This is a genomic window from Microcoleus sp. N3A4, assembly GCF_036701805.1.
Classification (GTDB): Bacteria; Cyanobacteriota; Cyanobacteriia; order Cyanobacteriales; family Microcoleaceae; genus Microcoleus.
This window is the reverse complement of sequence record NZ_JAUBRJ010000028.1, coordinates 1-57671: the sequence shown is the minus strand read 5'-3', so window position 1 is coordinate 57671 and position 57671 is coordinate 1. Positions and strand designations below refer to the sequence as shown.

Genomic DNA, 57671 nt, shown 5'->3' with positions numbered 1-57671 from the left:
GGGGTTTGGGCTCCGATGCGGCGATCGAAACCGCCGATGTTGTAATTATGTCAGATGCACCGTCAAAGGTGGCTGAAGCCATCCAAATTGCCCGAAAAACTCACAATATTGTCTGGCAAAATATCATTTTTGCCATGTTAGTCAAAGGCATATTTATTGCTTTGGGTGCTTTTGGGTTAGCTACCATGTGGGAGGCAGTTTTTGCCGATGTTGGGGTGGCTTTAGCTGCTATTTTCAATGCTACTAGAGTTTTGAAATAGAGTTTTTTCAAATTGAGTATTGCCTACCTTACCCACAATTGAGACATACATTCTGAGGTCAAAAATATTATGCGCCGTCAACGTTCTATGCCCTGGATTCACCGTTATTATCGTCCGATTACGGCAGGAATTGCCTCGATAGGGGCTGCGATCGCTGCCTATCTAACAGCGGTCAAGTTATCCAACGGAACGGCAGTTTGTCCGATCGCAGGCTGCGACATCGTGCTTTCGAGTCCCTATGCCTATGTCTTTGGTTTGCCTCTTTCTTTGTTCGGTTTTTTGGGCTATTTGAGCATGATAGTTTTTGCCGTAGCTCCCCTATTTGTCAATCCCGCAGAACAGAAGAGTCTCCGCTCTAAGTTAGAGTCTTGGACGGGACTATTTCTGTTTGCTGGTAGCACAGCTATGACGATTTTTAGCGGCTATCTGATGTATGTACTGGCTGTTGATATCAAAGCCGCTTGTATTTATTGTATTGCCTCTGCTTTATTTGCAACTAGCTTGTTTGTCTTAGCATTAATCGGTCGCGAATGGGATGATATCGGACAACTATTTTTCATAGGAATTCTGGTGTCTATGTTAGTGTTGATTTCTTCTTTGGCTCTTTATGCCGATGTAAATAATCTCGGTACAGCTAAGGAAACTAGCATGAAGACTGCAACATCTTCCGGTAGTTCAGAAATTGCTTTAGCGCGACATTTAAAAATAGTGGGAGCTAAAATGTACGGCTCTTTTACCTGCGAGCATTGTCAAGCGCAGAAGGAATATTTTGGCAAAGAAGCGGCTCGCTTTATCAATTATATCGAGTGCAATCCTCAAGGGAAAAATGCTCGGCGGGATCTTTGCGAAGCTGCGAAGATTCAGGGGACTCCCACTTGGGAAATTAACGGTAAGTTTTACGAAGGGCAAAAATCGTTGCAGGAGTTAGCTGATTTATCTGGCTATCAAGGAACTCGCGAATTTAATAATCTCTCAAATCAGGAACGTTGACAATAGTGATTTTTGCCGATCGCACGTCGATTAAATTAGCCGCCACCGCCCAAGCAAACGGCGCTGCAATCCAAATCCGATCGCCATTCCTGCGACTACAATGCCTGTAAAGTAAGCCAACACAGTCAACCGCACTGAAAGAGGAGGCGCAACTCCCTCAACCTCAATAGTTTGTGAAACCTGCAATGGTGGAAACTGACGGGCTGCATTTGGTTGGGGAGAAACTTCTACCTCAACTTTATGAGGTGCGCCATCAAAAAACTGCTCTTGCCATAGTAGTTTTCCGGCTGCATCTGGCGCACCTTTGTAGGCAAAAGCAATCCAATCATGTTCGAGTTGGATAGTTTTAATATTCAACAATACATCTGTGACTGGCTGATTTGTTTTGATATCGGTGACTTGAACTTGTAAATTAGCAGTTGTACCTACTGTGGCACTAACATCTCCAGAAAGTCGCACCTCAAAACCCTGAGATTTCACGATCGGGCTAATTTTTTCTGTAGGTGCGGATTCAGTCATGTGAGACATTGGCATCGACATCTCAGACTGGGCAATTTCAGCACTCACATTGACAAATAACAAGGCAGCGATCGCAATTATTATCGCCCCACTTAACAGCAATCGCACTCTCTCGGGCGCTATTTCTCCTGCTTGGATTTTGGGCTTTCCTCCAATTGCCAAGCCGCCACCTAGCCCAACAGCCAACAAAATCGCAGCTAAAATCCAAAAATTGCGATACTTCACCCCGTTTTCCGGGACAGATAGTGTTAAAGTTTGCTCAAAAGGAGTAAAAGCATTTGGGGCGATCGGAGTCACCTTTGCTAACAATTGATAATTTCCCCTAATCGGCAGCATTTGCTGGATTTGCAACTCACCTTTAGCTGCAACAGCCTCTATATCCAGCAACTTTGTTCCCTCCACGATCGGAAAATCGGTGGTAAACCAAGGATTTTTAGGCGGAGTTAGAATTGTCAGCCCAATTCGAGCATTCTCTAAGGGAATACCCGCCGCATCTAAAGCTTGTAACTTTAACGACACCGGAGATAGAGGTGTAGTTGCCTCGGCTTCAAAGGGTAAAATCTGACTGATTGGCGGTTCAGCAGTCAGTCGCACAGTTGGTTGTGGAGACTGCGAAAACCCTACCCAAGTATAGAAAACGATACTCATCATGCAGACAGCAGTGATGAGTGCAGAAAACTTGAATTTTGACATTTTAATTCTGGACTTTTAAGGACTCTTGCGTGGAGTGGGGGCGGGTTTATTTAATCTGTCTGCACATGAGAAAGCTATTGGTGAATCCGCCCCTACAGGTTAAGCGAGAATGGTGCAATATCTCAAATGAAAACAATCTTGTCTAGTGACAACTAACCATCAAAGTGTGGTGGCGCAGAGAGTGTACCTTGTTATGAACGGCGGGATAAGTTGTAAAGTAAACAGTCCAGACAGTCAAAGCGCATAGGGAGATGTATAGCGTCGCTTGCACGGGTGTTGAAAGCGTCAACCGTGCCGTTTGTTGCCAAATTGAAGAAGAAGAAGATTGAGTAGTCATCATGTACCTCGCAGATGAATTTAAGTAAATTTGGGCATCGGCGGGCATCCTGACTTGGAGAACTTTTCTCCTTCACAGTTGCGGGACAGTGTTGGATTTGCACCGAACTTTCCCCGTTACCTCTGGTGGCTGCTCCTCACCAGAACCGATTTGATATTCAGACAGTACCACACTTTTTGTTGTTGCATTCACATTGCCTAGAATGTTACACAAAATATACACAACTTAATATATAGCCTTTCTCAGAAAGATGAGGTACGTTGTTGGGCTTCAGCCCTCTTAGTCTGGCTGGTTATGTAAGCTGTCAGTCATACCTCATCTTTTTGAGAAAGGCTATATACGGTGACTCTGCCGGATTTCGATCCGACTGATGACATTCCGCTACCTTTGTGAGATTATGAAAAGAATATGAAAATCATTTAACCGTAAAACAAATGACTCATTCGGAGAACAAACCCAGCCTTCCAGAGGTTCACCGCAGCATCCCCGTTCCCAACAGCAAAGGTTTCTGGCGTAAAATGCTGGCCTACGCAGGGCCTGGATATTTGGTTTCAGTGGGTTACATGGACCCCGGAAACTGGGCGACTGACTTAGCGGGGGGAGCAAAGTTTGGCTATGCGCTATTAAGTGTGATTTTGCTATCTAATTTGATGGCAATTTTGCTGCAATCACTCTGCGTGCGTTTGGGAGTGGCAACGGGACGAGATTTGGCACAAGCTTGTCGAGATTATTTCAGTCCGCGAGTCAGTTTTTTGCTGTGGATACTTTGTGAAATTGCTATTTCTGCTTGCGATTTAGCTGAACTTGTTGGAAGTGCGATCGGACTGCAATTGCTATTTGGCATTCCCTTAGTTTGGGGAGTGTGCATCACTGCGCTAGATGTGATAATGGTGTTATTTTTACAAGGGAAAGGCTTTCGTTATATCGAAGCTTTGGTAATTACGATTATTGCAATTATTGGCGGTTGTTTTATTGCCGAAATATTTTTTGCCAAACCAGATGCCGGAGGAGTTTTACTCGGTTATGTTCCGAAGCTAGAGATTTTGCAAAATCAGGCAATGCTTTATATTGCGGTTGGTATTTTGGGGGCAACTGTGATGCCGCACAATCTTTACTTGCATTCGTCGATCGTGCAAACTCGCGCTTGGCAAGAAACTGCTGATAAAAAATGGGAAGCAATAAAATTTGGCACAATTGATTCTAGCGTGGCGCTGTCAATAGCTTTGTTTATTAATTCAGCTATTCTGATTTTGTCTGCTGCCACATTTCACTTTTCCGGCTATCAAGAAGTAGCAGAAATTCAAGATGCTTACAAACTGCTTTCTCCGGTGCTGGGCGTGGGTTCAGCCAGTGCCATTTTTGCCTTTGCTTTATTGGCTTCGGGGCAGAATTCAACCTTGACTGCAACTCTAGCAGGACAGATTGTGATGGAAGGGTTTTTGAATTTTCGTCTGCGGCCTTGGTTGCGGCGGTTGCTGACTCGACTGGTGGCCATTGTGCCAGCTTTGATCTCTATTATTCTGTTCGGTGAAGGCAGTACAACTAATTTGCTGGTTTTCAGTCAAGTGATTCTCAGTTTGCAATTACCTTTTGCAGTAATTCCCTTGGTAATGTTTACCTCAAACCGCCGCTTGATGGGAGAGTTTGTGAATCCATTTTGGCTGAAAGCGGTAGCTTGGTTAGTCGCTAGTATTATAGTAGGATTAAATAGTTGGCTGCTGTTGCAAACCATTTTCTAGCAATTGCCAATTATAGTCCAGCCCCCGCAGAGGGGAAGTTTTGTCTGACAATTTACACTGCGAATCCTTAGCTAGAAGACTCAGTTGTCTCAAAAGGCTGTCGGAAGTCTTCTCCAACAATAAATCGCGTTGAATCTAGAGGATAAGTCTTCACATAAACCAGACAACCGGTTGCCGACGAAGGACTATAGGGAGAATTGGGTGAATACCGCAGCCAACTACCAGTTGGGTAATCTCCTAACTCATCACTCCAAGTACCTTCGATGACAAAGATTTCTTTCACTTCAGATTCAACTACGTTTGACAAAGCCGTGCCGGGTTGCCAGCGTTCCACCCAAACTTTTTCAGGAAAACCCTCTTGTTCGTAAAGTGGCTTCACCTCAATTTGGGGAATAATACCGGGCTGCCAGGACAACTCGTAAATATTCGTTTTCACCCGCTGGCGAGTGGTTCCACCATGTTGCCGTAATTTAACAAATGTCAGGCAACCTTCATCGCTATAAGGGCGATGGATAAACCCTTCAGGATTGAGCATATAAGATCCTGGGGGATACACACCGGTTTCATCAGCGAAGTTGCCCTGGAGTACCAAAATTTCTTCTCCACCGGCGTGTCCGTGCAGCGGGAAAAAGCCACCCGGATCGAAGCGAGTCAGCATGGTGACGGGATGATCTTGAACGTTATCGTCGGACTCAAAGGCACCAAACCAAATGCCCGTAAAAGTGGTCTGATACCAGGTTAGCGATGACTGCAATACTGCGGCTCGACTCGATACGTCGTTGTGAATTGGTTGAGGTTGCCACTGAAATTGAGAAGACATGATTATTGAAATTTAAGATGAATTTAAGGTTGATTTAAGATTAATTTCAGATTGTCAATAGGCTGGTTAGAATAACCAGTATACAGGAATTGTGCCATATTTTCTTGCCGATCGCCTATTGCCTATTTATACTGTTTCGCCAGTGCGATCGTTTTATCTAGCAATATACCGCCCACAGGATCTGTGCCATAGGAGTCTGAGATGTGTAAGGCGATATCCAGGGCAAAACCCACCTTGCCATCCAAGAGCGCAAAAGCCCAAAGACTCACGTAGTCGCGCAAACTAGCATCAACTAATTTGAGGTGCTCTAGGGTTCTGAAATATCTGGATTCAGCGGCTGTCGGACTCCCCGGCAATCGTTCGATCTGTTGCTGGTCGAGTTGACTGGAGAGGGCTTTCCGCGTACTCTGCATCACCCTAGGAAAACTCTGAAAGTTGAGACTCGACAGCCAAAACCCTTCCTCAATTAAAGCTTTATGAACTCGATCGAAGGTGTTTTCTCCGTCATAGAAAGCTATGATTCCCGGTTCGACATCGATCGCTAACATCCGATCTCTGACCGATTTATCGATACTCAGAAAGATATCTAAATCCCGACCTTGAGAATCGAGTTTTAACCAATCAATTCCATGAACTTTCAGCTCTCCAATGACTTCATCCAAGCGTGTTGCAGGTAATTCCACACGGCTCTCAACGTCAAAAGTTTCTGTAAAGCTATACTGCTGGGAATTCTCGTTGGGTTGAAGCGTACTCGAACAGAAGGGATAGGAAGTTAGGAAAAATTTGACCTGACTAGAGGAATCATCGGTTACGATTTTTTTGACAATGGTAAATTTTTGGAAATTCCAAGAATTTTCCTCATTCAATTCCCTAGAATCTGGGTCGAAGCCGATGTAGTAGGAAAACGGAGCAATTTCCTGCCAGATGCGGTGAGGTTCGCCTGATGCACCGATATCAACTAGAACAAAATTAGTCTCATTGAAAATTGCAATTTCCGACAGTAATTCTTGAAACATTGCGTCGCTTTACCCGATCGAATAGTTGGCCTTAGCCATTAAACATCAAAGTCGCGCATATAGCAATCCTATCAATAGCGATCGACCGTCAGTTGTCAGCAATCGGCTGAGGCCCTTCCAGAATTTCGGGGAGAGCCAAGCCCAGATATCTCTCGTCTGGCAACAGATACGAGTCTTGTGGGCCGTGTCAATCGATTTTAGATTTTAGATTTTAGATTTTAGATTAAAGAATTGAAGCATTGACCCCACGGATCGAGTCGGGGGCTCCTTTATCGGATACAGGTTTTTTATTTCTGGACGGATGAATCACGTGGCGGGTATCCTAGATGCTTGATTGTGAAACCCGATTGGGTTCGATCGCAAGAAATCGGAAGCTTGAGGCTTAGCGGTATCGAGAGAGGCCGATGGGAGCATCTCAGTTTTGCAAAAAGCATTTTTTTTATTATAGTGCGAGCTTAAGAGCTCGCGTATTCTACAAATCGCGAGCTCTTAAGCTCGCACTATAAATGCAAAACTGAGATGCTCCCGAGGCCGATGAGACGATAACATCGGTTTCAGTAGTCATTTGGCAATCACAATCAATCACCAATAACTAATAAATAAAAAACAAAACCCGCCGGCGCGGGTTTTATCTTAAAGCTAATTGTGAATGACTGCCAATTTGAACTATTTTTTGACAGGAACAAGCTCGTTAGCAACAACCGGACGGACAGACGAAGCGGTAGTTTTCAAAAGTGCGATCGCCTGCGCGTAAACAGGATCGTCCTTAGTCGCAACCAGCGTCGGTTTGTTAGCTAATTTCAGCTTTTGTTCGTCGGTGACTTCGACTTTGACATCGGGAGTAACGCCCTTGTGGCTGATATCCGTACCGTTGGGAGTATAGTAGTGAGCGATCGTCACTGCTAACCCCGAACCGTCAGACAAAGAATGTACCGACTGCACCAAAGCTTTGCCAAAAGTTTGGCCGCCCATCACAGTTGCGCGCTTGTTGTCCTTGAGAGCACCGGCCAAAATCTCGCTAGCACTCGCGGAGTTGTCGTCCACGAGCACCACCAAAGGCTTGTCAGTGATCGCAGTGCGATTTGCGCGCATTTCCTGAGAATCGCCCGCGCGATCGACTGTGCGGACGATCGCCCCGGTATCCATCCACATCCGAGCGATATCAATGCTCACTCGCAGCAAACCGCCGGGATTGCCCCGCAAATCCAACACAAAAGCGTCAGCTTTCTGATCCGAGAGCTTTTTAATCGCTGCCTGCATTTGTTCGCCCGCGTGGGAGCTAAACTCTTGCAAGCGGATGTAACCGACATTCTTACCGCCTTCATTCTTGAGGCTGTAGCGAACCGCTGCTACCTCAATTCTCGCCCTAGTCAGAGTGATATCAAACTCGCTTTTGCCCGATCGAGCAATCCGCAGCGTGACTTTCGTACCTTCAGCGCCCCGAATTATCTGAGCCGCATCCGAGACAGTCATGCCTTTGGTAGCTTTGCCGTCAATCACCAAAATCGTATCGCCCGCTTGAATCCCTGCCTTCAGGGCCGGCGAATTTTCCATCGGCTCGACTACCGTAATCGCTTTCGTTTTCTCGTCTTGTTCCAGCCTCATCCCCACCCCTGTCAGTTCCCCGGAGGTCTGATTTGTCAGCGCTTCGTACTGCTTCGGGTCCATGAAGCGCGTGTAGGGGTCGTTTAATTTCTCTAGGGCTTTGCGGAGGGCGGTGTAGGCAGCTTCGCGAGAGGTATAATTTTTGCTCAACAGTTCTTGGCGGGTTACTTGCCAGTCAGTCTTGTTAAAGCTGCCATCAACATAGTCTCGGTTCACAATTTGCCAAGCTTCGTCTAAGACAGCTTTGGGGCTATCTTGAAGCTCTGCGCGGACTGATTGACTCAGGCCGGGAACGAGTAAAGATATCGAAGCGGTTGTTGCCATCGCCCCAGTGAACAGGGCTGCCTGTAACTTAGAAAAGCGTCTGCGGGCTTGATTCATTGAATTTGGCTCAATTCGATTTTAGATTTTTGATTTGAGATTTGATATTGCTAAAAAATCTCAAACTACTACTTAAACTATTGTGTGGAGGCTACACCATCCCTTTTGACAGTTTAACGAGATTCATAGTCGATCGCCAACCAATTACTACTCTCTTTCAATAAACTTAATTTAAAACTTGGATTTAAATGTGCCGTGGAAGCTAAAATCGAACAATTTTCGCGTAAGTGGTTGAGCCTGCTCGTTAATGGAGTTATCGGTCTAGCAGCGCTGGCGGGGGTCGTTGCCATGCAGTCGAGCGGGGATTTGGGCGGAATGCCCTCTGTTGGCGTTCAGGGGCAAAAGCCGCTCTCTGCAATTTCTGCTGCGAGTTTCAAACAAGCCGCACAGCAAGAAGCGCAGCAAGAAGCCCTGCGGCTGAAAATGCTCAAAACTATCCCTAGTTTTGGGTTTGACAATTTAATTGCAGATTGGACATTTCTCAAATTTTTGCAATATTTTGGCGACGACGAAGCGCGAGATGTGACGGGCTACAATTTGAGCCAAGATTATTTTGACATAGTTACGCAGCGCGACCCGCGGTGGGCTGACATTTACCTGTTTCTTTCCACAGCTATTTCTTTTTATCAGGGAAAGCCGGAAACTGCTGTTAAGTTGATAGAGCGCGGTACTAGCGCCCTTTCTGTTTCGCCGCAAATTCATCCCCAAGCGTGGATAGTGTGGCGAACTAAAGGTCTTGATGAGTTGCTGCTGTTGGGCGATATTCCCGAGTCAATTAACTCTCACGAAATGGCCGCTGAGTGGGCGGAAAAAACCCCGGAAGGGTCGAAATTGGCGCCGATGTTTCGAGCAACTGCTGAATATTTGCGCAGAGATCCCGATAGCGTGCCGGTGCGTTTTACTGCTTGGAGCACGGTTTATGCTCAAACAACTGATAAGTTGGTGCGTCAAAGGGCGAAACAAGCTCTTGTCAAGTTGGGAGCTCAGGTGAAAAAAGATCGGAATGGAAAGGAGAGTTTTATTTTGCCGCCTCGAAAGTAAGCATAAGAAGGAAGAAGGAAGAAGGGAAATGCAGTCGCAGTAATAGTTTCAGATATCAAGAGTGGCCTAAATGTCAAGACGGTTGACTGTAATTCCCCAATCTAAAATCTAAAATCTAAAATCTAAAATCAGCTTGAGTTAGTTCGCGCCATTCACCGGGTTTGAGGCCTTCCAGACGCAAATGCCCGATCGCACTCCTGACTAGCCGCAGCGTCGGAAACCCTACTGCTGCGGTCATCCGGCGCACTTGGCGGTTGCGGCCTTCTGTCAGGGTCATTTCCAGCCAAGCTGTCGGTATGTTTTTGCGAAATCTAATCGGCGGTTCGCGGGGCGGCAATAGTGGTTCTTCTAACAATAATTGCACTTTTGCCGATCGAGTCCGATAATCTTGAATTGTGACACCAGTTTGCAAAGCTGCGATCGCACCTGCATCGGGAATTCGTTCCACTTGCACCCAGTAAGTGCGGGGATGAGCGAATTTCGGGTCACTGAGTCGGTGCTGCATTTGTCCGTCATCGGTTAGCAGCAACAAACCTTCACTATCGCGATCGAGCCTTCCTACTGCATAAATGTCAGGAATCGGAATATAATCTTTCAGGGTTCTGCGTTTAGTTTCGCTGGAGTTGTCAGTGAATTGAGTTAAAACATCATAAGGTTTGTAAAATAGAATGTACCGATAGGGCATAACAAATTAACGATTAAAAATCTACGATTTGGTTTTAATATTAACTGAATAGGTATCAACGGAGATATTGCATCATTGTCAATTACCTATTTAGGAACAGGCAAGATGCCTGTTTCACAGTAAAATTGAGTTTTTGTGGAACGGGCAAGATGCCCGTTCTTAAGAATGGTGAAAGATGTGAGTATAAACTGATATCCTGCACCAAGGTCAAAAACAGGCAAGATGCCTGTTCCACGAAATATGAATAAACTTACACCTAATTTTACCATGCCCGAAGCCACACACCGCGTTTGCATCGTCTTAGGAACTCGCCCGGAAGCGATTAAACTAGCCCCAGTAATTCAACGGTTCAAAAGTTCGCCAACCTTTGACACCCAAGTAATTTTAACCGGTCAGCACCGAGAAATGGTCGAGCAAGTAATGCGAATGTTCGATCTAAAAGCCGATCGGGATTTAGCAATTATGCAGCACCAGCAAACCTTGACGGATATTACTTCCCGGAGTTTGCAGGGTTTGGAAGCTTTGTTTAAAGAATTGCAGCCCGAAATCGTCTTAGTTCAGGGCGATACAACGACTGCGTTTGCCGCTGCTTTGGCTGCATTTTACCAGAAAATACCCGTAGGTCACGTAGAAGCCGGATTGCGGACAGACGACGTGTTCAATCCTTACCCCGAAGAGGCTAACCGACGGTTGATATCTCAGCTCACACGGCTGCATTTTGCCCCGACAGCGCTTGCCCAAGAGAATTTAGGGCGATCGGGCGTTTTGGGAGAAATTCACCGTACAGGCAACACAGTAATCGATGCTTTGCTTGCAGTAGCCAAACGCGAACCAGAATGCAACATTCCTAACTTAGATTGGAGCAAATATCGCACTATCTTAGCAACAGTTCACCGCCGCGAAAATTGGGGCAAACCTTTAGCAGGAATTGCTCAGGCATTTCTCCAAATCTTAGATAAATTTCCCGATACAGCCTTGCTCTTACCTCTACACCGAAATCCGACAGTTCGAGAACCTTTGCAAGCTCTTTTGGGCGACCATCCGAGAGTATTTTTAACTGAACCTTTAGATTACGCAGAATTAGTAGGAGCGATTCAGAGATGTCATTTAATTTTAACAGATTCCGGCGGCTTGCAAGAAGAAGCACCTAGTTTGGGCAAGCCTGTTTTAGTATTGCGAGAAACCACAGAAAGACCAGAAGCAATTTCTGGGGGAACTGCTAAACTTGTCGGTACGAATTCTGATACAATTTTCACAGCAGCGGCAGAATTGCTGAGCAATTCCGCAGCTTACAACGCAATGGCAATGGCAATTAATCCCTTTGGTGACGGTTTGGCAGCCTCGCGGATTTTGAAAATTGTTGAAGAGTATTTTAGTTAACTACCCCCTCGCGAGTTGGGCGGTTGAAACCGCCACTACACAAACAAAGTCCGCCTGCGCGGACTCTAAAAGAAAGTGCGTAATTCCTGCTAAAAAAACCCGGTTTCTGCCTCCTTTCCCGAATTACCAATCCCCACCGCCACCCCCACTACTGCTGTAGTCGCTACTGCTGCTACTGCTGTAGTCGCTACTGCTGCTACTGCTGTAGTCGCTACTGCTGCTACTGCTGTAGTCGCTACTGCTGCTACTGCTGTAGTCGCCACCCCCACCGCCACCGCTGGAGTCGCTACTGCTAATGCTGTAGTCGCCACCGCCACCGCCACCGCTGGAGTCGCCACCGCCAAAGCTACCTCCGCAGTCGCTGTTGCTAATACTGTAGTCGCTGCTATTAGTGCTGTAATCGCCACCGCAATCATCGCTATTACTGTTACTGCTGTAGTCACTGTTGCTAATACTGTAGTCGCTGCTATTGGTGCTGTAATCGCCACCGCAATCATCGCTATTACTGTTAGTGCTGTAGTCGCTAGTGCTACTGTAATCGATGATGTTAGTGCTGTAGTCGCCAGCCCCACCGTAATAGTTGTGGGTGTTACTGCTGTAATTGGGACTGTTACTGCTGTAATTGCGCGGATAACGGCGGTGGGAGGGGGAAGGAGAATTCCCAGAAAATAAGCTGCGAAATATCCTGAAGATAATGAAGCAAGGTATAAATGCTATGAATGCTATGAATAACAACCCTAATAAGCCATAGATTAAATTCGATGAATCTTCACCTGTGGATGTACTATTGCTAATAACTGGCGATTGGCTAGGTATTGCTGACGGTTTCACCCCTTGAGATGGTACGATTGGAGCCAAAGGCAGCGTGGTTTGAGATTGAGCATTTACCGTCGGAGTTTGTAAAACATTTACTAACGCCTTTGTCCCGGCTAATGTGCCCCCGTTAAAGTCCTGCTGTTTAAATCTGGGCGTAATTTCCGTTTTAATAATTCCCACTACCTTCGCATCGGGTAAAATGCTTTGAATGCCAGAACCTGTTTCAATTTGAACGCGGCGTTCACCCGACGAAATCAACAATAAAACTCCGTTATTTGTACCTTTTTTGCCAATACCCCAAAAGTTAAATAATTCTGTAGCAAATGCTTTTGGTGTCGCAGATGGTTTAGTATCAGGCACTGTCACAACAGCGATTTCTGAGCCGTTTTTCGCCTCTAAATCCGAAATCATTTGATTTAGTTGAGTTTCGGTGCTGTCGCTGAGAATGTTTGCGTTGTCCGTTACCCAAGTATTATTTAATTGGCGGGGATTCGGTACTTCTTGTACTGTTATAGCTTGGCTCGTTAGGGGAAATGCAATTGCCGAAAAGCACAGCAAACTGCTCCAAATTATTTGTTTGTTGCTAAATTGTAACTGCATTGCTTCAGTCTCCTGAATAACTGCTAGTATGAAATTGACATATATCTGTCCGCCTAATTACAATTAAATAACCAGCTCGCTGTGATGTCAATTCATATTATTCAGAAGTTGGATTCATAAAAATCATAATTTTCGGTTCGCCATAAGCACTTTACATTTATAGTCCTGGACGCACGGGTGGCGAGAAACCGGGTTTTTAACCAAAATAATTTAGGACTAAGGCCAACTCGCACATTAAACAAAGGTATGTAGTTGCGCTTCAGCGCTCTTAGCTTAGGAAAGAGCGCTGAAGCGCAACTACATACCTAAATTTTAACCTCTAGTTGTGACAGTTGGTCTTAGTCCTATAATTGCTAAAAACCGTCACTCTCGGTTCAAAAACCTGGTTTCTTAGTCGGCGAGTGCGATCGCGAACTAATTTAGATATTTTTAAGGAGAGGGAACTTGTGGCTGAAAATTGCTGCTGCCTTTATAACCGGATAAAATAGCAAGTTTTTCCAAAGATTGCCGGCCCGTGTAATATTTCCCCCGAATTTCCCAAGTGGGATAAGCTTTAATATTAGCAGCTTTGCACAAATCCGGTTGAGCATCTTTGCCTCTGGGATCGCACTCAATGTAAGTAATGGCGGTAAATGCTTCTTTGCCAAAAAGTTCTTGTTGCGTGTGACAGTGAGGACACCAGTAAGCACCGTACATTCTAGCTTTGATGGTCTGCAAATGGGTTGCTAAACCTATTTGATCTGGTACGGATTCGCTGCGAATAGGTGGTGCTTCTTGTTCGGTAACAGGCGGTGCGAAAGGGGGAGGAGGAGGGAGGGTTTGTGCTAATTTAGGAGTGGATTTGTTGCTGAAACTGAACTGTGCAATTCCTCCGTCTGCTTTGGTACTGACGAAAATCCCCAAAGTCAGGAAAATGCCGATCGCACAAAAGTTGAATTTGTTTACTCTCATCTTGGATTTCATCTTGGATTTACTAGGATTTCGCGAGCTTGATTCATAGCCTCTACAGGATTGTTTACCACAAAAATGTTAAATTGTGCTAAACGTTTAAAAAAAAGTTGACTTTCGGCGCTGTGATTTAACAATATAACTTGTTTGTTAGCTTTCAGAGCGAGGGCTATTTCCGAAGCAGTGCCCGTTCCCATACCGCAGGCAATTATTACATCTGAAGAAAGAATGTTAATGTTATTTCTGGCGTTTCCCATATCGGTGACGATCGCAATATCTACAGCTTCAGAAATGCCGCGAGTGTCATTTCCCGGAAGGATGCCGACTGTTAAACCGTTAGCTGATTTTGCTCCTTTGTTGGCTGCATCCATGACGCCGACATTTCTACCGCCAGTTAGCAATATCCATCCTGCTTCGGCGATGAGTTGTCCGAGTTGATAGGCGTTTTCTAAGTCGCTTGATGTGGCACTTTCGCCGGGACCCATGATGCCAACGATGATTTTTTTCATAGTTTATCGGTGAATATGGCGTTATTAATACTTGCTATTTTTTTTGCACTATCTACGAATGTATGTTATCATATAAATAGTGGCTTCATAAAAACAGCTTTTGACACAACTAACTTCCCGAACCTTCCTAGTATTTTTACTATGAAAGAGCAAACATTTAAACTAGATGAATCTCAGATAAAATTTTTAGAACTCTGTCAAAAATATGGATTTAAAGATCCTAGTGAATTGGTTAGAATAGCGATTCAACGGTTGGAATTAGCGTTAGAAACCGAGCAGTTGAAAGAATCGGCGATGCTCTATGCGGAAGTCTATGCAGAAGAGACCGAGTTACAGGAATTGGCGGAATTAGGTTTAGAAGAATGGCCGAAGGAATAAAACTGAAACGGGGGCTAATTATTGAAGTCAATCTTGACCCTACTAGGGGTTCTGAAACTGGAAAAATTAGACCTTGCATTATTGTGACTAACAATACTTATAATGAGAGAGTTCCCATAATTCAGGTGGTTCCAATTACTGCTTGGAGTGAAAAGAAAGCCAAGATTAGAAGTAATGTGGAGATTGAACCTTCAGAAGCAAATGGATTAACAAAAAAATCTCTTGCAGATTGTTTGCAAACGCGCCCTATAGATTATTTTTCTCGCTTGATGGATATCCGAGGTGAAGTTGAGCCAGAGGTTTTACTAAAAATCGATCGAGCTCTCAGAATTGTGTTTGCTTTGTAATTTTTCAACTTTTTAAAGAAGGAATTATGGGCGAGATCCTTTCTGAATCTGCCTGAGAAAGGGATCTCGCTCTTTTTTAACCGCAGATTAACCCAGATTAACGCTGATGTAAGAAGGGATCTCGCTCAAGGACTAATGGAAACAACATCCCCAGCATCATTAATGCGAATTGCGGAACCTGCTGGCAGCGACGATATCATAGTGCTAACTTGTCTCATCAAAGGTACTAGATGGTCGGGCCTCGTACTGCTAGAATCTAAGACCACAATTGTAATAACACGACTTGCTAAATTTTGTTGATAGGGAAGATTTTTATCGGCAGTGATAAAAACATCAAAAGGATGATTCTCCGATCTCTCCAGAATTTCCCTATCTTTTAGGCCTCTCCACCCCATGTCATAAACATTGCTGATTGAATGACCCTCGTCTAAGAAAGGTTGCTTGAGTTTTTGACTCAAGAGATTTTCATCAAGCAGTATAAGCATTTGAATGATTTTCTAGCGAGAGCATCATTTTAGTTAGATTTTCTAGCACTTTAATTGCCTGACTTTCTAGGTAAGGAAAATCATTAATAAATTCTGCGAAACCGCTTTCACTTTCCAGGTAGTCGAAAAAAGTCTTTAAGGGGACGCGGCTGCCGACAAATACGGGGACACCGCTCATAATTGCTGGATCGCGGTGAATAATCCCTTTTCTTTGCAGTAATTCTTCTATTTTCACGGGCTTTACTCCTTTATATCAAAAGAAGTGGGCAAGTCTAGCTGTAACTGATGTGTAATTATATCATAAAGTTAGCAGAAGCGAGAGCCTTTCTGGATATGGTGGATCGATCTTCAAAAGGGAAGGGATCTCGCTCTTTTTTAACCGCAGATGAACGCAGATTAACGCGGATGTAAGAAGGGCGATCGCTCGTTTGATGAATTATGGGCGAGCTCCTTTCTGAATTATTAGAAAGGGCGATCGCTATAATTCCAAATAGCGCTGCAAAATCTCTTGAGTTTGGGAAAATAGCTCCGATTCCAATTGGCCGACTTGTTGTACTAATCTTGTTTTGTCGAAAGTCATGGGATCGACACAGACTAGCAAACTGTCTGCATTTAAACCATTTTGTGGGGATGCGGGTACTAAGAGCGCAGCAGCAGAAATCCGAGGATCGTGAGGACGAGCGGATGTAAATGGCAAAACAGTCACTTTGCTGCGCCGCTCGTTGAACAGCGTACCAGAAATGACTAAGGCAGGTCGCGTTTTGCGTATTTCTGTTCCTACTGACGGATCGAATCTAGCTATCGGGATGCTTCCCAGTCGGTAATCGCTTGAGCTTGCCATTCCTCATCCCATCCTAAATCTAATTCGTCAATTAGCTTGCAAGCTTCTGCTAAAGCTTGGTTTTCTTGTTGTTTTCGCCATTGTTTTAAGAGAGATTCTATCAAAGCACGCTTGGTTGGGCGCTTTTTGATTGACGTATGTGAGTAAGTCATCTGGCAAGCTGATAGAGATGTCGCTCATTGGCTAATCAGAATAGTTTTTTGTAATTATTTTAGCAAGAATTGACTGAAATGACAATTTTTTGTTAGTTTAATGCACAAACGGAAGGGCGATCGTCATGATTGATGAATGATGAGCGATCGCCTTTTTGAGTCTGGTCGATCGAGGGCGATCTATCTTCCCAATTTCTTATTATAAAATTACAGGTTGTGTGAGGTTTGACAAAAAATGGCAAAATCTGCCATAACAAGATAACGAGTTAAATGAGGTAAGTAATACCAGTGACAAGCATGAATATTTCTCTACCTGACTCAATGCGAACTTATATAGAAGCACAGGTAGCCCAAGGTGGTTATGGTACAGCTAGCGAGTATTTCCGTGAGTTAATTCGCCAAGACCAAAAACGCAAAGCTTCAGAACGTTTGGAAGCGATGTTATTAGAGGGTTTGGAATCGGGAAATCCTACCGCGATGACGGAGGAAGATTGGATGGAGATTCGTCAAGCTGTGCGATCGCGTATTTCCCAGAATCAGGGGTTGCAGGGAGAAAAATGACCTCGATCCAAAAACGTCCGCAAGTTATCCGTGACTTGATTGAATTAGCCACTTACATGGCGGAAGATAATATGGATGCTTCCGATCGCTTTCTTGTCGCGGCAGAAGAAACCTGTTTATTCCGTACAAAGTCATGCTAAATATGATAGGAAAATGCCAAAAAAGCAAAGCTCGCATTTCAAAATTTTAAAAATTCCTAAAACCAAATCCACTGCGTTTTAACAGTTTTAATTTATTATTAATGCCTTCAACCATTCCGTTGTTTGTTCTGTGTTCAAAATATCCTACTACCTCTGCAAACCACCTTTTAATGGTCTTTACGCTCTTTTTATAGTACGGCTCTGCTTTTTTCAACCAATCGATTAGTTCTAATATTCCCGCACTTAAATTTTTACATTTTTCAAATAGAGCGTGAAACTCTTCTTTTAAGGAGTGCATAATTTTTACGAGTGGTGAGTCTGATTGCACCTGTAATAATTTTGCTTTTTGTTCCTCAGATAAGTTAGACTCGGCTTTTAAGAGTATATATTTACTACTTTTTAAACTATCAAGTAATTTAGTTTTTTCTTCAATTTTTAGTGATTCTGCTGCTTTTTTTGTCGATTCTGGCTTTATTTAATTCTTCATGTATCATTTTTGTTACATGAAATCTGTCTGCGGTCACTACAGCATTTGGCAATATTTTCTTCACTAATGATTTATAATTACCACTCATGTCCATGCTGAATTCTTCTATTTTATTTAAGACTTATTCCCCCCATTTTAGAAGAAACTCTTCGATAGATGACTGTTTTATTTCTAATACCAACCCTAAGAGTTTATGTGTTTCTAAATCTACTAATACTACTATAAATTTTCCTTCCCCTTTAACTAAACTAATCTCATCTATTCCCAAGCGACGCAATTCTCGAACATCTACATTGATTACACTTTCAGCTACTACTTTAACCATTGACTCAACTTGTTCGGGTGTTAATCTGTTATTTTTAGCAACATTACTAATGTCACTGTGAATAACTTGTTCTGTGATATTTAGGGCTAATCTTTTAGTATTTTTTTTTTATGCTCAACAAAATCTCAAATTTCGCTAAAAGGTTTTCGGCAAAATTCACACTTAAACTGCCGACGATTTACAGAAAGAATTACCGCTCTATTACTGATTGGTAAATCTTTAACTAAATGTCTTTTGTTTTGATGCAGACGATGACTCTTTCGATCGCATCGCGGGCAAACTGCTGTTTTGTTGGTTGCTCTAACCGATAAAATAATCGTCGATTCTCTCTCCAAGCTATCCTCTACTATCACACCAGGTAAATTCAGCAATTGTGTCATTAATCTTTTCATTAATTTACTTAAATAATCGTGAATCTTTAACATTTTAGCATACTAGGTACGGAAGAACCGTTCTTCTTTGGGTTGATCTGTAACCGACTCGACGTTGACTTTGATGTCGAGTTTGCCCTCAATCACTTTGCCTTTGAAAACTCCATCGCTGGCAACACCCTTAAATAGCATTGGATTAGTTTGTTCTGCTGAAATTGTGGTTATCCTTGTGTTGGTAGATTATGAAAAAACAAAATTCAATGAAGGGCGAGATACTTTCTAAATCTGGCGTATAAATGGCGCCAGATTCAGACAATCAGCAATCAGCCAGACATAAAATCAGAATTTTTTTGAGCAATGTGTCGGCCAATTCCTTGGATTTTGGACAATCCCGTTCTTTTCCAAAAAGAGTAAATAGTCTGTGTCTTGATATTTAACTGTCGGGCGATGACTGCCATTTTTTCGGGCGACTGCTGCAAAAACAATCTTTGAACAAGAATTTGACAGTTGCAGTCGGGACGGTTTCGAGGATGACATTTCCGAAGTTCGTATTCTGGATCTCGCCTGATGTATTGCACTATCTTCCATGCTAAAGCTTGTTTTTCTTGTCTTTCAATCCGTTCGATTTCCACCTCCAAGCCATCTAAATAGTCATTGTAAAATCCGCTGCGTTCTAAAACGTCTAAATCTAAGGACAGCTCTTTTTGATTTTTGGTAGTATGTAAATCGCGAATTCGATACCCGAGATGAGCGTTAATCCAAGTCGTCAGACTGGCTTGAATCGGAGAACGTCGGGGATAAAACTTGTGGAGGTTCTTGTCTAACCATTCCCAAGTTTTATTAACAGCTTCATAATAATACGGATGAGAAGTTTTTGACAAATTTGGCAAAAGTTGTAGTTGCCGCAACAATCGATTCATCAATTCTCGACGCTGCGAACTATCCGGTGATTCCGAGCAAATTTCTAGAATTAGCTTACATAACCGCTCATCTTGAGGACTGCGATCGGAATATTGTTCCAGTGCCAACCTCAATTCATCTATGGGAGCCATAATCACCCTTTTAGTGAATGTAATGGATGTAAGACTGTGAAAAGTTTGAGCTAACTTGGTAGGTATGAAAACGATTGAACTAAGTCGATCGCTTGTAGGTAAAATAAGGACGGTTAACCTACACATAGTTTTGTACAGTTGCTTACTTCCACACATTTTCCAGTAGTTCTTTAATCAAAACAAGGCTAAAATTCACAAGAAACTTCACAAAAACTTATAAAAAACTCACAAAACTCACAAAACTCACAAAAATTATTTTATAATTCAAAAAAATAGATTGATTGGGGAAAGCGATGGAAGTTGAAGAAATGTTGAGCTTGTTGGATAAGTGGGTTGTGGAAAAGAAAGGCAAGTCGCTGAATTTTGCGGAGAAAGAGATTATTCATCTAAGCTGGATGGATGTGGATTATGCGGACATGAACATTCCTGGCTATAGCCCTAGCTATGTGGAGAGAAGGCTGGCAAAAGGTTTGTGGGCTCTAGTATCAGAGGTGATTGGAGAAGGAAAAAAAGTTACTAAAAAAACATCCAAGCTGGCGATGCAAGAAGCAATCAAGAAGCGATCGCACCCGGAAGCACCAGCAAGAGAAATGACTTTTTTTGAGGCGGCGAAGGATGCCAACAATCGAGGGTTTAACTTAAAACAAGCTGGCGAATTCGTCGCAGCTAGAAAGGAGTTCGAGCTTGCTCTTAAAATTAACCCAGATAATGCAGTGACTTACTATAATCAAGCATTGATGCATGAGGAAGCCGGGAAAGTCGATCGGGCTATGGAACTGTATCAGGATGCAGCATTTCTAGGCTTGGCTGCTGCTTACTGCAAGTTGGGCCGTTTGTATATAATTGAATATAAAGATTTGCGGAAATCAGTTGAAAAAATAGGGCACGGTTTAAAGCTGGTGGAAACTGAGAAAGTTGAGGATGACAAAATAGTCAAAGCAGCTTTGTTAACCTACTTTGCTTGGGCATGGAAGGAACAAGGATGCTATGAAGAAGCTTTGGACAAGTTGCAAGAGGCTGTTAAACTACAGAGAGATCGGGGTTTAACTTATGGCATCATGGCCCAAGTGCAAGAAAATCTGGGGAATGATGCAGAAGTTGTGAAAGCTTGGAAAAACTGTCTGAAATATGCTAAGTCCGATGAGCCAGATGAAGAATTTTATATTGGTAAGGCTCGTCAGCGTCTCAAGGAAATAGGTGGTTCTAATTAAATGTAAAATGCGTGAAGCGTAGCTATCCCGTAGGGAATCGCGCGGTGAGATACCCGACTTCTTAAAGAATTCGGGTATCGGGTAATTGTGTTTTTTAGGTGGATTTACTTAAGTGCGATCGCACTTGTTTGAGATTTAGTATCAATCAAGCACAGGGGTATTCATTGCCATGTCGATCCTTACAAATTCGGGGTATCATGTTATTCGTGGCTGATTGAAGGGCGATTCGATCGATTGAAGTACCTGAAACTCCGGCTAATACCAAAGTTCGGATTTGGAATTTTCATACAGGAGAGTTGTTGGAAACTCTGGAACATCTCGCTCCAGTCCAGTCTGTTGTTTTTAGTTATGATGGCAAAACTTTGGTCAGCGGGAGTGCGAATACTGTAAAAATTTGGCGCGTTCCTGTTTAAGTTAGGACTTAGCCACTCCGGCAAAGAAACCGGGTTTTTTAGCTAATCTCTCGGTAACAACCAAGTATTTTCGTAAAAAAAACCGGTTTCTAGGGCCCCATACGCGGTTTCCAACCGCAGGCAAACTAAAAAATCTCCCCAACGATCATCCCCGCCAAGATCACAAACCCCACCCAAACATTTTGGCGAAAAATCTGACCGTAAACCGGCTTGGGAATATCCGCATTTCGGAGTTGACTGTACTGCAAAAACCACAAAATCGCCGCCGCACTAATTGCCATCCAAAAACCAATATGCAACTGCAGATTAATCCCCATTGCCACTAACAAACCGACTGTACCAACAAAGAAAAAACCCACAGCATTAGCAGAATTATTCCCGAAAAATATCGCGCTGGAATTCACCCCCAAACGCAAATCGTCTTCCCGATCGCTCATCGCATAAACTGTATCAAATCCTAACGTCCACAGCACGACTGCACCCCACAGCAGCCAAGTAGCTAATTCTAGTTTCCCAACTGCGGCGCTCCAACTAATTAAAACTGCAAAACCCCAGGCAATTGATAACACTAATTGCGGCACTGGAAAAAATCTTTTTGCTAAGGGATAGGCGATAATTACCGGTACGGCCGCGACGCACAGCCAGAAGCTTAAAGGATTGAGATAAAAAGCGAGAATCGCCGCGCAAGCAAAGGAAGTTAATGCAACTCCTATTCCAGTTTGCACGGTGAGGGCGCGGGATGCTAGGGGGCGCGATCGCGTTCTTTCTACTTCGGGATCGATATCGCGATCCCACAAGTCGTTGATGACGCATCCAGCCGCACTCGTGGCTAGGGTACCCAACACAATCACGCCCACCAATGCTGCGGGAGGCCTCCCGTCTGCTGCTAAAAAAACTGCCCAGAGGGCTGGAATCATTAAAATTAGCCTTCCTGCTGGTTTGTCCCATCTCAAAAGCCTCACGACGGTTAGCAAGGTGGATTCGGGTTGGCGATCGGGCTGGGTAAGCATTTTAATTTTAGATTTTAGATTTTTAACATTAAATTTTATCAAATTTTAAGCAAAACCACCTACTATCTCTGCTGGCGATTCCCTACGGGATAGCTTCGCTCGCGCGTACTTCTGCCGGAATTGCCAACAGGTGAAAGTCTTGGCCAGTGAGCATTTCCCGATTTTTGCTAATTTAAGAGAATGCCTAACTGGATTCGTGAAATAATCATAAATATCTGTCAACCCCTATACACTCCAATGGTTAATTCACTTGCTGCTGCGGAGTCAAATCGCATTATTGCTGCTATTGATATGGGTACTAACTCGTTTCACATGGTGGTGGCGCGCATCGATCCGAAATTGCCCGCGTTTACGATTATTGCTAGAGAAAAAGATACGGTTCGGTTGGGCGATTGCGAGGCAAAAACAGGGTGCTTGAAGTCCGAGGTTATGGAAAGGGCGATCGCCACTCTGAGCCGCTTTCAAGATATTGCTAAAACTTTTGATGCTGAACAAATTATCGCTGTTGCTACGAGTGCTGTTAGAGAAGCCCCTAACGGGCGGGATTTCCTCAAACAAGTTGCTGAAGAACTAGACTTGAATGTTAGTTTAATCTCCGGTCAGGAAGAAGCGCGGAGAATTTATCTCGGCGTTCTTTCGGGTATGGAGTTTAACAATGAGTCGCAGGTGATTATTGATATTGGCGGCGGTTCTACTGAGTTGATTTTAGGAGACAGTTCTGGGTCTCGCTGTCTCACCAGTACAAAAATTGGTGCTGTGCGCTTAACAGGAGAATTTGTCAAAAGTGACCCGATTAGCAAGGAGGAGTTTGCTTATTTGCAAGCTTATATTCGGATTTCGCTGGAAAGACCGATCGACGAATTGCGCTCCCACTTCCATGATGGCGAACCTCTGCGTTTGATTGGCACTGCTGGAACCATCGAAACTCTGGCTGCAATTAACGCTCGCGAAAAGTTGGGAACAGTGCCGAGTCCCCTAGCCGGATATCAGTTAAGTTTAAAAGATTTGCGCGATTTAGTCAATCGCTTTCGCAAACTTTCTTATACCGAAAGGCTGGCAATTCCGGGAATGTCGGACAAGCGGGCGGAAATTATTCTGACCGGTGCTTTGATTTTGCAAGAAGCGATGACGCTATTAGGAATGGAATCGCTGACTGTTTGCGATCGCTCTTTACGAGAAGGCGTAATTGTTGACTGGATGCTGTCGCACGGTTTAATTGAAAACCGCTTGCGCTATCAAGGTTCAATCCGCCAGCGCAGTATTCACCACATGGCTGACAAATATCAAGTCAATTTAGAACAAAGCGAAAGAACCGCAGCATTTGCGCTCAATTTATTCGACCAAACTCAAGGAATTCTGCACAATTGGGGAACCGAAGAACGGGATTTGCTGTGGGCGGCCGCGATTCTGCACAACTGCGGTTTGTACGTCAGTCATTCGGCGCACCACAAGCATTCTTACTATTTAATTCGCAATGGTGAGTTATTGGGATACACTGAAACAGAGATTGAAGTTATTGCCAACTTGGCTCGCTATCACCGAAAAAACCCTCCGAAAAAGAAGCACGAAAATTTTCTAATTCTCAGTAAAAAATACCGGGAAGTAGTTAGTAAATTGCATCCTTTTCTGCGGTTGGCTGTGGCTCTGGACAGGCGGCAAATCGGTGCTATTTCTGATTTCAAATGCGAACACCGCCCGGAAGTTCGAGAGTTTCATTTGCGGCTGCAACCGCTCAATCCCGGAGATGACTGCGCTTTGGAACTGTGGAGTTTGGATTATAAAAAGCCGTGCTTTGAAGATGAGTACAATCTCAAATTAGTGGCAACTTTGGAGCCGGATATTGCGACAGTTTAAATACAAGGCACAGCAACTGTAGCAACTGTAGGGTGCGTCAGCCGAAAATTATCTGTCTGTCGTCAAAACATTCAGTCCTGACGCACCCTACAATAACTAACCGTAGGGTGCGTCAGGCGAAAAAATTAGCAATGTGAGAAAAGATTCAGTCCTGACGCACCCGACAATAACTAACGACTACTAACTGAATATTATGTCGAACTACCGGAGAGCCACCATACCCGGAGCAACCTACTTTTTTACCCAACTCACTTATCAAAGAATTGCTTGGCTGTGCAGCGATATTGCTCGGGAATCTTTACGAAAATCCCTACTCCGAGTCCAGCAACTTTACCCTTTTTCAATTGAGGCAATTGTTTTATTGTCAAATCACATACATTGTATTTGGACGCTACAAGAGGGTGATAACAATTATGCAACTCGTTGGCGATTCATTAAAATTTTTGTCACACATGAATGCGCTGATAAATTAGGAATACACGCCGAAATTAGCGAATCCAGACAAAAACGGAAAGAAAGAAATCTTTGGCAGCGAAGATTTTGGAAACATTTAATTAGAGATGAAACAGACAATGCTAATCATTGCAATTATATTCATTACAATCCAGTCAAACATGGTTTATGCCAGTCCCCGAAAGATTGGCAATATTCTAGCTTCCATCGATTTGTTGCCGAAAGCATTTATCCTGAAGATTGGGAAGGCAATGACATCCCAGATATTCCGGCACATATCGGTCACGAGTAGTGAGTCTGTAGGGTGCGTCAGCCGAAGATTCTCTGTCTATCGTTCAAAATTTTTACAACTGACGCACCCTACAATGAATTGCCAATTTCGCCAATTTCAAGATAAAATAGAAAAATGTCAAATCCCTTGCTTTCCCTCAACTACGAACCCGCGATCGAATCCCTCGGCGGCGACTATTTCGATGAAGTCCCTGCGGCCGATTTTCCGCAGCACATCCTCCGCTTTCGCAACGATCAATTATTGCCGACATTAGGTTTAGACCCCGCACAAGTAACCGACCAACATTTCATCGAAGCGTTCGGCCAATTTCACTGTGTCCGTCCCTTTCTCGCACTCCGCTACCACGGCTATCAATTCAACGAATACAACCCGAATTTAGGCGACGGTAGAGGCTTTTTGTACGGCCAAGTTCGCGGCACTGACGGCCGACTTTACGACTTCGGCACTAAAGGTTCCGGCCGCACTCCCTATTCGCGGCACGCTGATGGTAGACTAACTCTCAAAGGGGGAATTCGCGAAGTTTTAGCCGCCGAAGCTTTGCACCGGTTGGGAGTTCGGACATCTCGCTGTTTTAGTTTAGTTGAAACGGGTGAGTCTTTGTGGCGGGGGGACGAACCATCTCCGACGCGATCGTCCGTAATGGTGCGTTTCAGCCACTCTCACATCCGGTTTGGAACTTTTGAAAGATTGTACTATATCCGCCGCCCGGATTTAACTAAAAAACTTCTAGATTTTGTTATTGAATATTACTATCCAGAACTGCATTTAGAAGCAAGCAATGCGGGTGTTTCGCCTGCCGAAAAATATGCGCTATTTTATGCAGATTTAGTCAAGCGAGTAGCCGAATTAGTCGCTCAGTGGATGGCAGCAGGATTTTGCCACGCAGTGCTGAATACTGATAATATGTCGATTACTGGAGAAAGTTTCGATTACGGGCCTTTCGCTTTTATCCCAACTTACAAGCCGGAATTTACAGCAGCTTATTTCGACCATTACGGTCTTTATTGTTACGGGAATCAACCGTTTATTTGCAAGGGGAATTTAGAGAAGCTCCAGCAACCTCTAGCAGCGGCGATTCCTCAAGCTGATATGGATGCTGCTTTGGCAAAGTTTGGCGATTATTATAATGCAGCTTACCGGCAGTTGATGATCAATAGATTGGGATTTGAGGATTTGCCAGAAGCTGATGCTGATGAGTTGTTGAAGGTGACAATTAAAATGCTGGCGGAGTCTCAAGTTGATTATCACGATTTCTTTTGGGAATTGCGAAGACAGTTCGATCGCACTTGGCGAGATGATGCCAGTCAAATTTTTGCTGAGGCGGAACCGGCGGATTTGATAGCACCTTGGCGGCACTTTTATTGTCACGTTTTGCAAAGTTTGTCGGCGGACGATATGGACAAAATGGCGGATAGGTTGCGGAAGCACAATCCCGAACAATCGCTTTTGAGACCGACGATTGAGGCTGTTTGGGAACCCATAGCTATTGAAGATAATTGGCAACCGTTTTATGAGTTGGTGAAGAGACTTCAAAATTCTTAAAGGGAATTGGGCATGGGGCATTGTTGACTGTTGACTGTTAACTGTTAACTGTTAACTGTTAACTGTTGACTGTTGACTGTTAACTGTTAACTGTTAACTAACAACTAACAACTAACAACTATAGCGGTTCGAGCGAAAGATTCGCGGACGTAGTTGGGCCCCGGCCCTCAAGCGTCTGGGTGGTTATGTAAGCTGTCAGTCATACCTCATCTTTTTGAGAAAGGCTATAACAACTAACAACTAACAACTAACAACTAACAACTAACAACTAACAACTAACAACTAACAACTGACAACTAACAACTAACAACTAACAACTAACAACTAACAACTGACAACTGACTACTTGAGTTTTTCAATCTCAAATTGTGCATCTTTGTAACCGCCGGTAAGTCCTTGATCGAGAAACATTTTGCCCGCTTTTTCTAAATCGCTAATTGCTCCTGCTTTGTCTCCCAAGGAGCGGCGAACTATGCCTCTACCGTAGTAAGCCGCAGCATAATTCGGATTGATCCGAATAGCTTGCACGTAATCGGCGATCGCACTGTTGTAATTATTTAACTGCTGGTAAATCTTAGCGCGATTGGCGTAAGCTTCAGCATTGTTGGGATTGAACCCGATTGCTGCTGTAAAATCTGCGATCGCCCCCTGCGCGTCACCCCCTGCGCTGCGAGCTAAACCGCGATTGTTAAAAGCATTAAAATCATTCGGATTCACTGTCAGCGCTTGAGTGCAATCGGCAATTGCTTTCGGATAATCCTTTAAGTTTAAATAAGCAATGCAGCGATTGTTGTAAGGAACCCCATCTTCATCGCTCAGCGAAATTGCCTGAGTGCAATCGTCAATTGCCGCTTGATACGCTCCCAAATTCAACTGCGTGCTGCAACGATTAGCGTAAGCATCTCCACTCTTGGGATCGATCGCAATTACCTGAGAATAATCCGCCAAAGCTCCCTGATAATCTCCTAGGTGAAAGCGAGCTCTCCCCCGACTGTAGAAAGCATCAACATTCTGAGCATCGAGTTTAATTGCTTCAGTATAATCTCCAATCGCCCCTTGCAAATCTGCGCTCCCAGCGCGAGCCAACCCTCGCGAATGATAAGCTTTAACAAGGTTCGGCTGCAACCGAATTACTGCGTTAAAATCCTGAATAGCCGTCTTGTAATCTTGCAGTTCTAAATAAGCAACTCCTCTTTCATAATATGTATCAGCATCATTGGGCTGGAGATTCAAAACCTGAGTGTAATCCTCAATCGCCCCGCGCTTGTCGTTAAAATCGTGACGGGCTAGCCCCCGGTTAAAATAAGCCTGAACATATTTAGGATTGAGAGCAATCGACTGAGAATAATCGGCAATTGCTTCTTCATACTTTTTTAAATCATAATTAGCATTCCCCCGCTGATAAAAAGTCTCAGCATTGTTAGGATTTAATTGAATAGACTTATTAAAAGCCTGCAAAGCGGCCTCCGCATCTTTATTGCGAGACTTTGCTACTCCCTGTTCGTAATATTCCTTAGCTTTAATCGGATTCGGGCGGCTCCAATTACTAAACAAAAATACCAGAATTATTGCCGCCCCGAAGCCAGCCAAAATCAGCCACCAAAAGCGAGTTCCCAAACGTGACGAAAAACTATTAGAAGACAGTAATATCGGAGATGTTTTTTTCTTTTGAACCTTACTCCCCGGTTCTTGGCGGTGCCTCAACTTGCTGAGAGATGCCAAAACTTCCTCAGCAGATTGATAGCGTTTACCAAATTGGTGACAGACCATTTTGTCAATTATATTTGCTAGTCCCACAGAGCATTGAGTTCGGTTTCGCCAAACAATTTCCCCGGTGTGAGAAGGACTCGGATCTTGCAATTTTGGCAAATCCGTACCGGGCAAACCCGTGATCGCTTGGACTGCCATCATCCCGACTGCATAGAGGTCGCTGCTAAATTGCGGGTTGCCTTGAAATTGTTCGATCGGCATATAAGCCGGAGTTCCAGTAGCAATGGTGCGCGGAAATTCTGTATCGTAATCGCTGATGTGATTCGCAACTTCTTTAACCGAGCCGAAGTCAATTAAAACTAATTTCCCGTCTGGTTTGCGGCGGATTAAGTTGGAGGGATTAACATCGCGGTGAATCACTCCCTGAGAGTGTACGAAGGCGAGAAGTTGTAACACTTCTTCCAACAACTCCAGCACTCGTTCTTCCCGCCAAGGTTGACCGGCTACAATTTCCCTATTTAGGGCGTGTCCGGGGACAAACTCTTCGACGAGGTAGAATTGATTGCCTTCTTCAAAATAAGCGAGTAAAAATGGAACTTGATCGTGTTTTCCCAGCTTTTCTAATATTTCTGCTTCTTGTTTAAATAAGCGGTAAGCTGTTTTGAGAACTGTGGAAGTGTTGCTGGGAGGACGAAGTTGTTTGACTACACATTGAGGGTGGCCCGGGCGGCGAGTATCGACAGCTAAATAAGTTTGTCCGAAAGCTCCTGAACTAAGAATTTGTACTACGCGATAACGCCTGTCTAAAAGTTGACCAACCATGTTCATATCGGTAATTGGGAATTGGGAATTGGGAATTGGGAATTGGTGATTGGTGATTGGAAATTGAAAATAGGAAATTGGTGATTAGTGATTTTGCCTGCTTCCTGCTTCCTGCTTCATTTTTCATTCTTCATTTTTCCAAATGACTGATGACTGATGACTGATGACTGATGACTAATAACTGATGACTAATAACTGATGACTAATAACTGATGACTAATAGTTTATTTAGGATCGTTGATTTGTGCTTGTGCGTTTTGGAAACCATCGGCTCTTCCTTGTTCTAGAAACAGCGTTGCAGCTTTCTGAAAATCCTCGATCGCCCCAGCACGGTCTTTGAGTTGGCGGCGGACGAGCCCTCGGCTGTAAAAAGCGCTAGCATTGTTGGGATTGAGCCGCAGCGAGTGAGCGAAATCCTCCACCGCTAAAGGGTAATTTTTTAGTTCTGAGTAAATAGTACCGCGATTGCTGTAAGCTACTGCATCGCTGGGATTGAGCCGAATTGCTTGAGAAAAATCTTCCACAGCCCCCTGCTTGTCTCCCGAAGCCGATCGAGCTAAGCCTCGATTGCTGTATGCTTTGGGATTGTTGCCGTTAAGTCCGATCGTCAAACTGCAATCTTCGCCGGCCTTTTGAAATTGTTTTAAATTCAGATAAGCAATGCAGCGGTTGTTATAAGCTGCTTCATCTTTAGGAGCGAGGCTAATGGCTCGGGTGCAATCTGCAATCGCTTTGTCGTAGGTTGCCAAATTTAAGTAAGTGCTGCACCGATTGGTATAAGCATCAGCTAGCTCTGGTTCCAACTCGATCGCCTTACTGTAATCTTCCATCGCTCCTTGATAATCTGCCAGATTAAACCGCGATCGACCGCGACTGTAGTAAACGCCAGCTTGTTTGGGGCTAATTTGAATCGCTTGAGTAAAATCTGCCATTGCTCCTGTTTTGTCGCCCGCGGCCGATCGAGCTAAACCCCGATTGCTGTAAGCTGTTTCATCGTTGGGAGTGAGCCGAATTGCTTGAGTGTAGTCTTCAATTGCCTGGGGGTAGTCGCCCAAATCGTAGTAAGCTAAACCCCGCTGAGAGTATGCCTCACCGTCGCTGGGATTGAGCCGCACTACTTGGGTGAAATCTTCCACGGCTCCCCGCTTGTCGCCGGTGTCGCGGCGCGCCAGACCTCGATTGTAGATGGCTTTGGTGTGGCTGGGATTGACTTTAATTGCTTCGGTGTAATCCTGTATTGCTAGATCGGTGGCGCCCGTGTCATAGCGAGCGTTGGCCCGCTTGTAGTAAGTTTCCGCATCGCTGGCATTCATGGCGATCGCTTGGGTATAATCGGCGATCGCACCTGTTTTGTCGCCTTGCTGCGCTTTGGCCGCGCCGCGAGCGAACAATTCTTGTGCCCTCCCCGGACTTTTACTATGCCAAAAGTAAATCATGATTGCTGTCAAGATTAAAGCTCCGGCTGTTGCAGCCAACAGCAGCAGTCTGATTTGGCGCTGTCTCGGCGGTTTACTCATAGCGTCCGTGATGATTGTGGCTGGCGGCGGCTCAACCTCCCATTTTACGGCGATTTGTTGGAGGTCTGCCAAAACATCGGCGGCCTCCTGATAGCGTTCCTCGCAGTCGGAGCGCACCATTAGATCGATAATATCTGCTAGGGCAGGCGAACAAGTTGCCCGCTTTTGCCAGGGAATTTGGCTTTTTTTGTTTTTTAAGGCACTCAGTTTGTTGGGTGAGAGTCCCGTCACGGCAAGCTGGGCGATCGTACCTAGAGCGTAGATGTCGCTATTGTAGCGGGGGTTGCCGATCGATTGCTCGATCGGCACGTATAACTCCTGGGCCGCCAACTCGTGTTTTTTTCCTAAAGGCCCTTTAACAGAGTTGGGGGAGGTTTGCGCCAACAAATCACAATTAGCGAGTTCCGGGTTAATTTCTTTGTCTAAGCTAAAGTCAATCAGCACAAATTTGCCGTCTGACTCGCGCCGGATAGCTCTGTCTGGCTGAATTCTCCGGTGAATGAAACCCTTCTCGTGTATGAACACCAAAATTTCTAATATTTCTGATAGCAGAGCAATTACTTTGTCTTCAGGCCAAGGTTCACCGGGTATTAGTTCTTGACTTAAAGGCGATCCGGCAATAAATTCTTCTATTAAGTATAAACTTTGATTTTCCTCAAAATACGCCAATAATTCGGGAATTTTGTCGTGTTTTCCCAATTTTTCAATTATTTCTGCGTTTCTTTGAAATATAACTTTGACTAATTCTGGAGTTTGCGAACTTGTGCCGGGGAGCCGCATTTCTCTAACCGTGCATTGCGGATACCCGGGACGGTGAGTATCTGCGGCTAAATAAGTTTTTCCCACCTCACTTGAGTCTGTGACTTTAATGATGCGGTAACGTCTGTCTAGAAGTTGACCAATCATGCTTTGCCCTCTACCCTGTTAATGTTCCATTATCGCATGAAATTAGGATAGATCACTGTGGTGTCAAACTTTTAGCTATTGATTCGGGTGTGCCAAGCAGCAGAAGAAATCCCCAGTAGTAGGACTACAGGTGCTGGCAATTTAAAGGCGATCGCCCCGACTTTGAGCCTTGTCTGAATTTGAGCAGTCCTGGACGCAGTATTAAAGGCCAGAATGCAGTATTTCCGTAAAAAAACCTAATTTCTGCGTCGAGGACTATAGCATTAAGATTAGTCCCAGTCTGCTGCCCGTATCCGTTGACGGTAGATGCAAACCCTCAACTTATAGTATAATTTAGTAACCGAGCAACAGATGACTCAAAATGAACGTACAACTGGTTGACTCCCTAATTCAAGTTATCTTATCTCTCTCCGCAGACGAGCAATTAGCGATTACGGAAAAATTACTAGAAAAGATCCCGTACCCTTCGACTCAGGAACTTATGCAGCTTGCTCAAAGCGGTGGCTGTTTTGACTTTTTGCATGACGAACCAGATATTTACACGATCGAAGATGGAGAACCTATTGCGTGACACTAAAAAAAGGAGATATTGTATTAGTCGAATTTCCCTTTACTGATTTGAGTCAGATGAAATTGCGTCCTGCTTTAGTGCTATGTGCTATCTCAATTCCTGATGAAGTTACTGTTTGCTTTATTTCGTCTCAAAATGTGAGCAGATTGAACAATGAAGAGTTTGCTATGAAGATAGAAGATATAGAATTTCCTGCAACTGGATTGCGAGTATCATCTAAAGTTAGAGTAATATCAAATCCGGTAGCATCGGAATTATGTAGTGCGAGCTTAAGAGCTCGCTAGCCACGCCGCGAGCTCTTAAGCTCGCACTGACACATTATCCAAATATATTATTCCGAGGCAACCGGAAACGATATAACTCGAATAGCTACCCTCCAACGCAGATTAATTATCAGACGATTGGGTGAATTAGGAAATCTATATATACAGCAATTAAATGCATATATGATCGAGGCATTGCAGATAGGGCGATCGAGATAATTATTGAACTATAGAGCAATTAAAAATGTCTGAATCACTAACAAAAGGAGGAACGATCGCAGCGATCGCCACTGCCATAGTTCCCCAACAAGGCAGCGTCGGCATTGTGCGAGTTTCCGGTTCCGCAGCCTTAAAAATTGCCGAAACTCTGTTTCGCGCCCCAGGACGGCAAATCTGGGAGTCTCACCGCATTCTTTACGGTCACATCCATCGCCCCAAAACTGAAGAATTAGTCGATGAAGCTTTATTGTTAATTATGAAAGCGCCGCGTTCTTTTACTCGCGAAGATGTGGTGGAATTTCACTGTCACGGCGGCATTATGGCGGTTCAGCAAGTCTTGCAGTTGTGTTTGGAACATGGGGCGAGATTAGCGCAACCGGGAGAGTTTTCGCTGCGGGCTTTTTTGAACGGGAGGCTCGATTTAACTCAAGCTGAAAGTATTGCTGATTTGGTGGGAGCAAAATCGCCTGCTGCTGCACAAAGTGCTTTAGCCGGTTTGCAGGGAAAGTTAGCCGCACCGATCCGCAAATTGAGAACAACTTGTTTGGACGTGCTGGCAGAAATTGAGGCGAGAATTGATTTTGAGGAAGATTTGCCGCCTTTAGATGAAGCTAAAACTTGTTTGGAAATAAATCATATTTTGGCGGAATTATCAACAATTTTGGCGACGGCAGATCGCGGCGAATTGTTGAGAACCGGTTTGAAAGTAGCGATTGTCGGGCGGCCGAATGTGGGAAAATCGAGTTTGTTGAATGCGTGGAGTAAGAGCGATCGGGCGATCGTCACGGATTTGCCCGGTACGACGCGGGATGTGGTAGAATCGCAGCTAGTTGTCGGGGGAATTCCGGTGCAGGTGCTCGATACTGCGGGCATTCGGGAAACCGAAGACAAGGTAGAAAAAATTGGCGTTGAGCGATCGCGCGCCGCAGCAAAACAAGCCGATTTAGTGCTGTTGACAATTGACGCGGCATCTGGTTGGACTGAGGGCGATTCGGAAATTTACCAACAAGTAAAGCACCGCCAGCTAATTATAATTATCAACAAAATCGACCTAGTAACAACAATTCCAGATTTACCTTTCCCCCCTGAAATTCACCGCATAGTTACCGCAGCCGCCGCCCTCGATCGAGGGATAGAAGACTTAGAAACAGCAATCTTAGATGCTGTCAGCGGGGGAGATTTGCAAGCAGCAAACTCAGACTTAGCAATCAACCAGCGGCAAGCAGCGGCGTTAACCAAAGCTAAAATTTCTCTGGAACAATGCACGGATACTATTAGCAACAAATTGCCTTTAGATTTTTGGACAATAGATTTGCGCGGGGCAATTCAAGCATTGGGGGAAGTTACGGGCGAAGAAGTGACCGAATCAGTGCTGGACCGAATATTTAGCAGGTTTTGCATTGGCAAATAGTAATAGGAAAAGATTATTTATCTTTAACTGCCAAGCAGATATTATAATTATGTGTTAAACCTGAAACAGCAAACAGATAACAGCAGTGCCATTACCTATCTACCACATCACCCCCATTGACAATCTAGAATCTATTATTGCTCAAAGTGGATTGTTAGCTTACAACGTTATGCTTGAGACAAAAACTAACTACACTAATATCGCCTACGAAAATATCCAAGATCGTCGCGCTAGAATCCGCGTTCCCTGCGGTGCAGGTGGCGTATTGCATGATTATATTCCATTTTATTTTGCACCGCGCTCTCCGATGTTATACACCATTAATCGGGGCAATGTAAAAAGCTACAGTCAAGGTCAATCAACAGTCATTCACCTAGTTTCTAGTGTAGAGAATATAGATGCTGCAGGTTTATCTTTTGTTTTTACTGACGGTCATGCAGTCATGGCATTCACCGAGTTTTTTGACGACCTCAACGATCTAGGTGCGATCGACTGGGATGTTATGGAATCCCGTTACTGGAACGACACAAACGAAGACAACGACAGAAAGCGCAGGCGTCAAGCCGAGTTCTTAGTTCGTAACTTTTTCCCTTGGCAGCTAATAACAGAAATCGGCGTTATCAATTCTACAATCAAATCACAGGCAGAGAATTTTTTACAAAATTTTACACATAAACCGTCAGTAATAGTTCGCAAAAACTGGTATTATTAAGATAAAAAAGAATCTGGAAATTAAAGTGATTGAAATTCAGCAAGGCAACCTGTTAGAAGCAAATGCAGAAGCCTTAGTGAACACAGTTAATTGTGTGGGAATTATGGGCAAAGGAATTGCCTTGCAGTTCAAGCAGGCTTATCCCGAAAACTTCCGCCAATATGAAAAGGCTTGTCGCGCCGGTGAAGTGCAGCCGGGCAGAATGTTTGTAGTATCTTCTGGCAATCTATTTAATCCTCGATACATTATTAATTTTCCGACTAAACGTCACTGGAGAGGCAAATCAAAAATCGAAGATATTCAAACTGGACTAAAAGCTTTGATTCAGGAAGTAAAGCAATTAGGCATCACTTCTATTGCCGTTCCTCCGCTAGGCTGCGGGAATGGTGGCTTGTCTTGGAAGACAGTCAAACCGCTAATTGAATCAGCTTTTTTGGAACTGCCAAACGTGCAAGTTTTGCTGTTTGAACCGCAGGCTACTCCGCAAGCTGATTCAATGCGGGTTGCCACCGAAAAACCCCAAATGACTCGCGCTCGTGCCTTATTTATTAGCTTGCTGGAATTGTACGGAATTCCTGGCTATCGCTTGACAATGCTGGAAATTCAAAAGCTAGCTTATTTTCTTCAGGTAGCAGGTGAACCGCTAAAATTGCAGTATGTGAAAGAAAAGTACGGGCCCTACGCAAATAATCTCAATCATGTTTTGCAGAAGCTGGAAGGGCATTATATTCGAGGTTATGGAGATCGAAGCCAAGAGGCACAACTTTATGTGTTGTCTGAAGGTAAAATAGCCGCGCGGGATTTTTTACAAAATGCTGCTGATGCTAATATTAGACTAGAGCGTGTGAGCGGGTTAATTAATGGTTTTGAAACTCCTTACGGGATGGAACTGTTGGCAACTGTTCACTGGGTTGTTGGGGAAAATAGGGAAGCTGCCGAGGATTCCGAAAGAGCGATCGAACTTGTACGGGAATGGAACATTCGCAAGAGCGAACTATTTAAGCCTCAACATATTCGCAAAGCGTGGCAGCGGCTTCGCGAGCAGGGTTGGTTTTTTTAGGATATCTTCTGCCTTCTGACTAATGCTGACCGATGAGTCATTCTCACGATCGAGGTCTTCCGAGAGTTGTAATATAAAGCACAGCTTCACTCGCAGGAATACCGAGAACGTCATTGACGCGATCGTCAAAAAAGCCCGCGATACCGCTGACACCCAAACGCAGTTGAATAGCTGCTAAATTCAACCGCTGGCCTAAATGACCCGCGTCCATGTGCAAATAGCGGTAAACTCGATCGCCATATTTTGCTACCGCCCTGTTCAAATCAGCCGTGTGAAACAACAGCGCCCCCGCATCTCTGCCCAAGTCTTGCCCCAAACACAAATAATGCAATTCCCGGCGGAAATTTTTAAACCGAATTTGCCGCAATTCTTGAGCTTTTGGAGCGTAATAATAACAGCCTTCTTCTAACCCATTCACTCCCGAAACAGCAATAAAAGTCTCGATCAAACTCAGATCGAAATAGTCTGGAGAACTGTCTAATCCTTGGTCGATATAGTGCTGTGGCTGGTAAGTAAAATCTAGCATGGCTAGCAGTTCGCCCAAACTCAAAGAAGCACCTGTATAAGCACGAGTAGAACGCCTTTTGAGCATCGTGTTGCCTAAATCTTCCAGGTTCACTCCCCAAGGAATCGAAGGAGTGACAGTCGAAACTTTAGTACAAAAGGGAAAGTTGTATTTATCGTCTAATTCCCCTTCACTTTCATCAAATTTCCAGCCATCCGCTCCGGTGGTATCTGATTCTAACTGTGTTGCTTTGTGGAGGTATGCCAACAGTTGACCTTCGGAAATTTGCGGGTAATCTGTGGTGGTGTTTCCGGGCAAAGCTGTTTTAAATTTAGGCAAGTTTTGCTCAATATCTAGCAAGTCGGCTAAAGCAACTACACAAATCGCTCCTTCTTGCTCTGAGTCGATGTATAGCAATTGATTGACAGCTTCGTCGGCGAATCCTCCAATCAGGTGAGGTCGGTAATCGTTGGGGGCGCAAGCTAACTCGATATTGCTCAATAAATGGCCGGTGTCTAGGAAAATTCGCCGATAAGCTCGGTCTTCGTAACGCCAAGAAGAACGAAAAAAAACAGTGGTAACGGCGATCGCCAATTGGGTATTTTCTAGCGCTGGCGACTGGAAACAAGCTGCTTGCAAGGCCGGCCAGACTTCGCTGTCCCAGAAATGAACAAGTGAATGAGTTCTGCACTGATAGTTGTAGAGTCCGGCCGGCAACTGCCCAGTGCCGCGGGATATTAAATAAACCTCTGCTGGGTAAAGCCCGCCCGCCGACGGTGCCGATCGCAAATACAGGTAGCTGTCGTCTACCGTCTGCACTTTCGCCGTCAACCCGTAGCTGCACAGCAACAAGCTGGATAACCGGCGCCACCAACGGGCATCGGGATCGGCATCGGACTCCTCCGAGAGGTCTTTTAGATAAGGCTTGAGGTCAAAATACGCTCCAATTTTATATTCTTTGAAAGGCACAGGTTGCTCTGTCCAATCTAGCCGTTTGCTTTTGGCAGCAATGGTTTCAGGGTCGTATTTTGTCCGTTCGTGGTAGTGCTGAGCAATGGAGGGAGGAAGTTCTGGCATATTTCAGTAGAGGATGGGCTTTGGTTTCTCGATCGATCTTGACATTACTAACCGCTTACTGGTCGAGCAAGGCAGAAATTTACAAATATAAAAAAAATCTTAGAAAAAATGCGACCGTTGTTACATAAGCTTAACATAAGAAATACCTAAGTATAAATACGCAGACTAAAAACCATTAATTATCGTTATGGATTGACTGCAGTAGCTGTCGTCATGAGGGGTGAAAATGCAAAAGCTAAGCGCTGAGGAATTGCTCGCTCAGTATGCTGAGGGCAAGCGAAACTTTAACGCCGTTGACTTAAGTGAAGATAACTTGTTTCAAGCAGATTTGGCAGAAATAAATCTTTCTGGTAGCCTTCTGAGGCGAGCTTATTTGCCTTACGGAAACTTGACTCAAGCCAATCTTTATCAAACAGATTTGCAAGATGCTGAATTGGGCGACATTCAACTTTATCAAGCCAACTTGTCGGAAGCAAATTTATCAAGAGCAAATTTATCAAGAGCAAATTTGCGCCACGCCAATTTACAAGGTGCAAATTTGCAGAAAGCCAATTTGCAAGGGGCGGATTTGTACAATGCAGATTTGACGAATGCCGATTTGAGATATGCGGATTTGAGCCGAGCTAATTTGGATAAAGCAAAGTTAACTAAAGCTCAATTAGCGGGCTGCAACTTATTTCGATCGCGCTTGGTCGATTTGTCGGAAGCTGAGTGCGATCGCACTACTATCGGCCCCGAAGGATATTGATGATTTGCAGCAGTCTAGGGCGATCGGCTTAATTGGTCGTGAAGCGTAGCTATCCCGTAGGGAATCGCCCTTTTTAAAATTTCTTAACATTTCTCGACACGGGGGAAAATGTGAGTTACAGTCGTAGAGAACTTATCGCTCCGCAACATTGACAATAAATAACACATTTTTCCAGTGGAAACTCGGATAAAATTTATGAATTCTCCCGACAAAAAAGCCCGAGAACTTCGGCACAAAGAACAAGATTTGCGGAGGCGCGAACAAGAAATTAGGCTCCGCGAACTAGAAGCAGAAATCGACCGCTCAGTGCCCGAACATCTAACGAGCAAGTACGAAGAACCAGACAGCCAAGTTAACAGAAAACTCAAACAGTGGCGCCGAAAAATTATAGCAGTCACTCAATTTACAGGCATTGTCATTGCTGTTGTCGTTGCAGTTTGCATCGCATCTTGGCTGGCAGCCGCGCTGATAGTTGGAGGCATTGCTTTGATTGCTTACAAAATATTTTTCCAAGACAACAGAAGTTGAAAACCTCAAGCAGGAAACTCTCAGGAAAAACCCATGAACCTTAAAGTAGAAACTAGCAATTTTCTCAACGATTTAGAGCGAGTAGCCGCCGTCCGCCGAGAAATTGCCGATCGCCTCAGCAACATCGCCACAGCCATCAACGAATCAGAATTAGCAGGAGCTGCAGCATCGGGAAAACTCGGTTTAGAAACAGAAAACGCCGACATCACTCTCGCCAGCAAAAACTTGCGCCAAGGAGTCTTTCGGCTGCTAGTTTTAGGCGACATGAAACGCGGCAAAAGCACTTTTCTCAATGCCTTAATCGGCGAAAACTTACTGCCCAGCGATGTAAATCCCTGTACAGCTTTGCTGACGATTTTGCGCTACGGTTCAGAAAAAAATGTTACCGTTTATTTCAATGACGGTAAAAGCCCACAACAGCTCGATTTTAAAAGTTTCAAACAGAATTACACAATTGACCCCGCTGAGGCAAAACGCTTAGAAGAAGAAAAGAAACCAGCATTTCCAGATATCGATTGCGCCGTAGTAGAATATCCCTTACCTTTACTAGAAAAAGGCATAGAAATAGTAGACAGTCCCGGGCTGAACGATACAGAAGCCCGCAACGAATTATCTCTCGGTTACATCAACAACTGCCACGCTATTTTGTTCGTGCTCAGGGCAACTCAGCCTTGCACGATGGGTGAAAGACGCTATCTAGAAAATTACATCAAAAATCGCGGCTTGAGCATTTTCTTTCTGATCAATGCTTGGGATCAAGTGCGGGAAAGTTTGATTGACCCGGACGATCCTGAAGAATTGGCAGAAGCAGAAGGGAAACTGCGGCGGGTTTTTCAAGCTAATTTGGCTGAATATTGTTTAACAGAAGGACACGATATTTACGACGAGCGGGTGTTTGCAATTACCTCAATTAAGGCGCTCAGGTTGCGGATGAAAAACCCGGATGCGGATTTGGCAGGAACTGGTTTTCCCGAGTTTATGGCGGCACTGAATACGTTTTTGACGCAGGAAAGGGCGATTTCGGAATTGCGTCCGGCGAGGACTTGGGCGCGTCAAATTTCTGCTCGCGTCCGCGAAGCTGTTGGGCGCCGATTACCATTACTCGATCGCGATGTCAATGAGTTGAAGGAAAAGATTAATTCAGTTGAGCCGGAGTTTAAAAAGCTGACTCAGATTCGCGATGAATTTCAACAAGAAATTATCGGCGTTAGAAATAGTAAATCGCGGGCGATCGCCGATTCTTTCCGCGCCTACGTTCTCAACTTAGAAAATACCTTTGAAACAGATTTCTTGCGGTATCAACCGGATCTGAAATTTCTGGATTTCTTCAGCCAAGGCAAGCGAGAAGCCTTTGAAGCATCGCTCAGACGAGCATTAGAGCAGTACATCAACGACAAACTAGCAGCTTGGACTCTCACAGCAGAAAAAGAGATGAATTCAGCATTTTCGCAGCTCTCGCAAAGTGCGGCAAATTACGGAGCATCTTACACGAAAGTGACTGAAAAAATTACCGAAAAACTGACCGGGCAAAAGATACCGGCAGCAGTCAGCAACTCGAAGGAAGATAACTCGCCAGCTTGGGCAAAATGGGCGATGGGATTGTTCTCGTTAACGACCGGAAATCTGGCGGGCGTAGCTATGGCAGGAGCGGGTTTTGACTGGAAAAATATCCTGCTTAATTTAATCACTGTGTTGAGCGTCAGTACGATTCTTGCTAGTGTTACGGGGATTGTTTTGGGGCCGCTGTACTTGGCTTTGTTGGGGCTGGGTGTTGGGGTTTTGCAAGCAGACGGAGCTCGCAAAGAGTTGGTGAAAGCAGCGAAAAAAGAGTTGGTGAAATATCTGCCACAGGTGGCTCAAGAGCAGTGGCAGCCGATTCACGATGCTGTGAAAGAGTGTTTTGATGTTTACGGGCGGGAAGTGGGCGATCGCATGAATGATGATATTAATTCTCGGAAAGCTGAATTAGATAATTTGCTGGAACAAAAGGAATCTCGCGAGATTAATTGTCAGGCTGAATCTGAGCGCTTGACAAAATTGGATGCTAATGTTTCTGCCCAGTCGCAGAGTATAGAATCGCTATATCAAGGTTTTTTAGCATCGGCTAGGTGAAGGTGTTGCGATCGTTTTATTCATTCAGTCAATAAAGGCACGTAGTTGCGCTTCAGCGCTCTTATATAGCAATCCTAAATGATTTGTGTAATTCTTGTAGGGGCAAACCCCGTGGTTGCCGCGCCTTGGCTGGGTAGGCACCATATAGCACTACCCCTAGATATTTTTACAACTGATGCGAGGATTGCTATATATAAACAAAGAGCGCTGAAGCGCAACTACGTACCTAGGATTTGGAAGATGACTAAAGTCCGAACGCTCAAACCTTTTATTGTCCAACAATGAGATAATCTTAAATATGCAACAACCCGAAAATTATCAATATTTAACCGACAATCTCAAGTCAGCACTCGGCATTCTCGAACTGGATAAAAACTCCCAACTTTATCGAGATACCACCTCAATCTGCGACTATCTCGCCAAACCAACTTTTCAAATTGCTGTCTTTGGCCCGTTTAATTACGGCAAGTCAACTTTGCTGAATGCTTTGTTGGGAAATCGTGCTTTGCCGATCGACCTCGTGCCCACTACAGGTGCTGCCATTTATGTCAACTACGGCGAGGAATTGCACGCAAAAATTACCCTGAAAGACGGCACGGAAATTAGCGAACCGGGGACTGATGTGTTGAAACGCTACGCCATCCTTGACGACGCGAGACAAATGCGGGATGATGTGGTGGCAGTGAATGTTTACTGCCCCCATCCATTCCTGCAAACGGGTGTGGAATTGCTGGATTTGCCGGGAACCAACGATCGCGAAGAACAGGATCATTTAGTAAGAGATAAATTGCTAACGGCTGATTTGGTTGTGCAGGTTTTAGATGCTCGTAAATTGATGACTTTAGGCGAACGCGAGAACTTGAGAGATTGGTTGAGCGATCGCCACATCAACACTGTACTCTTTGTTGCCAATTTTCTCAATCTACTCGAACCAGACGACCAAAAACAAGTTTACAATCGGTTATTGTTTGTTGCCGAAAGTTTTCGCTCGAACTTGCCGAACAATATCAGCAATATCTACCGCGTCGATGCTTTGCCGGCTTTGAGGGCGAGGCTGAAAGGAGATGTGGCGGCCGCCCAAACTACAGGAATTGCCGCGTTTGAATCGGCTTTGCAAAGTATTGTGGCAGCTCAACAGGAACAACTAGCAGTTAAGTTGCCCAGAATTGAAGCTATAGCTACTAAAATTTGCCAATCTCTCCGAGGGAAATCTGAAACTGTCACCGCAGAAATAGCCGCAGCTCAACAAAAGCACAAGCACAGAATTGAAATTAAACAAAAAGCCGAAAAATTGATATCAAAAGGCTTTCACGCCAGCGTTTCCGAATTCGAGATTTGGCTTTACCAGCCCACACTTTTGCAGCGGTATCAATCGGAAATGGCGCTGTCGCTTCAGGAAGGGAGTTTTGATGCGTGGAAGCTAAAATTTCAGCGAGAGGTCTTACATCAGCAGCAAACGATCGCAGAATGGGTAAATAAAGCTTGCGAATTCTTTGAGAAAGAACAGCCGATCGCACTTTTGATTTCGTTTCCTCCATCCCCGCAAATCAGTTTACCGGAGCCGCCGCCACCTCCAGCTCAAAAGTCGATCGAGGGCGAAGTAACTCCAGTGGCGATCGCCACCGGCTTAGGTTGGCTGTTGGGCGGGCCTGTGGGAGCCGCAGTAGTCGGTGGCGCTAGCTATATTTTGAATAAAAGAACCGGCTATGAAAAGCCGCCTGAATCGTCAGAAGCTTATCTCAATCAAGTAACGCAAATTTGCAGCGAGGCTGCTAAAAACTATCTCGCTCGCTTCAGCACCGATACTTTTTCCATGCTGCAACACTACAAGGAAATCGCCGGAAAAGTTATCTGTTTTCAAGACAGCAAAGAGCCGCTACAGACAAATATTCAGGAATACCAGATCCAGTTAATCAATAATTTGTTAGAAAATATCGAATCCTTCCTTCAAATGACCAAATCTGTAATTAACGGCAAATGATCCGAACCGACATTTCGGCCAGTACGAATTTTCAAAATACCAATTTCTTTGCTGACTAGAAAGTGATCGATCGGAATATAAGCCAGCGGCATAAAAGTCGGCCAAGTCGGTAAAATCCCAAAGCCCGATCGCGCATTTCGCAGGTTTCCGGTTTTTACCATATTTTTGTAGAATGGCGACCACATTGTGGTATTGAAATCCCCAACCACAATCAGCGGATTTTTGACTTGGGCTGCATACTCGCCGATGGCTGCTAGCTGTTGGTTGCGATCGATAAAACTGTGGTGTTTGATCGGCACAGTCGGATGAGCAAGAATCAGAGAAATGATTTTACCTTGAAATTGAACATCCGCCAACAAGCTCTTTCTTTGCTTGGAAAAGGCTTTAACAGAGGGATTGTTTAAAGGCAGCTTGCTGTAGATGGCACTGCCAAATCTCTCAGATTCTTGTTGGTTGGAAGAGTAAGGAAAAATCTCGCTTAAAACTGCTAACTCTTTTGCCCAAACTGTGCTGACTTCGACAAAAACCGCGATATCAGGTTGTTCTGCTTTAACCAGGGATATCACCTCAGAATAGCGTCGGTTACTCGTTAAAACATTTGAATGCAAAATCCGCAAGTTGTGTGCGCTAGTTGCTCCTGCAAATGCTGGCGCTGGAAAGTACCAAGGAACAATTTCAGCCAAATTAACGATCGTGCAAAATGCGCTCACCAACAACCATCTTTTTTGGGAGCGCACCAGAGCGAAAAATATCACAGTAGAGAAACCAACCAGCAGATATTGTACTTTAAAATGAGAACTCAATTCAAAAAAAATGTTAGTTATTCTCAAATAACCGACTATTGAAAATAGGGCATTTACACTTGCTGCGATAATAAACCATTTTAAAATTACGTGCTTCAAGCTAATGTTTTTGTTGTTGCTGCTGTACATCACCGCCCATTTGAGCTTGATTTTAAGGTCGTTAGTAATCGGCAATTTATCAATTTCTGTTACCAGTTGTTCTGGCGGGTGCAACTCTCGCCGCTTTTGATAAAATCTCACCAGCAAGCCATCTACCACAAAATAACTAACAGAATTGGCAACAAATCCTGCCAATACCAACACACCTAAACCGATCAGCATACCAAAGGAACCGCCGACTTTGACCAAACCCGACCAAACGGCTGCATCACCTGTTTTTCCTGTAGCTAATATGGCGATAAAGAGCATTAAAGTCGGCAATCCGATAGTGATTGTGTTTCTGATTAATCTGTCCATTATACAATTTTAGATTTTAGATTTTAGATTTTAGATTGGGAATGAATCATGCAGTTTGTATAGTCAGCACTACGGACTGGTTGGCTTAATAACGGCTTGACCAAATAGAGAGACTCCTTAATTTTCATAAATTTCTAACGGTAAGTCGTCGGGATCTCTGAAAAATGTAAACCGTTTTTCTGTAATCTCGTCAATGCGAATTTCTTCTACTTCTACTTGTTGAGATTTTAAGTAAGCAACTGATGCTTCTATGTCTTCAACTGCAAAAGCTAAATGTCTCAAACCGCAAGCTTCAGGATTGTTAATTCTTTCAGGAGGATGGGAAAATGAGAAAAGCTCGATGGTGTCGCCATTTCCGACTCGCAAATCTAGTTTGTAAGAATTTCTCTCGGTTCGGAAAGTTTCTTTGATAATGGAACATCCCAATACTTCTACATAAAATTTCTTCGACGCTTCGTAATCCGAGCAAATAATCGCCACATGATGTATTGCCTTTATTTTCATCTGAAAAAAGTTAGTTAGTTGGGTTTTTCTGAGATGTTGCACCATTCTCAATAAGCTTTTATGAACAGGCTCTCCGGCCTGTTCCACAAAGAGTAAATTTTCTTGTGGAACAGGCCGGAGAGCCTGTTAAGCGAGAATAGTGCAAGATGCGAGGTTTTTTCAAATGCACAGCACGCTATTAACCAATTATATTTGACGATCGCAGACTCGGCGACAAACCCTGCGACATTCAGGGCGATCGACCTTTATTTTCCCCCGTCCAAATCTTAATTGAAAAATTTCTGCAAAAAAAAGCACCCTACTTGATAAAATGAGAGTTTTGCAGTCAATCACCCAATTTGCATCTCAGGAAACAAGCACTATGGCCCGTATGTATTACGACACCGACGCGAACCTAGACCTCTTAGCCAACAAAACAATTGCTATCATCGGCTACGGTTCCCAAGGACACGCCCACGCCCTCAACCTCAAAGACAGCGGCCTGAATGTGGTTGTCGGTTTGTATCCCGGTAGCAAATCTGCCGCCAAAGCAACCGACGCGGGTTTAACAGTTCACCCGGTAGACAAAGCAGCCGCCGCCGCTGACTTCATCATGATTTTATTGCCCGATGAAGTTCAAAAAACTATTTACAAAGAACAAATCGAACCGAACCTTTCAGAAGGAAATGTTTTAGCATTTGCTCACGGTTTTAACATTCACTTCGGCCAAGTTGTTCCCCCAGCCAATGTAGACGTAGTAATGGTAGCCCCCAAAGGCCCCGGACACTTGGTGCGGCGGACTTACGAACAAGGGGAAGGCGTTCCGAGTTTGTTTGCAGTATATCAAGATGCTTCCGGTCAAGCGCGCGATCGGGCAATGGCCTATGCTAAAGGTATCGGCGGCACCAGAGCCGGCATCCTGGAAACCACTTTCCGCGAAGAAACAGAAACCGATCTTTTTGGCGAACAAGTAGTTTTGTGCGGCGGTTTGAGCGCATTAATTAAAGCTGGATTTGAAACTTTAGTTGACGCCGGATACCAACCGGAATTAGCTTATTTTGAATGTTTGCACGAAGTTAAACTTATCGTTGACTTAGTAGTAGAAGGAGGCCTCGCCAAAATGCGCGACAGCATCTCCAATACCGCAGAATACGGCGATTTAACTCGCGGCCCCCGCATCGTCACGGATCAAACCCGCGCCGAAATGCGAAAAATTCTCAGCGAAATTCAATCCGGCCAATTTGCCCGCGAATTCGTTCTGGAAAACCAAGCCGGCAAACCGGGCTTTACCTCCATGCGCCGTCAGGAAGCAGAACATCCTATTGAAGAAGTTGGTAAAGATTTGCGAGCTATGTTTAGCTGGTTGAAAAAGCAAGCCTAATCAATTTTAGATTTTAGATTTTAGATTTTAGATGGGAGGACAAATCTAAAACAGTCCTGGACGCAGAACCTAATTATATAGGGTGGGCACTGCGCGCCTTACCGCTTAGAAGAAAATCTCTAATCTCAAGTTTAATCGATTACAGATTAGAGATTGGATAAAAAATCTCTAATCTCAAATCCAAAATCTAAAATCGTACTGTTGGGCGAAGCGAAGCGTAGGGTTTGCTTCGCTTAACCCAACCTACAAGAAAATTGCTAAGTATTGTTAGAGAAACCGAGTTTCTCGCTGGTAGCTCAAAACTATCGACTGGGATTCGGGCTTTTTTCCAAGTTCTCAATCTCCTTATCCCTTTGCTTGTTTGAATCTTGCGGCTTCACCCACGATGGCCACAACCCGACGAAGAACTTTCGACTTGCCACGCTAGTATCTCTTACAGGTTTGGGGAGAAAAGTTAAAGTGTCACCGTAAAGGGTAAACAGCACTACAAACAGCAGCAACAGCGGGATAAGATTTTTTTTAGGCATGGCAGTTTGGGAGTAGAGTTTGTGAAAGCGCTTTGTTATATTTTGCCCTGCCACAGACAAAAAATATCAGCAACGGCTCAAGAATAAAAATAGACCTCAGCAATCTCGGACACGGCCGTGCCGTTTCCCTACCCCAAAATCATCAATTTTCTTCGATGAAAGATGTAACCATCGCCCGATTAATTGTAGGAAAACGGCACGGCGCGGTGTCCTGACTGTGGGTAATATCAATTCCGATGTCACCGGATTTGATATTATATCATGTCCGATCGATTGACGATAATATCCCGGCCGGGGCGGGTTTTTGAGATTGGAGATTGTTGGCAGATATTGTTGGTGAACCCGCCCCTAATTTCGGGCGAAGCGAAGCGGAGGGAATCGACCGGACATCATATTACTTAATGACTAATGACTAATGACTAATGACTAATGACTAATCACTACTTATTTCCTTGAATGAAAGTTTGGATAACTGCATTAGTTTCAGGGGGAATTTCTGTTACCAGCCGCACCGGAATTGCGTTAGTCGAAGCAAATTGCGCGTATTCGGGCGTTAGAAAGACTGCATATTTATCAGCTTCAGCAGTCAGTTGAGCGGCGGTGGCTAAACTTACAGCTTTAATATAATTGCGTATGCTAACAGCTTGGTCGCCGACAACTTCATCGCCGGTAATTACTGTGCTCGGTCTGCGAACTTGGTCTAAAGTTGTACTCGGATCTTTGACACTTAAGTGGGTTCCTCCTACAAAACCGACTAGCCATTTGGGAGATGGAATTTTTGGGAAGCCGGCAATTTGTTCGGCTAAGGCAGGAGTTGTTTTGTCCGCAGAAGATGCTACTATTAATGTGGGAATCTTAATTTTACTTAAGCCCGTTTCTCCAAACAATAATGATGTGGTAGGATTCATGGCGATCGCCCTTTTAATCCTGGCATCCCGCAATTGATACCGTTCTTCGGGCAATGCGGCCGCGGCGCACTGAATGCCTTCGCCCAAGCTGAACCCAATCAAATCCCCCTGACACCTTTGTTTGAGTCCGCTCAATTGCAGTTCGGCACCGGCCAAGGACAAGGCTGTAGCGCCGCCGAAAGAATAGCCAATAATTACCGATCGGTCGATCGCGATTTTCCCCTGCAAGTTATCATCAGTTTGGTTCAATTTTGCCAGTTCGTCGAGCACAAAACTGATGTCTTTGGGACGGTCTAAAAACTCTTGAGGAGCTAACAAGCGAGACTTACCCGCGATCGCAGCATTGGTGTTTGTCTCGTTGCTTCCCGGATGTTCTAAAGCTGCTACCACATAGCCGTGAGACGCCAAATGCTCGGCTAAGTATCGCAAATCCGTGCGGACAGAACCCAAACCGTGAGAAAAGACGATCGTCGGTTTGTCGGCTGTCGCAGCTATCGACCAGTACACATCAACCGGAATGCGCCGATTGCGGGTGCTATCGTTCAAATCTAGCTTTAGTACCCGCACGGAATTAGGGCCGGGCTGGCTCGCGTCCAAAGGCAGGTTCAGCGCCGGTTTAGCCGCTGCTAACTGAGGTGCGATCGCCGCCATAAACCGCTGAGTTTGCCAAAAACCTGCGTTCAAATTTCCCAAAACTGCGAAAGCTCGATCGAGATCCACCACTACCCGCGAGCTCGGATAAGATTCAATGAAACTCAATACAGATAAGCCTTCCGGCGCGTTCGATCCCAGCACCAGAGCCGCTCGCAGCGCTTCCACACCCGCACCGTCGCGCCTGGGTATGACTGTAGTCAAATCCGTCAGGATCGCAGTGCCGATGCCCGTATTTAGCAAGTTGCTCAGGCCGACTACATTTAGGGGTATTTTCGCTTGCAGCGCTCCAAAGATTTGACTCCGCTGTTCGGAGGACAGGAGATTGGCGTAAGCTTGCAGTCTGGCGGGGACTTTTCCTGTTTCTGCGAGTTCGCGCAAATCCGCAACGGATATTGACGATTGTAAAATACCTTTGCGGACAACAATCGTTTCTGCCGCTTTTACAGGGGATGTCACAGCGCTGAAAGTGCCGATCGCGATCGTACCCAAAACACTCGCCAGCGACGAAAACCATCTGAAATTTTGTCTGATGCTCATTTTTACCTTATTGAACTAGAAGGGATACATCACCATATTCTCAAAATTCTCCCAGATACCGAGAAATTATCTAGTTCGATGTGCGATCGAAATTAGTTTGCGGGAGTGCGATCGGCAAAGCCTCTACGCATATTTACTTGTCGATCGCACATTCCGTACCTAAGTACAATTCTTGTGCGGGTGCTAATGATGATGAGTTGAAGGATTTTTTAATCGGCAGCCCAAAAAATACAAACTTCGCGAGTGAAAAGAGGGATCTAGTGTATTTCCGAACCGCGCCAAGGTGCGGAAATTTTGGTAGCAATTCCGTTGGATTAGGATTAAATATAAGACTTACACAATTGTCACAAATAGGGCTTAAATTTTAGGTATGTAGTTGCGCTTCAGCGCTCTTTCCTAAGCTAAGAAAGAGCGCTAAAGCGCAACTATAGCAATCCTCAATGATTTGCTGGCATTATACGCGAGCTTTCTGGCTCGCACTGCAAGGATTCTGGTCTCGATCGAGAGAGGCTGCTGATGCGAGGATTGCTATATAAGACTTACACAATTGTCACAAATAGGGCTTAAATTTTAGGTATGTAGTTGCGCTTCAGCGCTCTTTCCTAAGCTAAGAAAGAGCGCTAAAGCGCAACTACATAAGTAGTAGGACACAATTAATTACCCAAAATACCGCCTAAAAACCTTGCCTCTTCAAAAGGCTTGATGTAATTAATTGTGTCCGATTACTTACCTTTGTTTAATTTGCCAGTTGGCTTTAGCCCTAAAATATAAACCGCAGATTCAGAACGCAATCTGCGGTTAAAATATTCCTCAAGATACAGGAAAATAAACAACCAGCATGGAAATATCAGGGTGAGCCCGAGCGATCGCTTCCGGTTCTTTGAGAGTTCCCGGTTGTTCCCACAATGTCTGTTGCTGAGAAAGTGTTGTTAAAATCAGCAAATCGTGTTCTAACAACTGCTGCGAAACTAGCTTGATAAAATTTCCCCGCACCCGATTTACCGGTATCTCAGAAAGAATTTCTACCTCCGCCGCACTTTTGTTGCTTTTTTCCCGTTTTGTTGTCACCAACACCACTTGCAAAGTCGCCTTGAGTTCCTCTGCCAAACTCTTAGCAATATCCACGGTTTCCTGAAATCCAAACCGAGTCAACTCGCTGTCAGTTACCGCCAAAATAATTCTGGCTGTATTCTGGATAGGATCGGGAAATCTAGCAATCAGTACGGGTACGGGCGATCGCCTTACCACATTGTCAATGATGCTGCCAAAAAAATTGTCGCGAGTCGTGGAAAATCCCTTCCAACCGCAAACTATTAAACTAGCCTCGCGTTCGGTTGCACTCCGCAGAATTCCGCGATCGATCGCATCATCTATCCTCGCGATCGGTTCAACCGCACAAGCAGCAGCATGGGCCACAGTTTCCGCAGCCGTCAAAAGTTGAGTTTGCTGCATTTTATCTGCCGGTGAAATTGCTTCCCCGCGATCGGACAATATATGCAGCGGCAGCAAAGTTCCCTGAGAGCTTTTTGCTAAAATCAAAGCCAAACGCAGCAAATTATCTTCCGTATTCGGATTGGCAACAGGCACTAAAACTCGATCTCCCCATGAATTCTTTCCCGAAGTAGCAGCCGGCAAACTCGACCCCGGCGGCTGCATTTCTTGACCCCACCGAGATACAATCCAAGGAGAAGCGACACAAGTTACTAAAATCATGGCAATGATGCCGTTCACCGTTACGCGATCGACCAATTTAATGTCAAAAGCAACCGTAATCGCCGCCAAAGTAGAAGCAGCTTGAGCAACAGAAAGACCGAACATTACCATAATGTTGGGAAACTCAAAACCAAATAATTTCCCCGGTAGCCAAGCTGCCAAAAACTTGCTCGCCACCTCTGCTAAAATCATTACCGCTGCCACCAACAAAGACTGCGGCTGCTTCACCAAAATTAGCGGGTCAATTAACATCCCCACAGAAATCAGAAAAAAGGGCACAAACAACGTATTGCCAATAAACTCAATCCGATTCATCAGCGGACTCATTTTGGGAATAATTTGAGTAATTGCAATTCCCGATAGAAATGCACCAATAATTGCCTCAATTTCAATCAACTCTGCTGCGTAAGAAACTAGAAATAGGGTAGCCAATACAAATATAAACTCGGCATTTTCGTCATGTCCGAATTTCTTGAAAAACCAGCGACCGATTTTGGGAACTCCCCACAAAGTACCAAAAGTGTAGATAGCAAGAGATGGAATGAGAACCAGCCAAAAATCGAGAGTGAGATTTCCTTTAAAAGCTTTGACAACAATTGCCAGTACCAACAGCCCCAACACATTCGTAATTAAAGTCCCGCCCAAAGTCGTAGTAATAGTCTGAGTTCGCATCAAGCCCAATTTGGTGAGAATTGGCAGCGCTAAAAGCGTGTGCGTAGCAAAACAAGAAGCGACTAAAATTGAAGCCAGCCAGCTATATCCCAACAGCAGCATCGCTCCCGTCCCCAATATCATCGGTAGCGAAAAAGTAGCCAGCCCAAATATGACAGCTTTGTCCGCATTGAGTTTGAGGTCGTCGAGGCTAGTTTCCAGTCCCGCTAGGAACATCAAAAACAGCAATCCTACAGTACCTAACAAAACAATAGTAGCGTCCCGCTGCAGCAAATTTAGACCGTTGGGGCCGACAATTACGCCAGCAATAATTAAACCGACTATTCCCGGTAGTCGCAAGCGTTCAAATAACAGCGGCGCAAGTAGCATGATTGCTAAAAGAACCAGGAAAACGGGAACGGGAGCGGTAATCGGCCCGGAAGTTAACATAAAAATTTTTCCCTCAATATTGGCAGCGCACTGCTACCATTTTTAAAATAAAATAATCAAAATATCTATCAATCTAAAGAGGTATTCTCCATAATTTACAGCATTATTATTAATAAGTAGGACTGGGCGGGAGAAACCCGATTTGTTGGTAAAATATGGGTTTGATGACTAGAAATTGGGTGCATCACGAACTCCGATCAAAAAACTATCTTTTTGAGTTTTGGATGCAAAAAAACCCGCTTAAGAGTCAAAATAACAGGTTGTGAGCGATCGACGTTAACGCCGAAACCTGGTTTTCGCTCCTATTTGCGTCCACCACTATTTAGGTATCAAATGCAGGGGAACACAGACCTATATCCCCAGATGGAGCTTGGCAAACTCGGTCTAATTCAGAAACCGGGTTTCTGAATTAAACCGAGTTTTTCACCACAACAGACAATTTAAATGGGTTAGTCTTGGACGAGAAACAACCCGGGTTCTACGCAACGTACTTAACCGTACCATTACGGTAGCTAAGTATGTATTTGTTGTCAAGATTTTTCCATCTAATTTTCAATGATAGGCTAAGCGACCGACACAATACTAGCTCGATCGTAAGGCAATCTGTTAGTCGGCAAAACCTCCAGATTAATTTGCAACGAATCCAAAGCCGGATTTTCGGCTAGCAGCTTTTGCGTCAAACTCTTATTAAGAATTTCCCAGAAATCCGTTTCATTTGGATAATTAGTCAAGAAATTGTCGATGCTTTTGTAAATCGGCACAAAGTCTGGATACTCATCCTGCGTAATTCCTGGTTTGTACTGATATTTGACATCAATATTGAGGTTATTCAAACCCTGGTGATCGATCGAGTAATTAGGAATCTTGAAATCCCACGCTTCGCCTAATTTACCATCTTGAGTGCGAGTAACGGTACTGCTGCGCTCGTAAGGCAATTGGTTCGTCGGTAAAACGTCCAAATTAACCGTCACAGACGAAATTGCCGGATTGTCAGCAAGCACTTTTTCGGTCACATTTTTGTTAACAATTTCCCAAAAATCTGTTTCGTTGGGGTAGTTGACTAAAAAATTGTCAATGCTCTTGTAAATCGGCACAAAATCAGGATACTGATAATTTTGAATCCCGTCTTTGTACTTATAATTTACATCAATATTCAGGTTGTTTAACCCTTGATGATTAATTGGGTAATTTGCAAATGTAAAATTCCATTTCTGAGTCAGTTGAGCATCGGACGGAAAGAAAGCAATTCCTATTGGACGCTGTAGCTTGCTGTCGGGAGGGACAAAAATAGAACTGTTACTAGACCTAGGATTTCCCGATATTGGCAGCGGTTCGTCAGTCTTGCCATTGTACCGCAAAACAGCGCCGGCACCGTTAGCATTGGCGCGGTTGTCAAAGCCAACTGCAAACAAATTGCCGATCGGCGAAAAGGCCAAACTACCTACATAATTGCTACTGGGCGAAGTATCAGTATAATTGGTAGATAAAACCTTGACCAATTCCCCACTTTTTAAATTGTAGCGCCTGATATCGTTAGCAAAATCGCTGACATAAAGGTCGCCGTCAGCGGGCCCGATTGCCATTCCCAAAAGACTTGCAAATCCCTGACTCCGAGGCGAAGGATCGGGCGAAGCAAAGATACTTGACTGCCCGGTTTGCGGGTTGTAACGCAGCACCTGACTGGGGAAACTTGCGCTAAAATCCGCTTTACCGTTGCTCGCAACACTCCCCTCCGTTGTCACGTACAAATTGCCGTCAGGAGCAAACAGTAAACCGTTCGGGCCATTCAATCCTCCCGCTTGCTGATTTCCCGAAGCAAATACATCAATAAACTGTCCTGTTTTGCCGTTATATCGGAGAATTTGGTCGCTCAAAAAACTGCTGACATAAAAATTACCGTCAGGGCCAAAAGCTAAACCGTAAGGGCGAAACAATCCGCCAGTTTCATCGGCCGCCGTGTTCGGATTATCGCCGACAAACTTGTCAATAAATGCGCCAGTAATTCCGTCATACCGCAATACCGCAGATGCTGTCGGTTCTCCAGAATTTCCGGGCTTGTCGCCGCTACTAACGTAAATGTCCGACTTATCATCGCCATTGCCATCTGGCCCAAAAACGATCGTATCTGGATTGGACAAACCGCCGCTTCCCGGTGGAATAAATTCGCCTAGATAATTGCCGGTATTGCCGTCAAACCGAAGTACATTATTTCCCCTGCTATTGCCAACTAGGAAAGTTCCTTCAGGATTGCTGGGTTGAGTGCGAGTAACTTTGCTGGTTTGGTTGTAGGGCAAGTTTTGGCTTGGCAAAACGTTGAAATCGATCTTAATTGCCGCCAAGGCAGGATTTTCGTTGAGGATATTTTGAGTCAAGTTGTTATTGACAGTTTCCCAAAAATCTGTTTCGTTCGGATACTCGGTTAAAAACTTATCAATGCTTTGATAAATTGGCACAAAATCGGGATATTCTTGTTGGGTAATTCCTGGCTTATACTGGTAATTGACATCGAGATTTAGCGTGTTTAATCCTTGGTGATTAATTTCGTAGTCTTTGACTGAAAAATTCCAATCTTCTGTGATTTTGTCCGATTGACTGCGGAAAACTGTACTGGCGCGATCGTAGGGCAATATCTCCGTTGGCAAAACTTCAAGTTGAATCGTAACATCTGTCAATACCGGATTTTCATTTAGCACCTTTTCCGTCAAATTTTTGTTAAGAATTTCCCAAAAATCTGTTTCGTTTGGGTAGTTAATTAAGAAGTTATCAATACTTTGGTAAATTGGCACAAAATCGGGATATTCGTTTTCGGTAATTCCCGGTTTTAAGTCGTAACCAACTTTAATATTTAGGGTGTTTAAACCTTGGTGGTCGATGGTATAATCTTTAAAGTCAAAAGCCCATTTTTCTGAAGGTAATAGGGAAGAAGTTTGAGATTGCGTCCGCTCTGGCCCGCCACCACGATCGCCAACAGCAAAATCCATCCCTGTAAGTTCGTCTCTCTGAACTTTAGTGGAGGCATCTGTCTGGGATTTTAGACTGCTATCAAATTTAAGATTGTCGTCTCCTGACGATTGGAGGCCGAAGTTGTTGAATGGCTCAAAAAGGTCGTTAGCGAAGCCCTCGTAGAGGATCGCACTACCAGTCGCAGCAGCCGCCCAATCGGGTTTTTGAGTCAAATCGTAGCTGGTATCAAATAAACCATTGGTATCCCCGACGGCACTTTGGCCGATCCGATTTAAGCGATCGAAATTACTGAATAAGTCTAGTATTTCCGCTGAAACACCCGCAACATTTCCATTAATAGGGTTTTCTTCAAACAGTCCTGCTGTCTTAAACATAGGCTATTTTTTTTGATACTCCAGCTACAGAAAATCAATTTGACTATAGTGTACACTTTTTCAAAAAAAAGTCAAGTAGTTTAAGAAGTACCTTATATTTGACAAGAATTCAACCTGAAATTTGTCCCCTTTCTCAATCCTATCGTTTCCCGTTGCATCAATATTGTTGAAATGTCAAACAGTCAACAGTCAATAGAAATTTATGCGAAAAACCGGATTTCTAGTTCCCCGCACAAGTCCTGATTTGGCATACCCATAAAAAAGGTAAACGTGCTTTTATCCCTTGCTGTTCCCTATTTAAAATCTAAAACCGGGAAAGGTTTCGCCGCTTCCATCTGCGCCGCTAAAGCAATTAAAGTTGCTTCCGCCGCCGGCCGCCCGATAATTTGAATTCCCACGGGCAAACCGTTGTTATCTAAAATGGCAGGAAGTGCGATCGCAGGCAAACCGCTAGCATTAAACGGCGGACAAGGAGCAATCCAATTAATAATCCGCTGCAAAGTTTCTTCACAGCTCAAATCCGCCCACTCGCCGATGCGAATTGGCGAGTGCATATAAGTCGGCAAAACTAACACGTCAAAATTCTCAAAGAATCCCACAATCCGCCGTGAAATCACCTGCATTTGATTCACCGCCCGCAAATATTCCCCAGCCGAAATAGTTCTTTCTAACAGCCAGCGATTCATGGGTTCTAAAGCAGGGCCTGGAATGCCGCTTGCCGCCGCCCCTGACTGCCAAATTGCGGTAAACGGTTCGATTAAACCCGTAAAATCCGGGCATCCAGGTTCGACATCGTGACCCAAATCAGTCAATAATTTTACGGTTTCGAGTACCGCTTGCTCACAGATAGCCGCCGCCTCACCCACAGGGGAAATACTCGTAGAAAAAGCAATTCGCAGTTTGCCCAACTTTTGAGTGGAAGCTTCTAAAAACGTCGGATTTGAATCTGGTAGCCAGTACGGATCGCCTGTTGTGTAACCTGACATCACATCCAAAAGTGCGGCGGCGTCAGCTACAGTGCGCGCCAGGGGGCCGTTGGCAGAAATGCCGCTGAGGTAATCTCCGACAGGTGCCCAGGAAACTCGCCCCCGCGAGGGTTTAATGCCCACTAAACCGCAGCAGGAAGCTGGGCCTCGAATCGAACCGCCGCCGTCTGAACCTTGGGCGATCGCGCACAAACCCGCTGCTACAGCGGCCGCTGAGCCTCCGCTGGAACCTCCGGGCGTATAGTCTAAATTCCAGGGATTGCGCGCGGGCCCGAAACCTTCGGGTTCGGTGTAAGGTAATGAGCCAATTTGAGAGGTTGCTGTTTTGCCCAGAATGTTAAATCCCGCTGCTTCGATCCGCCATACCACAGACTCGCTGTAGCTAGAGATGTTACCCAGCAAAGCCTGAGTGCCGTAGCTACAGGGAACGCCGGCAACTGGTGTCAAGTCTTTAATGCCGATCGGCACTCCGAAAAAAGGTGGCAATTCCTGTGACTTGTTTAACCCAGCTAGTTGTTCGGTTTGAGATTTAGCTACGGCGATCGCCCGATCGGCCGTTACTGTAAAATAACTGCCAAGTTCTGGGTTTAATCGCTCGATCCGTTCCAAGTACAGATTGACAATTTCTAAAGGCGACACTTCCAGGGTGCGGATCGACTCCGCCAACTCCAAAGCTGGAGTAAAAGCCCGATCGACAGAATTCATCCGTTTAAGTCCTTAATAGTTGGGCAAAGTATTAATTTATACTGCCTGGTTGCGGAAAACTTTTTCGGTTAAAAAATTTATCCAAAAATGTCGAAAATCCATATTCGATTGTAGAGCCAGAGCGATCGCATCCTCCAATTGGCCGAATATTTCCTTAGTAGTGCAGCACTACAACCCCCTCATGGGATAGACTGAGAACAACAGTTAAGCTTTTGTGCAAGAGACGCTCTTCGGGCGATCGGCATTGTTCAACTTCCACCAATCATCTGTTCGAGTCAGCCTTCTCACCAACTTCAGGTAGCGCATATGACACAACAGCATCCGCCAGCTCCTCGCCCGCCCGTACCCGGTGCTCCCCCACCGCCAGGAATGCCCCGTCCTCCTGCTCCCGGGATTCCCCCCAGAGCAGCAGGAATGCCGCCAGCACCGCCGCCCGCTGCCGCACCGCCGCCCGCTGCCGCACCGCCGCCCGCTGCCGCACCGCCGCCCGCACCAGCACCCCAATCCTTCGCCACACCTAAAAACCCGAACTCTAGCAGCGGCGGAGTTCCGACTTTGAAAGAGCTAGTCATCCGAGCCAAAGAAGAAGGAGTATCCGACCTTCACCTCGGAGTAAACGAAGTTCCCCGCTTCCGCACCCGGGGCGAGATTGCCGACATCGGCTATCCACCGACGGATTTAGATACGTTTTTTGGCTGGTTGGGGGAGTGCATGAGCGATGAAGAAATTGAAATTTTCCAAAAAACCCTAGACTTTGACGGCGCTTTCGACTTCGGGTTCGTCCGCATTCGGATCAGTTGCATGGACTCCTTGGCCGGCCCGGCGATGGTGCTGCGGCTAATTCCTGCCAAAATATTGACAATGGAGGAATTGAAACTGCCGGAGGTCTTTAGAAAAATATGCGGCTACCACAAAGGCCTGATTTTGGTGACAGGCCCGACAGGTTCGGGTAAGTCTACCACCTTGGCCGCGATGATCGACTACATCAACAAGAATAAAGCCTACAACATCATCACGATCGAAGACCCGGTAGAATTCGTACACGAAAGCAAAAAATCCTTGATCAAGCACCGGGAAGTCGGCAGGCACACCCTCAAGTTTATGAGCGCTCTCAAAGGCGCTCTGCGACAAGACCCGGATATGCTGCTAGTAGGAGAAATTCGGGACAGAGAGACGGTGGAAATCGCCCTCAAAGCCTCTCAAACCGGTCACTTAGTTGCAGGAACCCTGCACACCAACAGTGCGGTTAAGACCCTGAACCGGATTCTGGATATGTTCGGGGCCGAAGAACAGGATGCCATACGGGTTTCAATTTCCGAATCCCTAGTGGCGATTATTGCTCAACTGCTGTGCAAAACCACAGACGGGAAGCGGGCTGCTTTCCACGACGTTATGATCAATACCGACGTGGTTAAGGAATACATTCTGAAGGGGCAGAATGAGGAAATCAATCAAATCATGATCAAAGATACTTATGAAGGCATGACGACGATGAATAAGTCGCTCTACGGTCTTTATCAAGAAGGTCGGATTACTGAAGAACTTTGTGTAGAGAACTCGCCGTTCCCGAACGAAATGGCTCAGATGCTCCGAGGTAGAGTTTAAATAGTTGACAGTTGACAGTTGACAGTTGACAGTTGACAGTTGACAGTTGACAGTTGACAGTTGACAGTTGACAGTTGAC

The 57671-nt window shown here is 44.8% G+C and carries 54 protein-coding genes and 1 riboswitch (1 of these 55 running past the window's edge); of the genes, 24 read left to right on the top strand and 30 right to left on the bottom strand.

Annotation, left to right across the window (positions count from 1 at the left end):
* On the top strand, window positions 1-260 hold the 3' end of the coding sequence (locus QUA56_RS17635; protein WP_333359823.1) for a heavy metal translocating P-type ATPase. It extends 1744 nt beyond the left edge of the window; only the last 260 of its 2004 coding nucleotides appear in the window; its start codon lies beyond the left edge, outside the window; its stop codon occupies window positions 258-260.
* Between the two features lie 69 nt (window positions 261-329).
* Window positions 330-1250, top strand: coding sequence for a vitamin K epoxide reductase family protein (locus QUA56_RS17630; protein WP_333359821.1), 921 nt, complete (start codon window positions 330-332; stop codon window positions 1248-1250).
* A gap of 30 nt (window positions 1251-1280) precedes the next feature.
* On the opposite strand, the gene QUA56_RS17625 is transcribed toward QUA56_RS17630, so the two are convergent.
* Window positions 1281-2462 (bottom strand): hypothetical protein, encoded by a 1182-nt coding sequence (locus QUA56_RS17625; protein ID WP_333359819.1) that lies wholly within the window; start codon window positions 2460-2462, stop codon window positions 1281-1283.
* 142 nt (window positions 2463-2604) lie between these two features.
* On the bottom strand, window positions 2605-2847 hold the full coding sequence (locus tag QUA56_RS17620) for a CbtB-domain containing protein (protein WP_333359817.1): 243 nt from the start codon (window positions 2845-2847) through the stop codon (window positions 2605-2607).
* A riboswitch (cobalamin riboswitch) is annotated at window positions 2822-2964 on the bottom strand. (Overlaps the previous gene by 26 nt.)
* A 269-nt stretch (window positions 2965-3233) precedes the next feature.
* Here QUA56_RS17620 and QUA56_RS17615 point away from each other — a divergent pair.
* Window positions 3234-4538 carry an Nramp family divalent metal transporter gene (locus QUA56_RS17615; protein WP_333359815.1) on the top strand — a complete coding sequence of 435 codons (1305 nt, stop codon included), beginning with the start codon at window positions 3234-3236 and terminating at the stop codon, window positions 4536-4538.
* Between the two features lie 67 nt (window positions 4539-4605).
* Here QUA56_RS17615 and QUA56_RS17610 read toward each other — a convergent pair whose 3' ends face one another.
* From QUA56_RS17610 to ctpB, 3 genes are all read right to left on the bottom strand, one after another.
* Window positions 4606-5358: a cupin domain-containing protein gene (locus tag QUA56_RS17610; RefSeq protein WP_333359813.1), complete on the bottom strand. Its 753-nt coding sequence runs from the start codon at window positions 5356-5358 to the stop codon at window positions 4606-4608.
* A gap of 122 nt (window positions 5359-5480) precedes the next feature.
* Window positions 5481-6374, bottom strand: a complete 894-nt coding sequence (locus QUA56_RS17605; protein WP_333359811.1) for an FkbM family methyltransferase — start codon at window positions 6372-6374, stop codon at window positions 5481-5483.
* A 666-nt stretch (window positions 6375-7040) separates the two neighbouring features.
* The gene (gene ctpB, locus QUA56_RS17600) at window positions 7041-8360 is read right to left on the bottom strand and encodes a carboxyl-terminal processing protease CtpB (RefSeq protein ID WP_333359809.1); all 1320 of its coding nucleotides are present in this window, start codon (window positions 8358-8360) and stop codon (window positions 7041-7043) included.
* A gap of 195 nt (window positions 8361-8555) precedes the next feature.
* On the opposite strand from ctpB, the gene QUA56_RS17595 reads away from it, so the two are divergent.
* Window positions 8556-9401, top strand: coding sequence for a hypothetical protein (locus QUA56_RS17595; protein ID WP_333359808.1), 846 nt, complete (start codon window positions 8556-8558; stop codon window positions 9399-9401).
* Between the two features lie 115 nt (window positions 9402-9516).
* On the opposite strand, the gene QUA56_RS17590 is transcribed toward QUA56_RS17595, so the two are convergent.
* Window positions 9517-10086, bottom strand: a complete 570-nt coding sequence (locus QUA56_RS17590) for a pseudouridine synthase (protein ID WP_333359806.1) — start codon at window positions 10084-10086, stop codon at window positions 9517-9519.
* Between the two features lie 267 nt (window positions 10087-10353).
* Between QUA56_RS17590 and wecB the strand changes: the two genes are divergently transcribed.
* Window positions 10354-11466, top strand: coding sequence for a non-hydrolyzing UDP-N-acetylglucosamine 2-epimerase (gene wecB / locus QUA56_RS17585; protein WP_333359882.1), 1113 nt, complete (start codon window positions 10354-10356; stop codon window positions 11464-11466).
* Window positions 11467-11589: 123 nt separating this feature from the next.
* Here the strand turns inward: wecB and QUA56_RS17580 are convergent, their stop codons facing one another.
* The 3 genes from QUA56_RS17580 to QUA56_RS17570 all read right to left on the bottom strand — a co-directional run bounded on the left by QUA56_RS17580 (window position 11590) and on the right by QUA56_RS17570 (window position 14339).
* Window positions 11590-12882: a TPM domain-containing protein gene (locus tag QUA56_RS17580; protein ID WP_333359804.1), complete on the bottom strand. Its 1293-nt coding sequence runs from the start codon at window positions 12880-12882 to the stop codon at window positions 11590-11592.
* 429 nt (window positions 12883-13311) lie between these two features.
* Window positions 13312-13833 carry a hypothetical protein gene (locus QUA56_RS17575; RefSeq protein ID WP_333359802.1) on the bottom strand — a complete coding sequence of 174 codons (522 nt, stop codon included), beginning with the start codon at window positions 13831-13833 and terminating at the stop codon, window positions 13312-13314.
* A gap of 8 nt (window positions 13834-13841) precedes the next feature.
* On the bottom strand, window positions 13842-14339 hold the full coding sequence (locus tag QUA56_RS17570) for a TIGR00725 family protein (RefSeq protein WP_333359800.1): 498 nt from the start codon (window positions 14337-14339) through the stop codon (window positions 13842-13844).
* A 141-nt stretch (window positions 14340-14480) separates the two neighbouring features.
* On the opposite strand from QUA56_RS17570, the gene QUA56_RS17565 reads away from it, so the two are divergent.
* Window positions 14481-14717: a hypothetical protein gene (locus QUA56_RS17565; protein WP_333359798.1), complete on the top strand. Its 237-nt coding sequence runs from the start codon at window positions 14481-14483 to the stop codon at window positions 14715-14717.
* A complete protein-coding gene (locus QUA56_RS17560) occupies window positions 14702-15064 on the top strand; it encodes a type II toxin-antitoxin system PemK/MazF family toxin (RefSeq protein ID WP_333359796.1) in 363 nt (120 codons plus the stop codon). Before QUA56_RS17565 ends, QUA56_RS17560 begins: the two co-directional genes overlap by 16 nt.
* 125 nt (window positions 15065-15189) lie before the next feature.
* Here the strand turns inward: QUA56_RS17560 and QUA56_RS17555 are convergent, their stop codons facing one another.
* The 4 genes from QUA56_RS17555 to QUA56_RS17540 all read right to left on the bottom strand — a co-directional run bounded on the left by QUA56_RS17555 (window position 15190) and on the right by QUA56_RS17540 (window position 16542).
* Window positions 15190-15549: a DUF5615 family PIN-like protein gene (locus QUA56_RS17555; RefSeq protein WP_333359794.1), complete on the bottom strand. Its 360-nt coding sequence runs from the start codon at window positions 15547-15549 to the stop codon at window positions 15190-15192.
* Complete coding sequence (locus QUA56_RS17550) at window positions 15533-15784, bottom strand: DUF433 domain-containing protein (protein ID WP_333359792.1); 252 nt, start codon at window positions 15782-15784, stop codon at window positions 15533-15535. The genes QUA56_RS17555 and QUA56_RS17550 overlap by 17 nt, the downstream gene beginning before the upstream one ends.
* Window positions 15785-16027: 243 nt before the next feature.
* Window positions 16028-16390: a type II toxin-antitoxin system PemK/MazF family toxin gene (locus tag QUA56_RS17545; RefSeq protein ID WP_333359790.1), complete on the bottom strand. Its 363-nt coding sequence runs from the start codon at window positions 16388-16390 to the stop codon at window positions 16028-16030.
* Window positions 16348-16542: a hypothetical protein gene (locus tag QUA56_RS17540; RefSeq protein WP_333359788.1), complete on the bottom strand. Its 195-nt coding sequence runs from the start codon at window positions 16540-16542 to the stop codon at window positions 16348-16350. Before QUA56_RS17540 ends, QUA56_RS17545 begins: the two co-directional genes overlap by 43 nt.
* 297 nt (window positions 16543-16839) lie before the next feature.
* Between QUA56_RS17540 and QUA56_RS17535 the strand changes: the two genes are divergently transcribed.
* Complete coding sequence (locus QUA56_RS17535; RefSeq protein ID WP_333359786.1) at window positions 16840-17103, top strand: type II toxin-antitoxin system ParD family antitoxin; 264 nt, start codon at window positions 16840-16842, stop codon at window positions 17101-17103.
* 186 nt (window positions 17104-17289) lie between these two features.
* On the opposite strand, the gene QUA56_RS17530 is transcribed toward QUA56_RS17535, so the two are convergent.
* The 6 genes from QUA56_RS17530 to QUA56_RS17505 form a co-directional block, all read right to left on the bottom strand.
* Window positions 17290-17718 (bottom strand): ISL3 family transposase, encoded by a 429-nt coding sequence (locus tag QUA56_RS17530; RefSeq protein WP_445242921.1) that lies wholly within the window; start codon window positions 17716-17718, stop codon window positions 17290-17292.
* A complete protein-coding gene (locus QUA56_RS17525) occupies window positions 17672-17818 on the bottom strand; it encodes a transposase (protein WP_333359878.1) in 147 nt (48 codons plus the stop codon). The genes QUA56_RS17530 and QUA56_RS17525 overlap by 47 nt, the downstream gene beginning before the upstream one ends.
* Before the next feature lie 33 nt (window positions 17819-17851).
* A complete protein-coding gene (locus tag QUA56_RS17520) occupies window positions 17852-18055 on the bottom strand; it encodes a hypothetical protein (RefSeq protein ID WP_333359784.1) in 204 nt (67 codons plus the stop codon).
* A 125-nt stretch (window positions 18056-18180) separates the two neighbouring features.
* Window positions 18181-18435 (bottom strand): transposase family protein, encoded by a 255-nt coding sequence (locus QUA56_RS17515; RefSeq protein WP_333359782.1) that lies wholly within the window; start codon window positions 18433-18435, stop codon window positions 18181-18183.
* Window positions 18436-18489: 54 nt separating this feature from the next.
* Window positions 18490-18618: a hypothetical protein gene (locus tag QUA56_RS17510; RefSeq protein WP_333359780.1), complete on the bottom strand. Its 129-nt coding sequence runs from the start codon at window positions 18616-18618 to the stop codon at window positions 18490-18492.
* Window positions 18619-18749: 131 nt separating this feature from the next.
* Entirely contained in the window at window positions 18750-19478 is a 729-nt protein-coding gene (locus QUA56_RS17505; RefSeq protein ID WP_333359778.1) for a hypothetical protein, read from the bottom strand.
* Between the two features lie 293 nt (window positions 19479-19771).
* Here QUA56_RS17505 and QUA56_RS17500 point away from each other — a divergent pair, with 293 nt between their 5' ends.
* Both QUA56_RS17500 and QUA56_RS36850 read left to right on the top strand, forming a co-directional pair.
* A complete protein-coding gene (locus QUA56_RS17500) occupies window positions 19772-20689 on the top strand; it encodes a hypothetical protein (RefSeq protein WP_333359776.1) in 918 nt (305 codons plus the stop codon).
* Between the two features lie 296 nt (window positions 20690-20985).
* Window positions 20986-21102, top strand: a complete 117-nt coding sequence (locus QUA56_RS36850; protein WP_445242919.1) for a hypothetical protein — start codon at window positions 20986-20988, stop codon at window positions 21100-21102.
* A gap of 125 nt (window positions 21103-21227) precedes the next feature.
* Here QUA56_RS36850 and QUA56_RS17495 read toward each other — a convergent pair whose 3' ends face one another.
* A complete protein-coding gene (locus QUA56_RS17495) occupies window positions 21228-22112 on the bottom strand; it encodes a 4-hydroxybenzoate solanesyltransferase (protein WP_333359775.1) in 885 nt (294 codons plus the stop codon).
* 237 nt (window positions 22113-22349) lie between these two features.
* On the opposite strand from QUA56_RS17495, the gene QUA56_RS17490 reads away from it, so the two are divergent.
* The 3 genes from QUA56_RS17490 to QUA56_RS17480 all read left to right on the top strand — a co-directional run bounded on the left by QUA56_RS17490 (window position 22350) and on the right by QUA56_RS17480 (window position 26253).
* Complete coding sequence (locus QUA56_RS17490; RefSeq protein WP_333359773.1) at window positions 22350-23966, top strand: Ppx/GppA phosphatase family protein; 1617 nt, start codon at window positions 22350-22352, stop codon at window positions 23964-23966.
* 193 nt (window positions 23967-24159) lie between these two features.
* Window positions 24160-24711 (top strand): REP-associated tyrosine transposase, encoded by a 552-nt coding sequence (locus QUA56_RS17485; RefSeq protein WP_333359771.1) that lies wholly within the window; start codon window positions 24160-24162, stop codon window positions 24709-24711.
* A 114-nt stretch (window positions 24712-24825) separates the two neighbouring features.
* Window positions 24826-26253 carry a protein adenylyltransferase SelO family protein gene (locus tag QUA56_RS17480; protein ID WP_333359769.1) on the top strand — a complete coding sequence of 476 codons (1428 nt, stop codon included), beginning with the start codon at window positions 24826-24828 and terminating at the stop codon, window positions 26251-26253.
* Window positions 26254-26595: 342 nt separating this feature from the next.
* Here the strand turns inward: QUA56_RS17480 and QUA56_RS17475 are convergent, their stop codons facing one another.
* Window positions 26596-28785 (bottom strand): tetratricopeptide repeat protein, encoded by a 2190-nt coding sequence (locus QUA56_RS17475; RefSeq protein WP_445242920.1) that lies wholly within the window; start codon window positions 28783-28785, stop codon window positions 26596-26598.
* A 224-nt stretch (window positions 28786-29009) separates the two neighbouring features.
* Entirely contained in the window at window positions 29010-31208 is a 2199-nt protein-coding gene (locus tag QUA56_RS17470) for a tetratricopeptide repeat protein (RefSeq protein ID WP_333359765.1), read from the bottom strand.
* Window positions 31209-31569: 361 nt separating this feature from the next.
* On the opposite strand from QUA56_RS17470, the gene QUA56_RS17465 reads away from it, so the two are divergent.
* The 5 genes from QUA56_RS17465 (at window position 31570) to darG (ending at window position 35444) form a co-directional block, all read left to right on the top strand.
* Window positions 31570-31779: a homeobox domain-containing protein gene (locus QUA56_RS17465; protein WP_333359763.1), complete on the top strand. Its 210-nt coding sequence runs from the start codon at window positions 31570-31572 to the stop codon at window positions 31777-31779.
* Window positions 31776-32063, top strand: a complete 288-nt coding sequence (locus QUA56_RS17460) for a type II toxin-antitoxin system PemK/MazF family toxin (protein WP_333359761.1) — start codon at window positions 31776-31778, stop codon at window positions 32061-32063. Before QUA56_RS17465 ends, QUA56_RS17460 begins: the two co-directional genes overlap by 4 nt.
* Before the next feature lie 223 nt (window positions 32064-32286).
* Window positions 32287-33672, top strand: a complete 1386-nt coding sequence (mnmE, locus tag QUA56_RS17455; RefSeq protein ID WP_333359759.1) for a tRNA uridine-5-carboxymethylaminomethyl(34) synthesis GTPase MnmE — start codon at window positions 32287-32289, stop codon at window positions 33670-33672.
* An 85-nt stretch (window positions 33673-33757) separates the two neighbouring features.
* Window positions 33758-34384 carry a type II toxin-antitoxin system toxin DNA ADP-ribosyl transferase DarT gene (gene darT / locus QUA56_RS17450; RefSeq protein WP_333359757.1) on the top strand — a complete coding sequence of 209 codons (627 nt, stop codon included), beginning with the start codon at window positions 33758-33760 and terminating at the stop codon, window positions 34382-34384.
* A gap of 25 nt (window positions 34385-34409) precedes the next feature.
* Complete coding sequence (gene darG, locus QUA56_RS17445) at window positions 34410-35444, top strand: type II toxin-antitoxin system antitoxin DNA ADP-ribosyl glycohydrolase DarG (RefSeq protein ID WP_333359755.1); 1035 nt, start codon at window positions 34410-34412, stop codon at window positions 35442-35444.
* A 43-nt stretch (window positions 35445-35487) separates the two neighbouring features.
* Here the strand turns inward: darG and QUA56_RS17440 are convergent, their stop codons facing one another.
* On the bottom strand, window positions 35488-37026 hold the full coding sequence (locus QUA56_RS17440; protein WP_333359753.1) for a SagB/ThcOx family dehydrogenase: 1539 nt from the start codon (window positions 37024-37026) through the stop codon (window positions 35488-35490).
* Window positions 37027-37252: 226 nt separating this feature from the next.
* On the opposite strand from QUA56_RS17440, the gene QUA56_RS17435 reads away from it, so the two are divergent.
* The 4 genes from QUA56_RS17435 to QUA56_RS17420 all read left to right on the top strand — a co-directional run bounded on the left by QUA56_RS17435 (window position 37253) and on the right by QUA56_RS17420 (window position 42395).
* A complete protein-coding gene (locus tag QUA56_RS17435) occupies window positions 37253-37774 on the top strand; it encodes a pentapeptide repeat-containing protein (RefSeq protein ID WP_333359751.1) in 522 nt (173 codons plus the stop codon).
* 195 nt (window positions 37775-37969) lie between these two features.
* Window positions 37970-38302: a hypothetical protein gene (locus QUA56_RS17430; protein ID WP_333359749.1), complete on the top strand. Its 333-nt coding sequence runs from the start codon at window positions 37970-37972 to the stop codon at window positions 38300-38302.
* Window positions 38303-38335: 33 nt separating this feature from the next.
* Window positions 38336-40414 carry a dynamin family protein gene (locus tag QUA56_RS17425; protein WP_333359747.1) on the top strand — a complete coding sequence of 693 codons (2079 nt, stop codon included), beginning with the start codon at window positions 38336-38338 and terminating at the stop codon, window positions 40412-40414.
* A gap of 298 nt (window positions 40415-40712) precedes the next feature.
* The gene (locus tag QUA56_RS17420; RefSeq protein ID WP_333359745.1) at window positions 40713-42395 is read left to right on the top strand and encodes a dynamin family protein; all 1683 of its coding nucleotides are present in this window, start codon (window positions 40713-40715) and stop codon (window positions 42393-42395) included.
* On the opposite strand, the gene QUA56_RS17415 is transcribed toward QUA56_RS17420, so the two are convergent.
* Entirely contained in the window at window positions 42362-43654 is a 1293-nt protein-coding gene (locus tag QUA56_RS17415; protein ID WP_333359743.1) for an endonuclease/exonuclease/phosphatase family protein, read from the bottom strand. The two genes, QUA56_RS17420 and QUA56_RS17415, sit on opposite strands and share 34 nt — an antisense overlap.
* A gap of 117 nt (window positions 43655-43771) precedes the next feature.
* Window positions 43772-44158, bottom strand: coding sequence for an SMU1112c/YaeR family gloxylase I-like metalloprotein (gene gloA2 / locus QUA56_RS17410; RefSeq protein ID WP_333359741.1), 387 nt, complete (start codon window positions 44156-44158; stop codon window positions 43772-43774).
* Window positions 44159-44468: 310 nt separating this feature from the next.
* Here gloA2 and ilvC point away from each other — a divergent pair, with 310 nt between their 5' ends.
* Window positions 44469-45518, top strand: coding sequence for a ketol-acid reductoisomerase (gene ilvC / locus QUA56_RS17405; protein ID WP_333359739.1), 1050 nt, complete (start codon window positions 44469-44471; stop codon window positions 45516-45518).
* Between the two features lie 302 nt (window positions 45519-45820).
* Here ilvC and QUA56_RS17400 read toward each other — a convergent pair whose 3' ends face one another.
* The 5 genes from QUA56_RS17400 to QUA56_RS17380 form a co-directional block, all read right to left on the bottom strand.
* The gene (locus QUA56_RS17400; protein WP_333359737.1) at window positions 45821-46045 is read right to left on the bottom strand and encodes a hypothetical protein; all 225 of its coding nucleotides are present in this window, start codon (window positions 46043-46045) and stop codon (window positions 45821-45823) included.
* A gap of 440 nt (window positions 46046-46485) precedes the next feature.
* The gene (locus QUA56_RS17395; protein WP_333359735.1) at window positions 46486-48144 is read right to left on the bottom strand and encodes an alpha/beta hydrolase; all 1659 of its coding nucleotides are present in this window, start codon (window positions 48142-48144) and stop codon (window positions 46486-46488) included.
* 810 nt (window positions 48145-48954) lie between these two features.
* Entirely contained in the window at window positions 48955-50958 is a 2004-nt protein-coding gene (locus QUA56_RS17390) for a cation:proton antiporter domain-containing protein (protein WP_333359733.1), read from the bottom strand.
* A 563-nt stretch (window positions 50959-51521) separates the two neighbouring features.
* Complete coding sequence (locus QUA56_RS17385) at window positions 51522-54296, bottom strand: NHL repeat-containing protein (protein WP_333359731.1); 2775 nt, start codon at window positions 54294-54296, stop codon at window positions 51522-51524.
* Between the two features lie 293 nt (window positions 54297-54589).
* Window positions 54590-55987 carry an amidase gene (locus QUA56_RS17380; RefSeq protein ID WP_333359729.1) on the bottom strand — a complete coding sequence of 466 codons (1398 nt, stop codon included), beginning with the start codon at window positions 55985-55987 and terminating at the stop codon, window positions 54590-54592.
* Between the two features lie 306 nt (window positions 55988-56293).
* On the opposite strand from QUA56_RS17380, the gene QUA56_RS17375 reads away from it, so the two are divergent.
* Window positions 56294-57592: a type IV pilus twitching motility protein PilT gene (locus QUA56_RS17375; RefSeq protein WP_333359727.1), complete on the top strand. Its 1299-nt coding sequence runs from the start codon at window positions 56294-56296 to the stop codon at window positions 57590-57592.
* The last annotated feature ends 79 nt before the right edge of the window (window positions 57593-57671 follow it).

What these genes read in the sequence shown, in the direction of transcription:
- QUA56_RS17630 (WP_333359821.1), top strand. Translation starts at nt 330, where the DNA reads ATGCGCCGTCAACGTTCTATGCCCTGGATTCACCGTTATTATCGTCCG.
- QUA56_RS17435 (WP_333359751.1), top strand. Translation starts at nt 37,253, where the DNA reads ATGCAAAAGCTAAGCGCTGAGGAATTGCTCGCTCAGTATGCTGAGGGC.
- QUA56_RS17575 (WP_333359802.1), bottom strand. Translation starts at nt 13,833, where the DNA reads ATGAGAGTAAACAAATTCAACTTTTGTGCGATCGGCATTTTCCTGACT.
- QUA56_RS17395 (WP_333359735.1), bottom strand. Translation starts at nt 48,144, where the DNA reads ATGAGCATCAGACAAAATTTCAGATGGTTTTCGTCGCTGGCGAGTGTT.
- gloA2 (WP_333359741.1), bottom strand. Translation starts at nt 44,158, where the DNA reads ATGAAAATAAAGGCAATACATCATGTGGCGATTATTTGCTCGGATTAC.
- QUA56_RS17420 (WP_333359745.1), top strand. Translation starts at nt 40,713, where the DNA reads ATGCAACAACCCGAAAATTATCAATATTTAACCGACAATCTCAAGTCA.
- QUA56_RS17485 (WP_333359771.1), top strand. Translation starts at nt 24,160, where the DNA reads ATGTCGAACTACCGGAGAGCCACCATACCCGGAGCAACCTACTTTTTT.
- QUA56_RS17620 (WP_333359817.1), bottom strand. Translation starts at nt 2,847, where the DNA reads ATGCCCGCCGATGCCCAAATTTACTTAAATTCATCTGCGAGGTACATG.
- QUA56_RS17495 (WP_333359775.1), bottom strand. Translation starts at nt 22,112, where the DNA reads ATGCTTACCCAGCCCGATCGCCAACCCGAATCCACCTTGCTAACCGTC.
- QUA56_RS17415 (WP_333359743.1), bottom strand. Translation starts at nt 43,654, where the DNA reads ATGGACAGATTAATCAGAAACACAATCACTATCGGATTGCCGACTTTA.
- QUA56_RS17380 (WP_333359729.1), bottom strand. Translation starts at nt 55,987, where the DNA reads ATGAATTCTGTCGATCGGGCTTTTACTCCAGCTTTGGAGTTGGCGGAG.
- QUA56_RS17480 (WP_333359769.1), top strand. Translation starts at nt 24,826, where the DNA reads ATGTCAAATCCCTTGCTTTCCCTCAACTACGAACCCGCGATCGAATCC.
- QUA56_RS17540 (WP_333359788.1), bottom strand. Translation starts at nt 16,542, where the DNA reads ATGACTTACTCACATACGTCAATCAAAAAGCGCCCAACCAAGCGTGCT.
- QUA56_RS17510 (WP_333359780.1), bottom strand. Translation starts at nt 18,618, where the DNA reads ATGCTATTTAAGGGTGTTGCCAGCGATGGAGTTTTCAAAGGCAAAGTG.
- QUA56_RS17440 (WP_333359753.1), bottom strand. Translation starts at nt 37,026, where the DNA reads ATGCCAGAACTTCCTCCCTCCATTGCTCAGCACTACCACGAACGGACA.
- QUA56_RS17500 (WP_333359776.1), top strand. Translation starts at nt 19,772, where the DNA reads ATGGAAGTTGAAGAAATGTTGAGCTTGTTGGATAAGTGGGTTGTGGAA.
- ilvC (WP_333359739.1), top strand. Translation starts at nt 44,469, where the DNA reads ATGAGAGTTTTGCAGTCAATCACCCAATTTGCATCTCAGGAAACAAGC.
- QUA56_RS17390 (WP_333359733.1), bottom strand. Translation starts at nt 50,958, where the DNA reads ATGTTAACTTCCGGGCCGATTACCGCTCCCGTTCCCGTTTTCCTGGTT.
- QUA56_RS17385 (WP_333359731.1), bottom strand. Translation starts at nt 54,296, where the DNA reads ATGTTTAAGACAGCAGGACTGTTTGAAGAAAACCCTATTAATGGAAAT.
- QUA56_RS17580 (WP_333359804.1), bottom strand. Translation starts at nt 12,882, where the DNA reads ATGCAGTTACAATTTAGCAACAAACAAATAATTTGGAGCAGTTTGCTG.
- mnmE (WP_333359759.1), top strand. Translation starts at nt 32,287, where the DNA reads ATGTCTGAATCACTAACAAAAGGAGGAACGATCGCAGCGATCGCCACT.
- QUA56_RS17555 (WP_333359794.1), bottom strand. Translation starts at nt 15,549, where the DNA reads ATGCTTATACTGCTTGATGAAAATCTCTTGAGTCAAAAACTCAAGCAA.
- QUA56_RS17545 (WP_333359790.1), bottom strand. Translation starts at nt 16,390, where the DNA reads ATGGCAAGCTCAAGCGATTACCGACTGGGAAGCATCCCGATAGCTAGA.
- ctpB (WP_333359809.1), bottom strand. Translation starts at nt 8,360, where the DNA reads ATGAATCAAGCCCGCAGACGCTTTTCTAAGTTACAGGCAGCCCTGTTC.
- QUA56_RS17505 (WP_333359778.1), bottom strand. Translation starts at nt 19,478, where the DNA reads ATGGCTCCCATAGATGAATTGAGGTTGGCACTGGAACAATATTCCGAT.
- wecB (WP_333359882.1), top strand. Translation starts at nt 10,354, where the DNA reads ATGCCCGAAGCCACACACCGCGTTTGCATCGTCTTAGGAACTCGCCCG.
- QUA56_RS17590 (WP_333359806.1), bottom strand. Translation starts at nt 10,086, where the DNA reads ATGCCCTATCGGTACATTCTATTTTACAAACCTTATGATGTTTTAACT.
- QUA56_RS17400 (WP_333359737.1), bottom strand. Translation starts at nt 46,045, where the DNA reads ATGCCTAAAAAAAATCTTATCCCGCTGTTGCTGCTGTTTGTAGTGCTG.
- QUA56_RS17430 (WP_333359749.1), top strand. Translation starts at nt 37,970, where the DNA reads ATGAATTCTCCCGACAAAAAAGCCCGAGAACTTCGGCACAAAGAACAA.
- QUA56_RS17625 (WP_333359819.1), bottom strand. Translation starts at nt 2,462, where the DNA reads ATGTCAAAATTCAAGTTTTCTGCACTCATCACTGCTGTCTGCATGATG.
- QUA56_RS17605 (WP_333359811.1), bottom strand. Translation starts at nt 6,374, where the DNA reads ATGTTTCAAGAATTACTGTCGGAAATTGCAATTTTCAATGAGACTAAT.
- QUA56_RS17615 (WP_333359815.1), top strand. Translation starts at nt 3,234, where the DNA reads ATGACTCATTCGGAGAACAAACCCAGCCTTCCAGAGGTTCACCGCAGC.
- QUA56_RS17470 (WP_333359765.1), bottom strand. Translation starts at nt 31,208, where the DNA reads ATGATTGGTCAACTTCTAGACAGACGTTACCGCATCATTAAAGTCACA.
- QUA56_RS17490 (WP_333359773.1), top strand. Translation starts at nt 22,350, where the DNA reads ATGGTTAATTCACTTGCTGCTGCGGAGTCAAATCGCATTATTGCTGCT.
- QUA56_RS17375 (WP_333359727.1), top strand. Translation starts at nt 56,294, where the DNA reads ATGACACAACAGCATCCGCCAGCTCCTCGCCCGCCCGTACCCGGTGCT.
- QUA56_RS17570 (WP_333359800.1), bottom strand. Translation starts at nt 14,339, where the DNA reads ATGAAAAAAATCATCGTTGGCATCATGGGTCCCGGCGAAAGTGCCACA.
- QUA56_RS17425 (WP_333359747.1), top strand. Translation starts at nt 38,336, where the DNA reads ATGAACCTTAAAGTAGAAACTAGCAATTTTCTCAACGATTTAGAGCGA.
- QUA56_RS17520 (WP_333359784.1), bottom strand. Translation starts at nt 18,055, where the DNA reads ATGGTTAAAGTAGTAGCTGAAAGTGTAATCAATGTAGATGTTCGAGAA.
- QUA56_RS17465 (WP_333359763.1), top strand. Translation starts at nt 31,570, where the DNA reads ATGAACGTACAACTGGTTGACTCCCTAATTCAAGTTATCTTATCTCTC.
- QUA56_RS17565 (WP_333359798.1), top strand. Translation starts at nt 14,481, where the DNA reads ATGAAAGAGCAAACATTTAAACTAGATGAATCTCAGATAAAATTTTTA.
- QUA56_RS17535 (WP_333359786.1), top strand. Translation starts at nt 16,840, where the DNA reads ATGAATATTTCTCTACCTGACTCAATGCGAACTTATATAGAAGCACAG.
- QUA56_RS17475 (WP_445242920.1), bottom strand. Translation starts at nt 28,785, where the DNA reads ATGGTTGGTCAACTTTTAGACAGGCGTTATCGCGTAGTACAAATTCTT.
- QUA56_RS17525 (WP_333359878.1), bottom strand. Translation starts at nt 17,818, where the DNA reads ATGAGTGGTAATTATAAATCATTAGTGAAGAAAATATTGCCAAATGCT.
- QUA56_RS17560 (WP_333359796.1), top strand. Translation starts at nt 14,702, where the DNA reads ATGGCCGAAGGAATAAAACTGAAACGGGGGCTAATTATTGAAGTCAAT.
- QUA56_RS17515 (WP_333359782.1), bottom strand. Translation starts at nt 18,435, where the DNA reads ATGACACAATTGCTGAATTTACCTGGTGTGATAGTAGAGGATAGCTTG.
- QUA56_RS17610 (WP_333359813.1), bottom strand. Translation starts at nt 5,358, where the DNA reads ATGTCTTCTCAATTTCAGTGGCAACCTCAACCAATTCACAACGACGTA.